General features: G+C 65.4%; 55 protein-coding genes (1 of these 55 cut by a window edge). 26 read left to right on the top strand and 29 right to left on the bottom strand.

Annotation, left to right across the window (positions count from 1 at the left end):
* The 4 genes from C167_RS0112000 to C167_RS0111985 form a co-directional block, all read left to right on the top strand.
* Positions 1-67, top strand: the 3' end of a protein-coding gene (locus C167_RS0112000) for a purine-cytosine permease family protein (protein WP_017518525.1). 1,448 nt of this gene lie to the left of the window's left edge; 67 of the gene's 1,515 nt are visible here — the last part of the coding sequence; its start codon lies off the left edge, out of view; its stop codon occupies positions 65-67.
* Positions 68-201: 134 nt separating this feature from the next.
* Entirely contained in the window at positions 202-1,581 is a 1,380-nt protein-coding gene (locus C167_RS0111995) for a sodium:solute symporter (RefSeq protein WP_017518524.1), read from the top strand.
* Positions 1,582-1,677: 96 nt separating this feature from the next.
* Positions 1,678-3,279 (top strand): 5-guanidino-2-oxopentanoate decarboxylase, encoded by a 1,602-nt coding sequence (locus C167_RS0111990; RefSeq protein ID WP_017518523.1) that lies wholly within the window; start codon positions 1,678-1,680, stop codon positions 3,277-3,279.
* Positions 3,280-3,616: 337 nt separating this feature from the next.
* On the top strand, positions 3,617-4,342 hold the full coding sequence (locus C167_RS0111985; protein WP_017518522.1) for an MBL fold metallo-hydrolase: 726 nt from the start codon (positions 3,617-3,619) through the stop codon (positions 4,340-4,342).
* A 58-nt stretch (positions 4,343-4,400) separates the two neighbouring features.
* Here the strand turns inward: C167_RS0111985 and C167_RS35295 are convergent, their stop codons facing one another.
* From C167_RS35295 to C167_RS0111965, 4 genes are all read right to left on the bottom strand, one after another.
* Complete coding sequence (locus C167_RS35295) at positions 4,401-4,535, bottom strand: PA1414 family protein (RefSeq protein WP_017518521.1); 135 nt, start codon at positions 4,533-4,535, stop codon at positions 4,401-4,403.
* 174 nt (positions 4,536-4,709) lie between these two features.
* Complete coding sequence (locus C167_RS0111975) at positions 4,710-5,648, bottom strand: DMT family transporter (RefSeq protein WP_017518520.1); 939 nt, start codon at positions 5,646-5,648, stop codon at positions 4,710-4,712.
* 143 nt (positions 5,649-5,791) lie between these two features.
* Positions 5,792-6,889, bottom strand: coding sequence for an extracellular solute-binding protein (locus C167_RS0111970; RefSeq protein WP_026078975.1), 1,098 nt, complete (start codon positions 6,887-6,889; stop codon positions 5,792-5,794).
* 87 nt (positions 6,890-6,976) lie between these two features.
* Positions 6,977-8,017: a histone deacetylase family protein gene (locus C167_RS0111965; RefSeq protein WP_017518518.1), complete on the bottom strand. Its 1,041-nt coding sequence runs from the start codon at positions 8,015-8,017 to the stop codon at positions 6,977-6,979.
* Positions 8,018-8,267: 250 nt separating this feature from the next.
* On the opposite strand from C167_RS0111965, the gene C167_RS0111960 reads away from it, so the two are divergent.
* From C167_RS0111960 to C167_RS32475, 3 genes are all read left to right on the top strand, one after another.
* Positions 8,268-10,727 carry a DUF3772 domain-containing protein gene (locus C167_RS0111960; protein WP_017518517.1) on the top strand — a complete coding sequence of 820 codons (2,460 nt, stop codon included), beginning with the start codon at positions 8,268-8,270 and terminating at the stop codon, positions 10,725-10,727.
* Positions 10,728-10,929: 202 nt separating this feature from the next.
* Positions 10,930-11,976 carry a class I SAM-dependent methyltransferase gene (locus C167_RS0111955; protein ID WP_017518516.1) on the top strand — a complete coding sequence of 349 codons (1,047 nt, stop codon included), beginning with the start codon at positions 10,930-10,932 and terminating at the stop codon, positions 11,974-11,976.
* A 132-nt stretch (positions 11,977-12,108) separates the two neighbouring features.
* The gene (locus C167_RS32475) at positions 12,109-12,678 is read left to right on the top strand and encodes a hypothetical protein (protein WP_017518515.1); all 570 of its coding nucleotides are present in this window, start codon (positions 12,109-12,111) and stop codon (positions 12,676-12,678) included.
* Positions 12,679-12,754: 76 nt separating this feature from the next.
* On the opposite strand, the gene C167_RS0111945 is transcribed toward C167_RS32475, so the two are convergent.
* The 4 genes from C167_RS0111945 to C167_RS0111930 form a co-directional block, all read right to left on the bottom strand.
* Positions 12,755-12,970 (bottom strand): DUF3079 domain-containing protein, encoded by a 216-nt coding sequence (locus C167_RS0111945; RefSeq protein ID WP_017518514.1) that lies wholly within the window; start codon positions 12,968-12,970, stop codon positions 12,755-12,757.
* Between the two features lie 107 nt (positions 12,971-13,077).
* The gene (locus C167_RS0111940) at positions 13,078-14,097 is read right to left on the bottom strand and encodes an AraC family transcriptional regulator (protein ID WP_017518513.1); all 1,020 of its coding nucleotides are present in this window, start codon (positions 14,095-14,097) and stop codon (positions 13,078-13,080) included.
* Positions 14,098-14,320: 223 nt separating this feature from the next.
* Entirely contained in the window at positions 14,321-15,502 is a 1,182-nt protein-coding gene (locus C167_RS0111935; protein ID WP_017518512.1) for a vWA domain-containing protein, read from the bottom strand.
* 131 nt (positions 15,503-15,633) lie between these two features.
* Complete coding sequence (locus C167_RS0111930; protein ID WP_015476360.1) at positions 15,634-16,479, bottom strand: AAA family ATPase; 846 nt, start codon at positions 16,477-16,479, stop codon at positions 15,634-15,636.
* 295 nt (positions 16,480-16,774) lie between these two features.
* Between C167_RS0111930 and cysK the strand changes: the two genes are divergently transcribed.
* From cysK to C167_RS0111915, 3 genes are all read left to right on the top strand, one after another.
* On the top strand, positions 16,775-17,749 hold the full coding sequence (cysK, locus tag C167_RS0111925; RefSeq protein ID WP_017518511.1) for a cysteine synthase A: 975 nt from the start codon (positions 16,775-16,777) through the stop codon (positions 17,747-17,749).
* Positions 17,750-17,961: 212 nt separating this feature from the next.
* A complete protein-coding gene (locus tag C167_RS0111920; protein ID WP_017518510.1) occupies positions 17,962-19,056 on the top strand; it encodes a polyamine ABC transporter substrate-binding protein in 1,095 nt (364 codons plus the stop codon).
* Positions 19,057-19,496: 440 nt separating this feature from the next.
* Entirely contained in the window at positions 19,497-20,402 is a 906-nt protein-coding gene (locus C167_RS0111915) for a DMT family transporter (protein ID WP_017518509.1), read from the top strand.
* 325 nt (positions 20,403-20,727) lie between these two features.
* Here the strand turns inward: C167_RS0111915 and C167_RS0111910 are convergent, their stop codons facing one another.
* Both C167_RS0111910 and C167_RS0111905 read right to left on the bottom strand, forming a co-directional pair.
* Positions 20,728-21,633, bottom strand: coding sequence for a DMT family transporter (locus C167_RS0111910; RefSeq protein WP_017518508.1), 906 nt, complete (start codon positions 21,631-21,633; stop codon positions 20,728-20,730).
* Positions 21,634-21,718: 85 nt separating this feature from the next.
* Positions 21,719-22,216, bottom strand: a complete 498-nt coding sequence (locus C167_RS0111905; RefSeq protein ID WP_017518507.1) for a GNAT family N-acetyltransferase — start codon at positions 22,214-22,216, stop codon at positions 21,719-21,721.
* Positions 22,217-22,379: 163 nt separating this feature from the next.
* Here C167_RS0111905 and aceK point away from each other — a divergent pair, with 163 nt between their 5' ends.
* Positions 22,380-24,128, top strand: coding sequence for a bifunctional isocitrate dehydrogenase kinase/phosphatase (gene aceK / locus C167_RS0111900; RefSeq protein ID WP_017518506.1), 1,749 nt, complete (start codon positions 22,380-22,382; stop codon positions 24,126-24,128).
* Positions 24,129-24,229: 101 nt separating this feature from the next.
* Here the strand turns inward: aceK and C167_RS0111895 are convergent, their stop codons facing one another.
* From C167_RS0111895 to C167_RS0111880, 4 genes are all read right to left on the bottom strand, one after another.
* The gene (locus C167_RS0111895) at positions 24,230-24,754 is read right to left on the bottom strand and encodes a DUF2937 family protein (RefSeq protein WP_017518505.1); all 525 of its coding nucleotides are present in this window, start codon (positions 24,752-24,754) and stop codon (positions 24,230-24,232) included.
* Between the two features lie 90 nt (positions 24,755-24,844).
* A complete protein-coding gene (locus tag C167_RS0111890; RefSeq protein WP_017518504.1) occupies positions 24,845-25,618 on the bottom strand; it encodes a class II glutamine amidotransferase in 774 nt (257 codons plus the stop codon).
* A 3-nt stretch (positions 25,619-25,621) separates the two neighbouring features.
* Entirely contained in the window at positions 25,622-26,068 is a 447-nt protein-coding gene (locus C167_RS0111885) for an HIT family protein (RefSeq protein ID WP_017518503.1), read from the bottom strand.
* Positions 26,069-26,132: 64 nt separating this feature from the next.
* Complete coding sequence (locus C167_RS0111880; protein WP_017518502.1) at positions 26,133-26,603, bottom strand: hypothetical protein; 471 nt, start codon at positions 26,601-26,603, stop codon at positions 26,133-26,135.
* Positions 26,604-26,706: 103 nt separating this feature from the next.
* Here C167_RS0111880 and C167_RS0111875 point away from each other — a divergent pair, with 103 nt between their 5' ends.
* Both C167_RS0111875 and C167_RS0111870 read left to right on the top strand, forming a co-directional pair.
* Positions 26,707-28,767, top strand: coding sequence for a S9 family peptidase (locus C167_RS0111875; protein ID WP_017518501.1), 2,061 nt, complete (start codon positions 26,707-26,709; stop codon positions 28,765-28,767).
* On the top strand, positions 28,767-29,108 hold the full coding sequence (locus tag C167_RS0111870; protein WP_017518500.1) for a CPCC family cysteine-rich protein: 342 nt from the start codon (positions 28,767-28,769) through the stop codon (positions 29,106-29,108). Before C167_RS0111875 ends, C167_RS0111870 begins: the two co-directional genes overlap by 1 nt.
* A 7-nt stretch (positions 29,109-29,115) precedes the next feature.
* Here the strand turns inward: C167_RS0111870 and C167_RS0111865 are convergent, their stop codons facing one another.
* Positions 29,116-29,565: a YcgN family cysteine cluster protein gene (locus tag C167_RS0111865; protein ID WP_017518499.1), complete on the bottom strand. Its 450-nt coding sequence runs from the start codon at positions 29,563-29,565 to the stop codon at positions 29,116-29,118.
* A 245-nt stretch (positions 29,566-29,810) separates the two neighbouring features.
* Here C167_RS0111865 and C167_RS0111860 point away from each other — a divergent pair, with 245 nt between their 5' ends.
* A complete protein-coding gene (locus C167_RS0111860; RefSeq protein ID WP_017518498.1) occupies positions 29,811-30,404 on the top strand; it encodes a nitroreductase family protein in 594 nt (197 codons plus the stop codon).
* Between the two features lie 96 nt (positions 30,405-30,500).
* Here the strand turns inward: C167_RS0111860 and C167_RS0111855 are convergent, their stop codons facing one another.
* The 3 genes from C167_RS0111855 to rnd all read right to left on the bottom strand — a co-directional run bounded on the left by C167_RS0111855 (position 30,501) and on the right by rnd (position 33,146).
* The gene (locus tag C167_RS0111855) at positions 30,501-31,433 is read right to left on the bottom strand and encodes a D-2-hydroxyacid dehydrogenase (protein ID WP_017518497.1); all 933 of its coding nucleotides are present in this window, start codon (positions 31,431-31,433) and stop codon (positions 30,501-30,503) included.
* Positions 31,434-31,682: 249 nt separating this feature from the next.
* Positions 31,683-31,976, bottom strand: a complete 294-nt coding sequence (locus C167_RS0111850; protein WP_017518496.1) for a YcgL domain-containing protein — start codon at positions 31,974-31,976, stop codon at positions 31,683-31,685.
* 33 nt (positions 31,977-32,009) lie between these two features.
* Entirely contained in the window at positions 32,010-33,146 is a 1,137-nt protein-coding gene (gene rnd / locus C167_RS0111845; protein WP_017518495.1) for a ribonuclease D, read from the bottom strand.
* A gap of 134 nt (positions 33,147-33,280) precedes the next feature.
* Here rnd and C167_RS0111840 point away from each other — a divergent pair, with 134 nt between their 5' ends.
* Positions 33,281-34,342: an SMP-30/gluconolactonase/LRE family protein gene (locus tag C167_RS0111840; RefSeq protein ID WP_017518494.1), complete on the top strand. Its 1,062-nt coding sequence runs from the start codon at positions 33,281-33,283 to the stop codon at positions 34,340-34,342.
* A 22-nt stretch (positions 34,343-34,364) separates the two neighbouring features.
* Here the strand turns inward: C167_RS0111840 and C167_RS0111835 are convergent, their stop codons facing one another.
* Entirely contained in the window at positions 34,365-35,159 is a 795-nt protein-coding gene (locus tag C167_RS0111835; protein ID WP_017518493.1) for a lysophospholipid acyltransferase family protein, read from the bottom strand.
* Between the two features lie 79 nt (positions 35,160-35,238).
* On the opposite strand from C167_RS0111835, the gene C167_RS0111830 reads away from it, so the two are divergent.
* The 4 genes from C167_RS0111830 (at position 35,239) to C167_RS0111815 (ending at position 38,999) form a co-directional block, all read left to right on the top strand.
* Entirely contained in the window at positions 35,239-36,093 is an 855-nt protein-coding gene (locus tag C167_RS0111830) for a sulfurtransferase (protein WP_017518492.1), read from the top strand.
* 115 nt (positions 36,094-36,208) lie between these two features.
* Complete coding sequence (locus C167_RS0111825; RefSeq protein ID WP_017518491.1) at positions 36,209-36,862, top strand: tetratricopeptide repeat protein; 654 nt, start codon at positions 36,209-36,211, stop codon at positions 36,860-36,862.
* Positions 36,863-37,044: 182 nt separating this feature from the next.
* Positions 37,045-37,524 carry a hypothetical protein gene (locus C167_RS0111820; protein ID WP_017518490.1) on the top strand — a complete coding sequence of 160 codons (480 nt, stop codon included), beginning with the start codon at positions 37,045-37,047 and terminating at the stop codon, positions 37,522-37,524.
* A gap of 185 nt (positions 37,525-37,709) precedes the next feature.
* Positions 37,710-38,999 carry an outer membrane protein transport protein gene (locus C167_RS0111815; RefSeq protein WP_017518489.1) on the top strand — a complete coding sequence of 430 codons (1,290 nt, stop codon included), beginning with the start codon at positions 37,710-37,712 and terminating at the stop codon, positions 38,997-38,999.
* Positions 39,000-39,157: 158 nt separating this feature from the next.
* Here the strand turns inward: C167_RS0111815 and C167_RS0111810 are convergent, their stop codons facing one another.
* A complete protein-coding gene (locus C167_RS0111810) occupies positions 39,158-39,727 on the bottom strand; it encodes a MarR family winged helix-turn-helix transcriptional regulator (protein ID WP_017518488.1) in 570 nt (189 codons plus the stop codon).
* A gap of 109 nt (positions 39,728-39,836) precedes the next feature.
* Between C167_RS0111810 and C167_RS0111805 the strand changes: the two genes are divergently transcribed.
* Together C167_RS0111805 and C167_RS0111800 are read left to right on the top strand one after the other, a co-directional pair.
* Positions 39,837-40,061 (top strand): thioredoxin, encoded by a 225-nt coding sequence (locus tag C167_RS0111805; RefSeq protein WP_017518487.1) that lies wholly within the window; start codon positions 39,837-39,839, stop codon positions 40,059-40,061.
* Positions 40,062-40,071: 10 nt separating this feature from the next.
* Positions 40,072-40,359 carry a Rho-binding antiterminator gene (locus C167_RS0111800; RefSeq protein WP_017518486.1) on the top strand — a complete coding sequence of 96 codons (288 nt, stop codon included), beginning with the start codon at positions 40,072-40,074 and terminating at the stop codon, positions 40,357-40,359.
* A 6-nt stretch (positions 40,360-40,365) separates the two neighbouring features.
* On the opposite strand, the gene C167_RS0111795 is transcribed toward C167_RS0111800, so the two are convergent.
* Positions 40,366-40,905: a DUF2058 domain-containing protein gene (locus C167_RS0111795; protein ID WP_026078973.1), complete on the bottom strand. Its 540-nt coding sequence runs from the start codon at positions 40,903-40,905 to the stop codon at positions 40,366-40,368.
* A 162-nt stretch (positions 40,906-41,067) separates the two neighbouring features.
* Here C167_RS0111795 and C167_RS0111790 point away from each other — a divergent pair, with 162 nt between their 5' ends.
* A complete protein-coding gene (locus C167_RS0111790) occupies positions 41,068-42,000 on the top strand; it encodes an aspartyl/asparaginyl beta-hydroxylase domain-containing protein (RefSeq protein ID WP_017518484.1) in 933 nt (310 codons plus the stop codon).
* 154 nt (positions 42,001-42,154) lie between these two features.
* Here the strand turns inward: C167_RS0111790 and mazG are convergent, their stop codons facing one another.
* The 6 genes from mazG to C167_RS0111760 all read right to left on the bottom strand — a co-directional run bounded on the left by mazG (position 42,155) and on the right by C167_RS0111760 (position 49,774).
* The gene (mazG, locus tag C167_RS0111785) at positions 42,155-42,988 is read right to left on the bottom strand and encodes a nucleoside triphosphate pyrophosphohydrolase (protein WP_017518483.1); all 834 of its coding nucleotides are present in this window, start codon (positions 42,986-42,988) and stop codon (positions 42,155-42,157) included.
* Positions 42,981-45,242: a GTP diphosphokinase gene (gene relA / locus C167_RS0111780; protein ID WP_017518482.1), complete on the bottom strand. Its 2,262-nt coding sequence runs from the start codon at positions 45,240-45,242 to the stop codon at positions 42,981-42,983. Before relA ends, mazG begins: the two co-directional genes overlap by 8 nt.
* An 89-nt stretch (positions 45,243-45,331) precedes the next feature.
* Entirely contained in the window at positions 45,332-46,702 is a 1,371-nt protein-coding gene (gene rlmD, locus C167_RS0111775) for a 23S rRNA (uracil(1939)-C(5))-methyltransferase RlmD (protein ID WP_017518481.1), read from the bottom strand.
* 1 nt (position 46,703) lies between these two features.
* Positions 46,704-47,603 (bottom strand): cysteine synthase CysM, encoded by a 900-nt coding sequence (gene cysM, locus C167_RS0111770; RefSeq protein ID WP_017518480.1) that lies wholly within the window; start codon positions 47,601-47,603, stop codon positions 46,704-46,706.
* A 112-nt stretch (positions 47,604-47,715) separates the two neighbouring features.
* Positions 47,716-49,062: a sensor histidine kinase gene (locus tag C167_RS0111765; protein ID WP_017518479.1), complete on the bottom strand. Its 1,347-nt coding sequence runs from the start codon at positions 49,060-49,062 to the stop codon at positions 47,716-47,718.
* A gap of 1 nt (position 49,063) precedes the next feature.
* Entirely contained in the window at positions 49,064-49,774 is a 711-nt protein-coding gene (locus C167_RS0111760; RefSeq protein ID WP_017518478.1) for a response regulator transcription factor, read from the bottom strand.
* A 127-nt stretch (positions 49,775-49,901) separates the two neighbouring features.
* On the opposite strand from C167_RS0111760, the gene C167_RS0111755 reads away from it, so the two are divergent.
* The 4 genes from C167_RS0111755 to C167_RS0111740 all read left to right on the top strand — a co-directional run bounded on the left by C167_RS0111755 (position 49,902) and on the right by C167_RS0111740 (position 54,577).
* Positions 49,902-52,673, top strand: a complete 2,772-nt coding sequence (locus tag C167_RS0111755) for a response regulator (protein WP_017518477.1) — start codon at positions 49,902-49,904, stop codon at positions 52,671-52,673.
* 16 nt (positions 52,674-52,689) lie between these two features.
* A complete protein-coding gene (locus C167_RS0111750; RefSeq protein ID WP_017518476.1) occupies positions 52,690-53,679 on the top strand; it encodes a 2-hydroxyacid dehydrogenase in 990 nt (329 codons plus the stop codon).
* A 62-nt stretch (positions 53,680-53,741) separates the two neighbouring features.
* A complete protein-coding gene (locus C167_RS0111745) occupies positions 53,742-54,182 on the top strand; it encodes a hypothetical protein (protein ID WP_017518475.1) in 441 nt (146 codons plus the stop codon).
* A complete protein-coding gene (locus tag C167_RS0111740) occupies positions 54,179-54,577 on the top strand; it encodes an META domain-containing protein (protein WP_017518474.1) in 399 nt (132 codons plus the stop codon). Before C167_RS0111745 ends, C167_RS0111740 begins: the two co-directional genes overlap by 4 nt.
* A gap of 14 nt (positions 54,578-54,591) precedes the next feature.
* Here C167_RS0111740 and dinB read toward each other — a convergent pair whose 3' ends face one another.
* Positions 54,592-55,650 (bottom strand): DNA polymerase IV, encoded by a 1,059-nt coding sequence (gene dinB, locus C167_RS0111735; RefSeq protein ID WP_026078972.1) that lies wholly within the window; start codon positions 55,648-55,650, stop codon positions 54,592-54,594.
* Between the two features lie 16 nt (positions 55,651-55,666).
* Positions 55,667-55,894 (bottom strand): hypothetical protein (locus tag C167_RS35080; protein WP_235154316.1); only part of this gene is annotated, 228 nt, incomplete at its 5' end.

Here is a 55,894-nt window from a genome sequence, read left to right as displayed (position 1 = left end):
CAAGGGCCCGCGCTGGGTGGCCAGCCATGACCGCCCGGTGCGCAGCATCAGCGAACCGACTGCCTGATCCAGGCTTCGCTGCCTGGCGAAGCGCATCAACCCAAAGCCCCCATCGGACCGGTTGCCGCCGGTCCGGTGCCCTACCGCACGCCACAAGCGCGCGGCAACAATGACAATGCAAGAAGTGTGAGGAACCGACCCATGGCGTTAGATCTGATCGTCGTACTGATATATGCCGCCGGCATGTTGTGGCTGGGCTGGTACGGCATGCGCCGCGCCAAGACCCATGAAGACTACCTCGTCGCCGGCCGCAATCTCGGCCCGTCGTTCTACATGGGCACCATGGCCGCCACCGTGCTGGGCGGCGCTTCCACCGTGGGCACCGTGCGCCTGGGCTACGTCCATGGCATCTCCGGCTTCTGGCTGTGCGCCGCGCTGGGCGCCGGCATCATCGCGCTGAACCTGTTCCTGGCCAAGCCGCTGCTCAAGCTGCGCATCTTCACCGTCACCCAGGTCCTGGAGCGCCGCTACAACCCCATGGCCCGCCAGGCTTCCGCGGTGATCATGTTCGCCTATGCGCTGATGATCGGCGTGGTCTCCACCCTGGCCATCGGCACCGTGATGCAGGTCCTGTTCGACCTGCCGTTCTGGGTGTCCGTGCTGCTGGGCGGTGGCGTCGTGGTGGTCTACTCCACCATCGGTGGCATGTGGTCGCTGACCCTGACCGACATCGTGCAGTTCATCATCAAGACCGTCGGCCTGATGTTCATCCTGCTGCCGATCTGCCTGTACCGCGTGGGTGGCTGGGATGAACTGGTGGCCAAGCTGCCGGCGACCGCCTTCAGCTTCCACACCATCGGTTACGACACCATCATCACCTACTTCCTGATCTACTTCTTCGGCATCCTGATCGGCCAGGACATCTGGCAGCGCGTGTTCACCGCCCGCGACGAGAAGGTCACCAAGTACGCCGGCACCGCCGCGGGCGTCTATTGTGTGATCTACGGTCTGGTCGGCGCGCTGATCGGCATGTGCGCCAAGGTGCTGCTGCCTGACCTGGACAACGTCAACAACGCCTTCGCCGCCATCGTCAGCGCCGCCCTGCCGGATGGCATCCGTGGCCTGGTGATCGCTGCTGCCCTGGCCGCCATGATGTCCACCGCCAGCGCCGGCCTGCTCGCCGCCTCCACCACCATCACCGAGGACCTGCTGCCGATCGTCACCGGCCAGCGCTCCACCCGCCTGAGCCTGAACCGCATCTGCACCCTGATCACCGGTGTCGTGGTCCTGGCCATCGCCCTGGTGGTGAACGACGTGCTCAGCGCCCTGACCCTGGCCTACAACCTGCTGGTGGGCGGCATGCTGGTCCCGCTGATCGGCGCCATCTACTGGAAGCGCGCCACCACCGCCGGCGCGATCACCAGCATGGCCCTGGGCTTCATCACCGCACTGGCATTCATGCTCAAGGATGGCTTCGATGCCAATACCCCGATCTATTACAGCCTGGCCATCGGCCTGGTCAGCTTCATCGTCGTCAGCCTGCTGTCGCCCCGCCCGGCGCCGGTAGCCGAAGCGGCCTGATAAGAACCCACGCTGGGCAAAAGGGCGCGGCGAGCTGATCTCCGCGCCCTTTTGCATGATGATCACGACTTACCTGTGGATTTTTAAGGAACTGCCATGACCACCTGCGGCGAATTCCTCGTCAAGCAACTCGAAGCCTGGGGCGTCGATACCGTATTCGGCATCCCCGGCGTACACACCGTCGAGCTGTACCGCGGCCTGCCCCACAGCGGCATCCGCCACATCACCCCGCGCCACGAACAGGGCGCCGGCTTCATGGCCGACGGCTACGCACGCGTCACCGGCAAGCCGGGCACCTGCTTCATCATCACCGGCCCGGGCATGACCAATATCCTCACCGCCATGGGCCAGGCCTACGCCGACTCCATTCCCATGCTGGTGATCTCCAGCGTCAACGAGCGCTCGCGCCTGGCCCACGGCAACGGCTACCTGCACGAGCTGCCCAACCAGCGCGCCATGGTCGCCGGGGTCAGCGCCTTCAGCCACACATTGATGAGCGTCGACGAGCTGCCGGCCGTGCTGGCCCGCGCCTTCGCCGTGTTCGACAGCGAGCGCCCGCGTCCGGTGCACATCGAGCTGCCGCTGGACATCATCACCGCCCCGGCCGACCACCTGCAGGTGCTGCCGCGCGTACAGCTGGCCCGCCCTGCCCCGGCCCGCTCGCCGCTGCACGAAGCCGCCGCGAAGCTGGCCAAGGCGCAGAAGCCATTATTGCTGCTCGGTGGCGGCTGCGTTGCCGCCCAGGCCGAAGCCCGCGCGCTGGCCATTGCCCTGGACGCGCCGACCGCGCAGACCATCAACGCCAAGGGCCTGCTGCAGCCTGACCACCCGCTGCTGGTCGGCAGCAACCAGTCGCTGATCCCGGTGCGTGAACTGGCGCTGGAAGCCGACGTGGTGCTGGCCATCGGCACGGAGCTGGGCGAGACCGACTACGATGTGGTGTTCGACGGCAACTTCAAGATCGGCGGCGAGCTGATCCGCATCGACATCGACCCGCAGCAGCTGATGCGCAACTTCGCGCCACAGATCGCCATCCAGGCCGACGCGCGCACCGCCATGCGCGCGCTGCTGGAACTGCTGCCGGCCCGCGAAGCCGACGCCGCCAGCCCCGGCGCCCAGCGCGCGGCCAAGGTGCGCGCGCAACTGGCCGAGGACTTCAGCGGCTGGGCGCACTACCGCACCCTGTTCGACACCATCCTCGACGTGCTGCCCGACGCCCGCTTCGTCGGCGACTCGACCCAGACCGTCTACAGCGGCAACCACCTGGTAGAGCTGGACGGCGGCCGCCGCTGGTTCAACGCCTCCACCGGCTACGGCACCCTGGGCTACGGCCTGCCGGCGGCCATTGGCGCCAAGCTCGGCGAGCCGGGCCGCCCGGTGATCAGCCTGATGGGCGATGGCGGCCTGCAGTTCACCATGACCGAACTGGCCAGCGCCGTGGAAGCCAAGGTGGGCATCATCGTCCTGCTGTGGAACAACTACGGCTACGGCGAGATCAAGCGCTACATGGAACGCCGCGACATCACCCCGCTGGGTGTGGATATCTACACCCCGGACTTCCTCGCCATCGCCCGCGGCTTCGGCTGCGCCGCCGAGCGCGCCCGCGACCACGATCACCTGCAGGAGCTGCTGCGCACCGCGCCGAGCGACCGTCCGCTGATCGTGGAAGTGATGGAAGCGGCGCCGTTCGCGCCCTGAGGTAACGGAGCCGGCCCGGGCGCCTCTCCCCCGCCCTGGCTGCGCGCCCCGCTCTCGCCGGCTGGCTCCTGGTTATCCGAACGCTCCGAACGGTCCCCTCTCCCTTCAGGGAGAGGGAGCAAAGCCAACCCCCGCAGCACAGCCATAAACCCGTCAGCCTGTAGGAGCGAGCTTGCTCGCGAACCGCCCAGCTCGGGATTGTTCGCGAGCAAGCTCGCTCCTACGAAGAGCTCCGGTACTCCGGGCTTGGCCCTGGCGCCAATGAATGGCAGGTTGTACCGGGGTACAACCGTTACCCGTTGCACACCCTACGCTCAGCACGACAAGGCGCGAATAAATGAAGATCGTCACCCGCGACCGCTGGTTCGAGGTCCGCCACTGCTACGACGGCGTCAGCCTGATCCACGAGCCCTACGTCCGCCCCTTCTACCGCTGCAACCTGTGGCACATCCAGGGCCGCGACCGCGACGTGCTGGTGGACAGCGGCTCCGGGCTGGTCAGCCTGCGCGAACAACTGCCCTGGCTCACCGAGCGCCCGCTGCTGGCCGTGGCCAGCCACACTCACTTCGACCACATCGCCGGCCACCATGAGTTCGACGAGCGCCTGGTGCATCCGGCCGAAGCCGACATCCTCGCCAACCCTGACGGCGAACGCACCCTCGCCACCGCCTTCGTCGACGACGAAATGTTCGACGCGCATCCTGACTGCCCGCTTTGCTACGCCGAATACCGCGTCAAGGCCGCGCCAGCAACCCGCACCATCGACGAAGGTGACGTGCTCGACCTCGGCGACCGCACCCTGCAGGTATTGCACACCCCCGGCCATTCGCCCGGCGGCATCAGCCTGTGGGAAGAGAAGACACGGACGCTCTTCTCCGGCGACATCATCTACGACGGCCCGCTCATCGAGGACGCCTACCACTCCAACCTCGATGACTACGCCGCGAGCCTTGCGCGCTTGCGTGAGCTGCCGGTGCGCACCGTGCACGGCGGGCACTTCGATAGCTTCTCCGGGGAACGGCTGAAAGCGATGATCGACGACTGGTTCAAGGTCCACGAATAACAGGCATGAAAAAACCCGCCAGCTGGCGGGTTTTCCTTTTGTCGTGACGCGGGCGTTATCAGTAGCGCCGGCGCTGCTCCATCAGGCGACCTTGCTCGTCGCTGCGGATGGGGATGGGTTGCAGACGTGGAGGCTCGATCAGGCCGAGCGCGACACCGAGTTTCCACGCAATGCTTTGCAGCCAGACTTTCATGGATACCTCCTCGTTCGAATTCAGGTCGGGCGGCCCGTTACCACCATGGGCCACCCTAGGAAGAATAGCCCGGCGTCCCACTCTCCGCCCGTGCCACTCACTCCTTGAAACAAAGACTATCGCCTAACCTCGCCGCGACGCCTGACCTGAATCAAGAGCGCGACATTTCCCATATCAGCGGCGAAGCATCCGGCGAATCCATTGCTCGCTGCTCACCAGGGTGATGCCGGCCAGCACCAGCACGGCGCCCGCAACGAAATTCAGGGTCAGCGGCTCGTCGAGGATCAGCACGCCGAAGGCGATGCCGAACATCGGCGTCATGAAGGAAAACACCGCGAGGTTCGATGCCAGGTAGCGGCGCAGCAGCCAGAACCAGGTGAAGTAGCTGAAGAACGACACCACCAGCCCCTGGAACAGCACGCTGCCCACGCCGATGGCGGTGAAGCTCACGTCCTGGGTCTTGCCCAGCGCCAGGGCGGCGAAGGGCAACAACAGCGCGGCGATCAGCAATTGATAGAACAGGGTCAGGATCGGTTTCGCCTCGGACAGCCGAGTGGTGCGCACCGCCACCGTGGTCATCCCCCAGGAGAACCCCGCCAGCACGCCGAACGCGTCGCCCAGCAGCGTGTGGCTGTCCATGTTGGCGATGTCGAAGCCGCCGCCGAAGCACATCGCGATTCCCGCAAAGCACACGCCGATCCCCAGCCATTGCAACGGCCGCAAGCGCTCACTGGGCAGCAGGAAGTGCAGCGCCAGCGCCGAGAAGATCGGCGCCGTATAGATGAACACCGCCATGTGCGAGGCCGACGTATAGACCAGCCCCTGGGCGATGAAGAAGAACTCGGCGGCGAACAACACGCCCGCCAGCAGCCCGCCCTTGAGCGTGCCCTGGCGCAGGAAACCTTCCCAGCCGCCGCGCCAGCACATCAGCAGCCCCACCACCACGGCGGCCACCAGGTTGCGACCGAAGGCCTGCATGATCGGCGCGATGTCCGGCGCGGCCAGCTTCACCACCACTTGCTGGACACCCCAGATGACACACAGACCGGTCATGACCTGGATGGCGAAAGCGTCGGCGCCCTTGCGCTCGACGATGTTGCTGTGGGAGTTCATGGCAAGGCTCGGCAGCAATTGGCAGGAATCGGAAAGCCGCAAGGACAATCGGCGGACTTCCTCGAAGAAAGTCCGCCGATCATGCCAGTTCGCGCCCGCCGGCCGCCAACGGAAATCCGCTATTCAGCCAGCCGCCAGCGACATTATTTCCCGGACTTCACCTGGGTCCAGGTGCGAGTACGGATGCGCTCCAGTTTCGGCGGTAGCATTTCCACCGAGAACAGCTTGGCCTGCACCTCGGCCGGCGGGTAGACGTTGGGGTTGTCGTGCAGCTCCCTGGAGATCAGCCCGTCCGCCGCCTGGTTGGGGTTGGCGTAGGCGACGTAGTCGGAGATCGGCGCGACCACTTCCGGGCGCAGCAGGTAGTTGAGGAAGGCGTGGGCCTGCTCGACGTTCTTCGCGTCCTTCGGAATCGCCAGCACGTCGAACCAGGCGGCGGCACCTTCCTTGGGAATGCGGTATTGGATGTGGATGCCGTTGCCCGCTTCCTTGGCGCGATTGGCCGCCTGCATCGCGCCGCCGGACCAGGCCAGGGCCACGCAGACATCGCCATTGGCGAGGTCGGTGACGAACTTCGAGGAGCTGAAGTAGGTGATGTTCGGGCGCAGCTTGGCCAGCAGTTGCTCGGCCTTCTTGTAGTCGTCCGGGTTGTGGCTGTTGGGCGACAGGCCCAGGTAATGCAGAACCTGCGGGATCACCTCGGTGGGCGAGTCGAGGAAGGCCACGCCACAGGATTTGAGCTTGGCGAGGTTCTCCGGCTTGAACACCAGGTCCCAGGAGTCCAGCGGCGCGTTGTCGCCCAGTACGGCCTTGACCTTGTCGACGTTGTAGGCGATGCCGTTGGTGCCCCACATGTAAGGCATCACGTACTGGTTGCCGGGGTCCTTGCTCTCCAGCACCTTGAGCAGCGCCGGGTTGAGGTTCTTCCAGTTCGGCAGCTTGCTCTTGTCCAGCGGCTGGAATACCCCGGCCTTGAGGTAGTTGGGGAGGAAGCTGTCGCTGGGCACGACCACGTCATAGCCCGAGTGCCCGGAAAGCAGTTTGGCTTCCAGCACTTCGTTGCTGTCGTAGACGTCATATTGCGGCTTGATGCCGGTCTCGCCCTGGAAGCCCTTGAGGGTGTCCGGGCCGATGTAGTCGAACCAGTTGTAGATGCGCACTTGCGGCTCGGCGCTGGCAACGCTGGCCGTGACGAGGGTGGCGGCGGCGAGCAGGCCGCGCAGCGCGGTTTTCTTGTTCATGTCCTTCCCCAGTTGGATGCGCTCGCGCAAAAGGTTGCGAGCAATGAACAGCAAACGGGCGGATTCCCATCCGCCCGATCCGTCCTATCAGCGTGCAGCGCCTTCGTAGCCCTGCAGCACGTTCACCGCGTTGACGCCGATGGCCTCCACCGCGTAACCGCCCTCCATGATGAACAGGGTCGGAATGCCCATGGCGGCGATGCGCGCGCCCATCTTCAGGTAGTCCGGGCTGTCCAGCTTGAACTGCGAAATCGGGTCGTCCTTATACGTATCCACGCCCAGGGAGACAACCACCGCGTCCGGCGCGTAGGCGGAAATCTTCCGGCAGGCGTCTTCCAGCGCGGCGGACCAGCCATCCCAGCCGGTGCCGTGGGCCAGCGGGTAGTTGTGGTTGTAGCCTTCGCCGGCGCCTTCGCCGTGCTCGTCGGCGTGGCCGAGGAAGTACGGATATTCCACCAGCGGGTCACCGTGGATCGAGGCGAACAGCACGTCGTTGCGGCGGTAGAAGATGTCCTGGGTACCATTGCCGTGGTGGTAGTCCACGTCGAGGATGGCCACGCGCCTGGCGCCCTGGTCAAGGAACGCCTGGCTGACGATGGCGGCGTTGTTCAGGAAGCAGTAGCCGCCCATGAAGTCGCTGCCGGCGTGGTGGCCCGGCGGACGGCACAGGCCGAAGGCCATGTTGGCGCCCTGGCGCATGTGATCCTGGGCGGTCAGCGCGACCTGCGCCGAGCTGTACACGGCCTGCCAGGTGCCGGCGGTGATCGGCGCCTCGGTATCGAAGCTGTAGTGGCCCAGCTCGCCCATCAGCGCGGTCGGGATCGGACCGTCACGGCGCAGGCGGCGGCCCGGGAAGGTCGTGGAGACCAGGTCGCCGGTATGGCCTTCGGCCGCCCAGCGGGCCCAGGCCCCCTTGAGGAATTCGACATAGCGACTGTTGTGCGCGCGCAGGATCGGGTCGAGGCCGAAGTCCTGGGGGGCGATGATCTCGCCCAGGTTCTGCGACTTCACGCGGGCCAGCACGGTGTCCGCGCGGCTGGGCATCTCGAAGCAGGGCTGGAGTTTGCCGTCGACCAGTTCGGACTGGCCGAAATGCAGGCGGTGATCATCGCTGTACACGGTAAGCATGGGAGTACCCTCTGAAGGATTCTTGTTGTCCGGTGACGGATTCTGCCCAGCGACCGCGCCGCACAGAACAGCGGAAGCGGCCAAAAGGGGATCGATATGGCCAGAATTTATGACCTTTAACCATCTGCATTCCTGAACACCGCTGATTCCAACGGCAAAGAACAACCGCAGCGGCGCTATGCTCAGGGAATTGTCCGGACCCAGGGCCGGTCGAACATCATCAAGCGTTTTGACCACAGGATGGGGGAACATGCGGGAAACCTTCGTACGCGCCTGCAGCCGTGCACTGCTGATGCTCACCTTATCGCTGGCCGGCAGCGCCGCCGTGCTGGCGGACGAGCCGACCGACGTCCAGGCCGGCGATTCCATCCAGTTGCCGGACCTGCCGGAGGACGCAGGCGTCGAGCAACTGAGCGCGCGCCTCGAACTGATCCGCCAGCGCGTCTCCGCCGACAGCGACGACGGGCTGCTGTCGAACCTGCGGCAGTCCGCGCTGGCCGTGCAGGCCCGTGCGGAACAGAATGCCAGCGACATCGGCACGGCGCTGTCGCGCACCGAGGACCAGCTCAAGGTGCTCGGCCCGGTCACGCCCAACGAGGCCGAGACTCTTACCCGGCAGCGCAACGACCTGACCGATGCCCAGAAGGATCTGCAGAAGCAGTTGGAGCGCGCCAACCAGCTGGACAAGAACGCCCAGGACCTCGCCGCGCAGATCGTCAACCTGCGCCGTAGCCAATTCAACTCGCAGATCGCCACACGCTATCCGCCGCCGCTGAGTCCGCGCTTCTGGTCGACGCTCATCCGCCCCACCGACGATGACCTGACGCGCCTGCAATCCATGCGTACGCAGCTCGGCGAAGCCTTCGCCACCACCTGGCAGCCCCAGCACCGTTCGCCCTTCATCGCCAGCCTGGTCGTCGCCGCGCTGCTGTGGATTCCCGGCCGGCGTCTGCTCGAACAATTGCTGACCAAGGCGATGATCCGCTGGATTCCAGTCGGCCGACTGCGCCGCAGCGCCCTGGCGGTGGCGGTCGGCCTGGCCACCATCCTTACGCTGGGTGGTGGCGCCACGCTGATCCATGAGGGCATGAACTGGCATGACCAGCTCAGCGGCAACATGGCCAACCTGGGCGGCCAACTGCTCTCGCTGGTGATCTTCTGCACCTTCACCGCCGGCCTCGGCCGCGCATTGCTGGCTGTGCAGCGGCCATCCTGGCGTCTGCCCGACCTGCCCGATCCGGTGGCGAGCGCCCTCTCCCCCTTCCCCTGGCTGATGGCCTGGCTGCTGCTGGTGCTGGGCACCCTGGATCGCGTCAACAGCGCCAGCGGCGCCAGCCTCGCCTTGACCGTGGCAGTCAACGGCCTCACCGCCCTGGCCACCGCCCTGTTGTACGGCATCGCCCTGTACCGCTACCGCCGCGCGCGTCGCGAAGCCGAGGGACACGAAACCTCTGCGCTGGCCGGCATTTTGGTGCTGGCAATGCTGATTACCGTGCTGCTGATCGTCCTGGCACTGGTCACCGGCTACCTGTCACTGGCCTACTTCCTCGCCGGCAAGCTGCTCTGGGCCAGCGTGGTCTGCGCCACCGGCTACCTGCTGACGACCCTGTTCGTCGACCTCTGCGAGGTACTGTTGTCGCCCCGCCAACCCATCGGTGAACGCCTGGCGGAAAACCTCGGCGTCGACCCGCGCCACCAGGCGCAGTTCGCCACCCTGCTGACCGGCGCCGGGCGCACGCTGCTGGTGCTGTCCACGCTGCTGATCGCCTTCTCCACTTCCGGCACCAGCCCCGGCGAACTGCTCCAGGGTCTGGTGCAACTGGTGGAAAGCGGCCAGTCGCTGGGGCGTCTGAACATCGTCCCGCAGGACATCCTGCTGGCCCTCGGCACGCTGGCCGCCGGGCTCTTTGGCCTGCGCCTGCTCAAGCGCTGGCTGGCCGACGAGCTGTTGCCGGAAACCCGCATGGACACTGGCATGCGCGCCTCGCTGGTCACCCTGGTGGGCTACATCGGCATGGTCATCCTGGTGCTGCTGGTGCTCTCGGCGCTGCGCATCAACCTCACCAGCCTGACCTGGGTGGTCAGCGCCCTGTCGGTGGGCATCGGTTTCGGCCTGCAGGCCATCGTGCAGAACTTCATCTCCGGCCTGATCCTGCTCACCGAGCGCCCGGTGAAGGTGGGCGACTGGGTCAGCCTGACCGGCGGGGTGGAGGGCGATATCCGGCGAATAAATGTGCGCGCCACGGAAATCCAGATGTCCGACCAGTCCACGGTGATAGTGCCCAACTCCCAGTTCATTTCGCAGAACGTGCGCAACGTGACCATGGGCAGTGCGCTGGGCGTGGTCGGCATCAACCTCACCCTGCCGCTGGACACTGACGTGCAGAAGGTCCGCGAGCTGATGCTCAAGGCCTATGGCGAGCACGAGAATATCGTCGAGACCCCGGCGCCTTCGGTGACCTTCAAGGACCTGAGCGCCACCGGGCTGACGCTCGCCGCCTCGGGCAACGTCAGCAGCCCGCGCGCGGTGTACTCGACCAAGAGCGACTTGCTGTTCACCATCTTCAGCGGCCTGCGCGAGGCGGGCATCAGCTTGAGCACGCCACAGAATCTGATCTTGCAGCGACCGCAGGTCTTGCGCGCCCAGCGCGACGACGAGGCGGCTGCACCGCAGGTCGGCGACGCCGCCGGGCCGACCTCGCAGCCGTAAGATGGAAGGGTGACGCCGGCAGGGCCGCCTTGCCGGCCTTCGCGCAACAGCCCCGTATGGGAGCCGCCGTTGCGCCCTCAGCGCCCGTGCCCGCCGTTGGCCGGCGCTCCGTCGCGGCCTGGGCCGCTCTCGTCCTCGCCGCCCCCCAAACCCACGGCGTGCCGCCGGGCTGCTGCCTGGGGCTCGCAGGGGAGAACACGCGATGGACGAAGCCAGACTCAACGAGTTCATGGGCAAACTGGTCACCGACATGGGTGGCGCGGCGATGCTCGCCAACATCATCCTGGGCGAGGAACTCGGCCTCTACAAGGCCATGGCCGACGGCCACTGGCTCAGCCCGGCGCAACTGGCCGAGCGCAGCGGCTGCAATGCCCGGCTGCTGCGTGAATGGCTCAGCGCCCATGCCGCTTCCGGCTATATGGAGCACCAGGACGGCAACTTCCGCCTGCCCGAGGAACAGGCCATGGCCCTGGCCATCGAGGACTCGCCGGTCTACGTCGCCGGCGGCGCTTCCGTGGTCGCCGCGCTCTACCACGACAAGGACAAGCTGGTCGCCGCCATGCGCGGAGACGGCGGCCTGGCCTGGGGCGACCACCACCCCTGTATGTTCTCCGGCACCGAGAAGTTCTTCCGCCCCGGCTACCGCGCGCACCTGGTCGCCGAGTGGCTGCCGGCACTGGAGGACGTGGTCGGCAAGCTCGAACGTGGCGCACGGGTCGCCGACGTGGGTTGCGGCCATGGCGCCTCCACCATCGTCATGGCGCAGTCTTTCCCGAGTTCGAGCTTCGTCGGCTTCGACTACCACCAGCCGTCCATCGACGTCGCCAACCAGCGCGCCGGCCAGGCCGAAGTCTCCGAGCGCGCCAGCTTCCAGCGCGCCAGCGCCAAGGACTACCCCGGCAACGACTACGACCTGATCTGCTTCTTCGATTGCCTGCACGACATGGGCGACCCGGTGGGCGCTGCGCAGCACGCACGCCAGGCACTCAAGCCGGACGGCACGGTACTGCTGGTTGAGCCCTTCGCCAATGACCAGCTGGACGACAACCAGAACCCGGTGGGCCGGCTGTTCTACGCCGCGTCCACCTTCATCTGCACGCCAAACTCGCTGTCCCAGGAAGTCGGGCTGGGGCTGGGCGCCCAGGCCGGTGAAGCGCGCCTGCGCACGGTGTTCGAGGAAGCGGGCTTCAGCCGCTTCCGCCGTGCAGCGGAAACGCCATTCAACCTGATCCTCGAGGCCCGCCCGTAACGCTTCCGCGACCGGCTACAGCGCCCGGCATTCGGGCGCTGTAGCACGGAAACAATTCGTCATCTTGCCGTCATCAATCGGTTATGTGGCCCGTTGAAACTCGCAGGCTTTCAACCCAGGGAAGCCCCCGAGATGTTCAATAAGAAGACTGCCCACAAAACTGCATCCCTCGCCCTGCTCGTCGCCGCCCTCGCCGGCTGCGCCGGCCAACAGCAGGTCGCCAGCAAGGAAGCCACACCCAACAACGACGACTGGTACCTGGTGCGCACCGAGTCGACCCTTTATGTATTCGACGACGCCACCGTCTATCGCGACTATCTGGTGACCGGCAAGACCGAGCACACCAAGGCCGTCGGCGAGAAGGACAAGTTCGGCCAGGACATCGTGCTGGTGGTTCGCGCCGAGGATCAGGGCAAGGACGTGAAGAAGATCGCCGGCTACCAGTTCCTCAAGCAGAGCCTGCCGCCGGCCGCCGGCTTCTACGGCGAAATTCGCCAGGAAGGCGTGATCTACGTCGCCCAGCGCTATGGCGACATGGTCGACATGAACGGCCTGGGCGAACCGATCTTCCGCCACACCGAAATCGCCAGCGGCCCCAACGGCGAGCGCGTGGTGTACCTGATGCAGAAGGAAGAGAAGAAGCCGGTCGGCCTGATCGCCCGCTTCCAGAAGATCTACGGCATCACCCCCGCCAAGGGCTGATGACGAAAATGCGCGCATTCCGGGGAGGGAGTGCGCGCATTTTGTTCTAGCCGGCGCCGCAACGGCGCGGGTTGCGCTAGCTGGAAGGCTCCAGTTGTACGGCAGCAATCGTTTTCGGCGCCTCGATACCCCAGTCACCGAACTGATACCAGTCATCGCCGAGCATCTCGGCCGGGTGCATGGTGCGGTCCGCACCGTTGCCACAGGCCAGGTTGGTGGCCGGGCAATAACGGTCGCAGCCCCAGCAGATGCGCTCGGGGTGCGGCGGGTTGAGCGGGAATTTCTTGGCCATGGTCAGGCCCTCGGAGGTTTCCTTGTGGGATTCCTCAAGGCTATGCCCAGGACATCCAAGGGCTCCTTGATCCACGACAAGCCCGAGGAAAATTTCACGCGCGGCGTTTATGCACGGAAGTGACTGGGCGGCTGGCCGCTCCAGCGCTGGAAGGCATGGCGCAGGCTGGCGGTTTCACTGAAGCCCAGTTCCTCGGCGATGCGGTAGATCGGCATGTCGCCGTCCTGCAGCAGTTCCTTGGCGCGGGCGAAGCGCAGCTCGTCGAGCAGCTGCTGGTAGCTGGTCTGCTGTTGCTGCAGGTGGCGGCGCAGGCTGCGCGAGGAACAGTTGAGGCGACGCGCCAGTTCTTCCAGGCCCGGCGGCTCCTGCAGGCGCTCGCCGAGGATCGCGCGGACCTTGTCCAGCCAGGCGCGGCGCGCAGCGAGGTCGATGTTCTGCCGGCGGCATTGTTCGAGCATCTCGCGATGGGTCACGGCATCGGCCAGCGGCAGGCGCATATTCAGCCAGCTCGCGGGGAAGCCGATGGCGCTGCGCGCGCGGTCGAAATCCAGCTGGCAGCCGAACAGCGTGGCGTAGGCGGCTCGGCGGTCGGCCGGGCCGGCGTAGTCGAATTCGGCGCGCACCAGAGGCAGCGGCTGGCCGAGCAGGTCGGCGCAGGCCACCTTCAGCGAACCCAGGCACAGCTCGGTATTGAACGGGCGCATCGCCTCATCCTCGCCATAGCCGGTGGCGACCAGCCAGGCCATATCGCCGTCCACTTCCAGTGCCAGGTGGAAGTAGGTGCCCAGCAGCACCGGATAGCTCAGCCCGATGCGCAGCGCCTCGCCCAGGGTCGGCGCGGAGATCAGCGCGTAGCCCAGCAAGCCGTAGGCGGTGATGCGCGTGCGTACCCCCAGGCGCAGGCCCAGGGCGGGTTCGCCGGCAAGGTTCTGCACGTTGGCGAAGACTTGCTGCTCCTGCCAGGGGCTGACCAGCCGGCGCAGGTCGAGCAGGTCATCGCCGGTAATGCCGCTGCCCTCGAGGATGGACTCGCGGCTGTACCCCTCGGACTCCATCAGGGCGACGGTCAGCGAGGTCATGTGCAGGGAGTTGAGCCAGGTGGAGCGGGAGAAGGTCAGAGGATTCATTCGATGCCCATCGTAGACGCCACGGTGCGCCGCCGGGTGTTACCGCGACAGGCGCAGGTCAGGAGCAGGCAAGTTGCGTGCCGGCCACCCAGCGTGGCCGGATCGATCCCCATGTTACGGGGCTCGGGACGTCGGGCGGAAGCGATTCCACCCGACAGCGGGGTTACCTTTGCGGACACAGGACGGTGCGCGCGCACCGTCCTGATGCTCAATGGCGGTGGAGTTAACCGCGAGAGAGGAAGCGCATGCCCTCTTCCAGGCCGCTCAAGGTCAGCGGGTACATCTGCTCCTTCACCAGCTCGCGCACGAGGCCCGTGGAGGCGGTGTAGTTCCAGGTGTCCTTCGGGTACGGGTTGATCCAGATGAGCTTCTTGTACTTCTCCATGAAGCGCTGCATCCAGACGTAGCCGGCTTCCTCGTTCCAGTGCTCGACGCTGCCGCCGGCCTGGGTGATCTCGTAGGGCGCCATCGCGGCGTCGCCGACGAACACCACCTTGTAGTCCGGCCCGTACTTGTGCAGCAGGTCGAAGGTGGCGGTGCGCTCACTGGAGCGGCGCAGGTTGTTCTTCCACACCGACTCGTAGATGAAGTTGTGGAAGTAGAAGTACTCCAGGTGCTTGAACTCGGTCTTGCAGGCCGAGAACAGTTCCTCGCAGACCTTCACGTGGGCGTCCATGGAGCCGCCGATATCCAGCAGCAGCAGGAGCTTCACGGTGTTGCGACGTTCGGGGCGCATCTGGATGTTGAGCAGGCCGGCATCCTTGGCGGTGTGGTCGATGGTGCCGTCGATGTCCAGTTCTTCCGCCGCGCCTTCACGGGCGAACTTGCGCAGGCGGCGCAGGGCGATCTTGATGTTGCGCGTGCCCAGCTCGACCTGGTCGTCGAGGTTCTTGTACTCGCGCTGGTCCCACACCTTGGCGGCCTTGCCCTGGCGCTTGCCGGCATCGCCGACGCGTATGCCCTCGGGGTTGAAGCCGCCGGAGCCGAACGGGCTGGTGCCGCCGGTGCCGATCCACTTGTTGCCGCCGGCGTGGCGTTCCTTCTGCTCTTCCAGGCGTTTCTTGAACTCCTCGATGAGCTTGTCCAGGCCGCCCAGGGACTGGATCTGCGCACGCTCCTCGTCGGTCAGCAGTCGCTCGAACTCCTTGCGCAGCCACTCTTCGGGGATCAGCGCCTTGAGGTGGTCGTCGAGCTTTTCCAGGCCCTTGAAGTAGGCGCCGAAGGCCCGGTCGAACTTATCGAAATGGCGCTCGTCCTTCACCATGATGGTGCGGGCGAGGTAGTAGAACTCGTCCATGTCGGCGAACACGACGCGGTGCTTGAGCGCATCGATCAGGTCGAGCAGCTCGCGCACCGACACCGGCACCTTGGCCGCGCGCATTTCGTTGAACAGGTTGAGCAGCATGGATATGCCCTCGGAAATCGCAGGTAACGGTTCCCTCTCTCTTCAGGGAGAGGGTTAGGGAGAGGGCAAGCACGGCACGGGGCCATTCCCTCTCCCCGGCCCTCTCCCTGAAGGGAGAGGGAGTAAGAACATCAGCGGCTCGCGCGGCGGCTCATGAAGGCGAGGCGTTCAAGCAGCTGCACGTCCTGCTCGTTCTTCACCAGTGCGCCGGCCAGCGGCGGGATGGCCTTGGTGGGGTCGCGCTCGCGCAGCACGGCTTCGCCGATGTTGTCGGCCATCAGCAGCTTCAGCCAGTCCACCAGCTCGGAAGTGGAGGGCTTCTTCTTCAGGCCCGGCACCTTGCGCACGTCGAAGAAGATGTCCAGCGCCTCGCTGACCAGCGTGCCGCTGATCTTCGGGTAGTGCACGTCGACGATCTTCTGCAGGGTCTCGCGGTCGGGGAAGGCGATGTAGTGGAAGAAGCAGCGGCGCAGGAAGGCGTCCGGCAGCTCTTTTTCGTTGTTGGAGGTGATGATGATGATCGGGCGCTGTTTGGCCTTGATGGTCTCGTTGGTCTCGTAAACGAAGAACTCCATCTTGTCGAGTTCCTGCAACAGGTCGTTGGGGAACTCGATGTCGGCCTTGTCGATCTCGTCGATCAGCAGGATCACGCGCTCCTCGGCCTCGAAGGCCTCCCAGAGCTTGCCTTTCTTGATGTAGTTGCGCACGTCGTGGACCTTGTCCACACCCAGCTGCGAGTCGCGCAGGCGGCTGACCGCGTCGTACTCGTACAGGCCCTGGTGGGCCTTGGTGGTGGACTTGATGTGCCAGGTGATCAGCTTGGCGCCGAAGGACTCCGCCAGCTGCTCGGCGAGCATGGTCTTGCCGGTGCCCGGCTCGCCTTTCACCAGCAGCGGGCGCTGCAGGGTGATGGCGGCGTTGACCGCCAGCTTGAGGTCGTCGGTGGCGACGTAGGACTGGGTGCCTTCGAACTTCATCGGTGAATCCTCGAACGGTAGCGGCCGGGGAAGGCCCGGGCGGAAAAGTGCGTTGGGTAGGCTGCGACTATAACGCGCATGGCGCTCGACTGTGAACGCAGGACGGGCATTCAGTCACTGAATGCCCGGTCACGCCCGGCCCAGCCACGCGTGATATCCGGCGGCGCTTTGCAGTTTCCAGTGAAGCCCGGCGCCTGCAGGGCCGCGCCCATCTTTGCGCCGGTTCTGCGTCTGGACTGGAAGGCGGGCTGGGAATAGGCTTTCTGATCACCTTCGAGCGACAAGGACTCTCATCATGAGCCGCATCTACGCAGACAACGCGCAGTCCATCGGCAATACGCCGCTGGTCCAGATCAACCGCATCGCCCCGCGCGGCGTCACCATCCTGGCCAAGATCGAAGGGCGCAACCCGGGCTACTCGGTGAAGTGCCGGATCGGCGCCAACATGATCTGGGATGCCGAGTCCAGCGGCCGCCTGAAGTCGGGCATGACCCTGGTCGAGCCGACATCCGGCAATACCGGCATCGGCCTCGCCTTCGTCGCCGCCGCCCGTGGCTACAAGCTGATTCTCACCATGCCTTCCTCCATGAGCCTGGAACGCCGCAAGGTGCTCAAGGCCCTCGGCGCCGAACTGGTGTTGACCGAGCCGGCCAAGGGCATGAAGGGCGCCATCGCCAAGGCCGAGGAAATCCTCGCCAGCGACCCGGCGAAATACTTCATGCCGGCGCAGTTCGACAACCCGGCCAACCCGGCGATCCATGAGAAGACCACTGGCCCGGAAATCTGGAACGACACCGACGGCGCGGTGGACGTGCTGGTCGCCGGCGTCGGCACCGGCGGCACCCTCACCGGCGTGTCACGCTTCATCAAGAACACCAAGGGCAAGCCGATTCTCTCGGTGGCTGTCGAGCCGGTCGCCTCGCCGGTGATCAGCCAGGCGCTGGCCGGTGAAGAAATCAAACCCAGCCCGCACAAGATCCAGGGGATCGGTGCCGGCTTCGTGCCGAAGAACCTCGACCTGTCCCTGGTCGACCGCGTCGCCACCATCGCCGACGAAGACGCGAAGAACATGGCCCTGCGCCTGATGCAGGAAGAAGGCATCCTCTGCGGCATCTCCAGCGGCGCCGCCATGGCCGCTGCGGCCAAGCTCGCCGAAGAGCCGAACATGCAGGGCAAGACCATAGTGGTGGTGCTGCCGGATTCAGGTGAGCGCTACCTCTCCACCATGCTCTTCGACGGCCTGTTCGAGGACCAGGAACTGGTCCAGTAAGCTCTATTCCGCCCCTTCGCGGGGCGGATTCCTACCTGCCGTTCCGAATCGGTGCGGCCCGAGTCACGTGCGCTGTCTGCGGACCCGCAGGCAGCCATGGCCCCTCGCCATGTTCCGGCAAAATGGTTAATTCTTGCGCAGCCCCGCGACGAAGCGTCGCCCATCTTTCGCGGATGGCCCGGGCTTTCCGCACCGTTGTCAGGAACACAAGAATGAAAATTTCCGCCCCGTTGCTCTCCACCCTCGCACTCTCGCTCTCCGTTGCCGCTGGCGCCGCCCAGGCCGAGAGCGTCAAGATCTACAACTGGTCCGACTACATCGCCCCGGACACCGTGCCGACCTTCACCAAGGAAACCGGCATCCAGGCGACCTACGACGTCTACGACAGCAACGAGACCCTCGATGGCAAACTGATGACCGGCAAATCCGGTTACGACATCGTGGTGCCGTCGAATCACTTCATGGCCAAGCAGATCCAGGCCGGCGCGCTGAAGAAACTGGACAAGAGCCAGCTGCCGAACTGGAAGAACCTCAACCCGGTGCTGATGAAGGCGCTGGAAGTGAACGACCCGGGCAACGAGCACGGCTTCCCCTATCTGTGGGGCACCACCGGCATCGGCTACAACCCGGCGAAGGTCAAGGAAGTGCTGGGTGACAACGCGCCGATCGACTCGTGGGACATCTTCTTCAAGCCCGAATATATGGAGAAGCTGGCCAAGTGCGGGGTAGCGGTGCTGGACAACGGCCCGGAACTGCTGCCGATCACCCTGAACTACCTGGGCCTGCCGCATCACAGCCAGAAACTGGATGACTACAAGAAGGCCGAGGAAGCGCTGCTCAAGGTGCGTCCGTACGTCCGCTACTTCCACTCCTCCAAGTACGTCAGCGACCTGGCCAACGGCGAGATCTGCGTAGCCATCGGTTTCTCCGGCGACATCCTGCAGGCCGCCACCCGCGCCAAGGAAGCCAAGAACGGCGTGGAAATCCAGTACTCCACCCCGAAGGAAGGCTCGCCGCTGTGGTTCGACATGGTCGCCATGCCCAACGATGCGCCGGATGAGAAAGCCGCTTACGCCTTCATGAACTACCTGCTGCGCCCCGACGTGATGGCCGGCGTAAGCAACTACGTGCACTACGCCAACGGCAACCTCGCCGCCGACCCGCTGGTGGACAAGGCGATCAAGGCGGACCCGGCGATCTACCCGCCGCAGGACAAGATGGCCAAGCTGTTCGCTCTCGAATCCATGCCGATGAAGATCGACCGCGTGCGCACCCGCACCTGGAACACCGTCAAGACCGGCAAGTAAGCGTCACCTTGACCGACAACGCGCGGCCCCGGCCGCGCGTTGTGGTTTTCGTCGCGCAAGTCGCGCTTTGCCGTGCGACTCGCACAGGGCTCGCCAGCAGCAATCCGTGCCGCTATAGTCAGCCTACGCAGCCCGGTTGCTGCTCCACTGAACAGGTTCGCCTCCCATGTCCCGAAACCCATTGCCCGATCCGGCAATCAACGTCGCAGCCTCCCCGGCACGCGGCGCGGGTGCGGGTGCGGCCTGTCCTCCCCCGCCTCCTGTCGTCGCTGTCGCGTCGCCTCCGCCTCCCGGTGCGGCCTACCCGCCACCCGGCGTGAGTTTCTGACGCCCCACGCGTTTCCCATCGCCTGGTTTGCCGCGCTCGACTGACGCGGCTCCCGGTATGTGTCCGGCCCATCGAAGGCCGGTCGTGATCTGCCTGACGACAGGTGTATTGCATGATTTCGCTCAACCGTTCCTCCCTGGCCGGCCTGGCCGGCACCTCCCTGTTCGTGCTGCTGTGGAGCAGCGCCGCCATCATCAGCAAGTGGGGCCTGGCGCATGCTTCGCCGATGGTGTTCCTCATCGCCCGCTTCGGTACCGCACTGGTGGCGCTACTGGTCCTCTCGCCACTGATCGGCCTGCGCTGGCCGCGCGAGCGCAAACAGCTGCGCCACGCCGTGCTCACCGGCCTGGTGATGTTGGGCATCTACCCGATCTTCTACCTGATGGCGCTGGACCTGCACGTTACTCCGGGCGTCATCGCTACGGTGCTGGGCGTGCAACCGATGCTGACCAGCTTCCTGCTCGAGCGCCGCCATTCGGCTCCGCGCCTGGGCGGCCTTGCACTGGGGCTGATCGGGCTGGTGATGGTGGTCTACCAGAGCATCGGGCTGTCCGGGCTCACCTTCGCCGGGCTGGCCTGCTGCCTGCTGGCGTTGCTGTCGATCACCGGTGGTTCGATCCTGCAGAAGAACATCCGCGACAACCCGCTGGGCACCCTGCCCCTGCAATACATTGCCGGGCTCGTGCTGTGCCTCGCCGTTGCGCCCTTCCAGCCGCTGCACGTGGAGTGGAACGCCGCGTTCATCCTCAGTGCGCTGTGGATGGGCCTGATGGTCTCCGTGCTGGCCACCGTGCTGCTCTATCGGATGATCGCGGCGGGCAACCTGGTCAACGTCACCAGCCTGTTCTACCTGGTGCCGGCGGTCACGGCGCTGATGGATTACGCGGTGTTCGGCAATCGCCTTTCAGCCCTGGGCCTGCTTGGCATGGGGCTGATCGTGGTGGGGCTGATGCTGGTGTTCCGCCAGGCAACTCCGGCGCGAGGCGCTGGAAGTGCACAAGCGGTAGATAACGGGTAGTCCACCGTGGGGCCTGCTCCCTCTCCCTGACCCTCTCCCTGAAGGGAGAGGGGACTTTCTACGCCGCCTGGAAGGTCGGAGCGGTCCTGCCAACACCGGAAGAACTCAGACGTTACAGCTCGCCGAGGACCGCCCCCGCTCCCCTCAGCGAGAGGGGGCTATTCTGCGCCGCCTGGAAGGTCCGAACGGTCCAGCCAACACAGGAAGAACTCTGGAGTTGTAGCTCGCAGAGGACTGCTCCCTCTCCCTTCGGAGCGGGGCGCGCAGCCAGGGCGGGGGAGAGGGAAACTCGTAGGCACAAGCTATCAGGAAACGTCCATAGCCCTCACCCCGCCGCCTCCACCTTGGGCTGCGGCGCCGGCCGCAGCACCAGCCAAAGCGCCAGGGCGATCAGCACGCCGCCCTGCAGGTGCGCCCAGGACAGCGACTCGTCCAGCAGCAGCACGCCCCAGAACACACCGAACGGCGGAATCAGGAAGGTCACTGTCATGGTCTTCAGCGGGCCGATGCTGGCCAGCAGGCGGAAGTACAGGACGTAGGCGAAGGACGTGCAGAGAAAGCCAAGGCCAGCCAGCGCCAGCAGTATCTTCGGTTCGAGAAGCGGCGCCAGCGGCATGTCCAGGCTGGTACCCAGGAAGAACGGCAACAGGCACAGGGTCGCGCCGGTCTGGCTGCCCAGGGCCGAGACACCGAAGTCCAGGCCGCCCTGGTCGTTGATCCAGCGCTTGGTGACGAAGCCGGCGAAACCGTAGCAGGTCGTCGCCACCAGGCAGGCGGCGGCGCCCCATAGCAGTCCCGCATCAAAAGGCACCGGGCCGGCGCGAGTCAGCACCGCCACACCGGCCAGCCCCAGCAGCACGCCCCCCGCCTTTGCGCCGGTCAGTGACTCGCCGAAGAACAGCGAGCCGATCAGCACGCCCATCAGCGGCGTGGTGGCGTTGAAGATCGCCGAGTAGCCCGCCGGCAGGAATTGCGCCGCCAGGCTGTACATCAACACCGGGATGCCCGAGCTGATCACACCGATGGTCAGGATGCGCGAAAGCTTGCCGCGAAAGTCCCAGCGTGTGCGCATCGCCAGCAGGATCACGACCAGCCCGATGGCCGAGAGGAAAACCCGGAAGAACGCCGTCGGCATGACGCCAATAGCGGGCACCAGTTGGCGCATGAAGAGAAAGCTGGCGCCCCAGATGGCAGCCAGAGCGAGCAGGTTCAACAAGGCAGCGACGTTCATCGCAAAGAGCTCCAGGGCAAGCGAACCACCAGCCTACGCCAGTGGAAAACAGCATCCATCCATAGCTGACTTTCAAAGTCCACCGTCAACGGCGACGCAGCCGGGCCATGCTCAGTGCGTCGGCGAATTCGCCATCGCGGTAGGCGTAATCGCGTAGCGTGCCTTCCTCGACGAAGCCGAACTTGCGGTACAGCGAAATGGCGGGCTCATTGTCGCTGTAGACCGTAAGTTCGACGCGACGCAGGTTCATCCAGTTATCGGCAATCTCCAGCAACTCCGCCAACAGCCGACTGCCAATGCCTCGTCCTTGCCAAGCCACGGCGACGCCCATGCCGATGCTGCCGGCATGACTGCGGCGCAGGCGAATGCACTTGTCCAATGTGGCAGTCCCTACCAATTCGCCCTGATGCATGGCCGCCAGCGTCACCAGCCCCTCCTCATCCAGGCACATGCGCTTGCGCCACAGAGCGGGTGCCTGATACGGCATCTGCAGCACCTGGCGGGCCACGGCAGGCTCATTGTAGAGGGCGGTCAACGCCTCAATATGCTGCTCGGTGCAACGCTCAATGTGGATCTCATTCATCGGATATCAGCTCCTTGCCGAAACGATTGCCCCCGGGAACGGGGCGACCAGCATACGCGCGAAATCGGCGGGAAAGTGGCGGCAAATGCTGACGAATCCGCCCTTTCCCTTGCCGTCCCCCCTGGCTAAGCTCGCTGCACAAGAACTCTGCAGAGGCACTCCCATGGCTCAGCACTGGCCAGCAACCGAGATCGCGACCCTGATCCTCGAAGGCTTCGACGACTACCGCGCAAAGTTCCACCAGATCACCGCCGGAGCGCCCGCGCGTTTCGAGCAGGCGCAGTGGCAGGAGGCCCAGCGGGCTTCCGCCGAGCGCATCGAGCTGTACGAGGAAATGGTCGCCGAGACCGTTGGCCGCCTGACCCGCGCCATGGCCGGCATCGATCTGGTGGACGTGGAGCGCTGGCCGATCGCGAAGAGCGCCTACATCACCCTGATCGATCCGCGGCTGGACGACGAACTGGCGGAAACCTGGTTCAACTCGATCTTCTGCGGCCTGTTCAGCCACGACAACATCAGCGACGGCACGATGTTCGTGCACACCACTCGGCCCTCGCTGCGCGCCCATTCGCGCGATCCGCACACGCGCATCTACCGGCCCGGCGGCAAGCTGCGCCAGGCGCTGGAGAACATCTTCGATGACTACCGTTTCGCCGTGGACTACGACGACCGTGAACGCGACCTGGAGCGCATGGACAACCTGCTGCATGCCAACCTGCCGGACTGGGTGTGCAAGGACCCGACCCTGACCATCGAACTGATCGGCTCGGTGTTCTACCGCAACAAGGGCGCCTACCTGGTGGGCCGCCTGTTCACTCCCGAGGAGCAGTGGCCGCTGGTGTTCCCGCTGGTGCACCACGAGGGCCGCGGCATCCAGTTCGACACGGTGATCACTGACGAGGCGGAAGTCTCGATCATCTTTTCCTTCACCCGCTCCTACTTCATGGTCGACGCGCCGGTGCCGGCGGAAATGGTCGCCTTCCTCAAGCGTCTGCTGCCGGGCAAGCACATCGCCGAGCTGTACACCTCCATCGGCTTCTACAAGCAGGGCAAGAGCGAGTTCTACCGCGCGCTGATCAACCACCTGGCCACCACCGACGACCGCTTCGTCATGGCCCCGGGGGTGCGCGGCATGGTGATGAGCGTCTTCACCCTGCCGGGCTTCAACACCGTGTTCAAGATCATCAAGGACAACTTCAACCCGGCCAAGACCGTTGACCACGCCACGGTGATCCAGAAGTACCAGTTGGTGAAGAACCATGACCGCGTCGGGCGCCTGGCCGATACCCAGCAGTTCGCCGACTTCCGCTTCCCGGTGGGCAAGTTCGATCCCGACTGCCTTGCCGAACTGCTCGACGTCGCGCCCTCCACCGTGATGCTGGAAGGCGACGTGGTGCTGATCCGCCACTGCTGGACCGAACGCCGCATGACTCCGCTGAACATCTACCTGGAACACGCCACCCCGGCGCAGGTGGAAGAAGCGCTGAAGGACTACGGCCTGGCAATCAAGCAACTGGCGGCGGCGAACATCTTCCCCGGCGACATGCTGCTGAAGAATTTCGGCGTCACCCGCCACGGCCGCGTGGTGTTCTACGACTATGACGAGATCAGCTACCTGACCGAAGTGAACTTCCGCCACATCCCGCCGGCGCGCTACGAAGAGGACGAGATGTCCTCCGAGCCCTGGTACTCGGTGGGGCCGATGGATGTGTTCCCGGAAGAGTTCCCGCGTTTCCTGTTCGTCGACCTGAAGCTGCGGCGGCAATTCGCCAAGCTGCACGGCAACCTGTTCGACGCGGATTACTGGAAGGGGCTGCAGGAGCAGATTCGCGCGGGAAAAGTGATCGACGTGTTCCCCTACCGCCGGCATGAATCGCCGGAGGTAGCCTTGGGGCGTCAGGCCAACCTGTAGGAGCGAGCTTGCTCGCGAACAACGGCATCCCACCTGACATCGACACGTCGGGCTGATACCGGCTCGCGAGCAAGCTCGCTCCTACGAAGAGCCGTCGAGGTTCAGTTCCAATGCCGCCGCGAAGCGTGGCGGTTGTCCCCCAGGCCCACCAGCGCCGCCACCGAGGCCATCAGCACCTCGGCGATCCACGCCAGCAGCAGGCCGCCGGCCAGCGCCCAGCCGATGGCCTCGGGCTCCAGCACCACCTGGTAACGATAATTCGCGTAGGTTTCCTGCAGCAGCTCGTGGTTCGGCGCAGTCAGCATGTGCAGCGCGCGCTGGTACCAGTTGCCCTGCAGCGCCTGCCATTCGTTCTCGAACAACTGGGCGCGGCGCATCAGGCGCTCGATGTTATCGGCGTCACGCTGGAATACCGGATCGGCGCTGCCACGGTAGTGCGCCACCAGGGCACTCAGGTCACCCTTGAAGAACTGCCCCGATGTGTCCTTGAAGCCCTGCAGTGCCTGGGCTGCCTCGATGCGATGGGCGTCGACGCGTTGCGCGTAGTCCTTGATGAAGCCCGGCACCTGGACCGCGACCATCAGCCCCAGCGCAAACAGCACCATGCGTACGTAGCTGCGTAGCATTCTTTTCCCCTTCGTTCTTATGGATGTGCAAGGCGACGCCGGATTCTCCCGTTTGCCGCACCGGCATTCCGGGAATGCTTCACGTCCCGATCAGATGCGGCCCTGGGTGACGATCTCGCCACGCCACCAGAGCATCCATTCGCCGCCCTGCATCAGGGTCCAGTTTTCGTTGTCGGTCAGCGGTTCGGTGGCAATCACCGTCACCACGTCGTTGGGGGTGGTTTCCGACTGGAAGTCCACCGTGACGTCGGCATCACGCAGGCGGGCCGGGCCGAACGGCGCGCGGCGGGTAATCCAGGCCAGCTTGGTGCTGCAGAAGGTGAACAACCAGTCGCCGTCACTGAGCAGGCAGTTGAACACGCCCTTCTCCCGGTAGGAGGCGCAGGCAGTGACCAGGGTGGGCAGCAGCACCTCTACCGGCACGGGCTCGGGGAAGGCTCGGCGCACGCGGTTGAGCAGGTCGCAGAAAGCCGCTTCGCTGTCGGTGTCGCCCACTGCGCGGCAAAGGCCGGGCTCGGGATGGAAGTCGGCAAGCTGGCCGTTGTGGGCGAACGTCCAGTAGCGGCCGCCCATTTCGCGCACGAACGGGTGGGTGTTGGACAGGCAGACCTTGCCGACGTTGGCCTGGCGGATATGGCCGATCACCGCTTCGCTCTTGATCGGATAGCGCTGCACCAGCCGCGCAACTTCCGAGTCGACGCTGGCTGACGGGTCCTGGAACAGCCGCACACCGCGCCCTTCATAGAAGGCAATGCCCCAGCCGTCACGGTGCGGGCCGGTGCCGCCGCCGCGCTGCATCAGCCCGGTGAAGCTGAAGACGATGTCCGTCGGGACGTTGGCGCTCATGCCGAGCAACTCGCACATGAATCAGTTCTCCTCCATCAGTGCCTCGCGCAGCTGATGCAGCTCGCGTTCCAGGCGATTCTGCATCCTTTTCCGCCCCAACGGCAGGAACCGCGTGAGCGCGCGCAGCAGCAGGGCCGGCAGGTCGCTCAACTCTCGCGGGATAAGGTGCAGATGAAAATGTGGTACGTGCTGGTTGGCCGCGGGGCCATCGTTGACCAACAGGTTGATACCGACCCGCCCATAGCCGGCGCGGCGCAGCACGCGCTCCATGCGCTCGGCCAGCGGGATCAGGTCCTGTTGCGCCGCCTCGGAGAGCTGGTGCAGGAAGGTCGCGTGCTCGCGGGCCACCAGCAGCAGGTGTGCGGGGCGCAGGGGGTAGATGTCCAGCAGCACGATGAAATGATCGTCTTCGTAGAGGATACGGGCCGGCACGCGACCGGCCGCGATGGCGCAGAACACGCAGTCCATGGGAACTCCTCGAAAGGCTGTTCAGTTCATGCTGGACGCGTGCGGGGCAGGACGCAAGGCCGGACTAGAGGCGCGGTTCGATCCGCGCGCGGTTGTCGCGCCGTTCGCTCGGGTGGGCGTCGACGCCCTCGACCAGTTCAGGCTGCATCAGCTGGCGCAGCGTCGGCTCGTCTTCGGCTTCCTTGTCCTGGCGGCGCTTCTTCAGCGAACGCTCCAGTGGCCAGCGGATCAATACGAACAGCAGGTACAGGCCGAACGCGGCAAGCAGCACCAGGGCAAGATCGGAGACGGCGCGCCAGGCGTTGTTGCCGACCTTGAACACCACGTCCAGTGCGGTGATGGCGATCGCCGGGGCGTACAGGTTGTTCGCCGGGTCCACCGGGGTCGGAGTGAACAGCAGCACGATGACGATCACCCGCAGGGGTTCGCGCAGCCAGCGCCACATCCAGCCGGTCATCAGGAACCAGACCAGGGTCAGGCCAAGGCCGGCGGCGATATAGGCGCCCCAGGCAAGCGTGTAATCGTGTTCGTTCATGCGCGTGCGTACGTGCGGTGTCGACAGAGGGGTGCGTATGATAGCTGCTTTTCCCCATGGGTGCGCAGCCGGGCGTCATCCATGCCGCCGCCGAGGATTCGCCATGACCGACCGCCAGCCCCCCATCGCCCGCCGCGAGGCCGCCGCCGATCCCTATGCCTGGCTGGAGAATCGCGACGCCGAAGATGTCCTCGACTACCTGAAAGCAGAAAATGCCTACCTGGAAGATCGACTTCTTCCTCAGACGAAACTGCGCGAAATCCTGTTCCAGGAGATCAAGGGCCGCATCCGCGAGACCGACCTGTCGCTGCCCACGCCCTGGGGCCCCTGGCTCTACTACCAGCGCACCACAGCCGGCGACGAGTACCCACGCCATTACCGCAGCCCGCGCCCAGCCGATGGTTCGCTGACCGTCGAGGCGAGCGCCGAGCAGTTGTTGCTGGACCCGAACGAACTGGCTGGCGACGGCTTCCTGTCGGTCGGCGCCTTCAGCATCAGCCCCGATCATTCGAAGCTGGCTTACAGCCTGGATACCAGTGGCGACGAGATCTACACCCTCTACGTGAAGGAACTGGCCGACGGCAGCGTCACCACCCTGCCTTTCGACGACTGCGACGGCAGCCTGACCTGGGCCAACGACAACCGTACCCTGTTCTTCGGCGAGCTGGACGACACCCATCGCCCGCACAAGCTCTATCGCCACCGCCTGGGCGACAGCGGTGCGCAGCTGATGTTCGAGGAGCCCGACGGGCGTTTCTTCCTCAACTGCTACCGCGCCAGCTCCGAGCGTCAGCTGGTCCTGCTGCTCAACAGCAAGACCACCAGCGAAGCCTGGGTGCTGGACGCCGACAAGCCCGAGGGCGAGTTCGTCTGCCTGGCGCCGCGCGAAGAAGGCCACGAGTACTACCCGGACCATGGCCGTCTCGGGGACGACTGGGCCTGGCTGATCCGCAGCAACCAGGCCGGCATCAACTTCGCCCTTTACCACGCCAGCGAAGCGCAGCCGACCCGCGAACACTGGCGCGAGCTGGTGGCGCACCGCGACGACGTGATGCTCGAAGGCCTGACCCTGAGCGCCAGCGCACTGACCCTGAGCCTGCGCGAAGGCGGCCTGCCGATCGTCGAAGTTCACCCGCACGGCCAGCCGGCGCACCGCGTCGACCTGCCGGACGCCGCCTACAACCTCTACGTGCAGGACAGCCTGGAGTTCGACAGCGCGGTGATCCGCCTGCGCTACGAGGCCCTCAATCGCCCGGCACAGATCCGCCAGCTGGACCTCGCCAGCGGCGAACAGAAAGTCCTCAAGCAAACCCCGGTGGAAGGCCCGTTCGACGCCGACGCCTATGAAAGCCGCCGCCTCTGGGCCGACGCCACCGACGGCGTGCAGGTGCCGATCAGCCTGGTCGGCCGCCGCGAGGTGCTGGAAGACATTGCTCGCGGCAAGCCCGCGCCGCTCTACCTCTATGGTTATGGCGCCTACGGCGAGAGCCTCGACCCCTGGTTCTCCCACGCCCGCCTGAGCCTGCTGGAGCGCGGCTTCGTCTTCGCCATCGCCCATGTGCGCGGAGGCGGCGAGCTGGGTGAAGCCTGGTACCGCGCTGGCAAGCTTGCGCACAAGCAGAACACCTTCAGCGACTTCATCGCCTGCGCCGAACACCTGCTCGACCACGGCTACAGCACCCCGACGCAACTGGCAATCAGCGGCGGCAGCGCTGGCGGCCTGCTGATCGGCGCGGTGCTCAACCAGCGCCCGCAGCTGTTCACCGCGGCCATCGCCGAAGTGCCCTTCGTCGATGTGCTCAACAGCATGCTCAACCCCGACCTGCCGCTGACCGTCACCGAGTACGACGAATGGGGCAACCCGCAGGAGCCGGAGGTCTACGAGCGCATTCGCGCCTATGCACCCTATGAGAATGTCAGCGCGCAGGACTATCCCGCCCTGCTGGTGGTGGCCGGCTACAACGACAGCCGCGTGCAGTACTGGGAAGCCGCCAAGTGGGTGGCCAAGCTGCGCGTCAGCAAGACCGACAACAACCTGCTGCTGCTCAAGACCGACCTGGGCGCCGGCCACGGCGGCATGAGCGGTCGCTACCAGGGCCTGAAGGACGTCGCGCTGGAATACGCCTTCCTGTTCAAGGTGCTGGGCATCGAAGGCAACGCCTGATGCTCTATACCTGCCCCTGCTGCGGCTACTTCAGTTTCGGCGACCCTCCGGGGTCGTACGAAATCTGCGAGATCTGCTACTGGGAAGACGATCACCTGCAGCTCTGCTTTCCCGACGCACGCGGCGGCGCCAACGCCGTGAGCCTGATCGAAGCGCAGGTCAACTTCGTGCAGTGGGGCGCGTGCGAACGGCGCTTGCGTGGCAAGGTGCGCCCGTCGACCATCGATGACGTGAAGGACGAGCGCTGGTTCCCGTTGTGGCAAAAACGCGTGGAGCTGCCCGACGACAAGGCGCCGCTGACCGGCGAGGAAGCCTGCTACTGGCTGCGCACGCCGGTCTGAGCGCGGCTCAGCCGGCGCGGAAGATCAGGTGCTCTTCCCAATCGTCTTCGGGCACCGAGCCCTCGGCGAGCATGCGGCCGGACTGGGAGATGCGCTCGTGGTGCACGGCATCGGGGTCGCCGCAGACCAGGTGGTGCCACAGCGGCAGGTCCTTGCCCTCGGACACCAGGCGGTAGCCGCAGGTGGGCGGCAGCCACTGGAACTCGTCGGCCTGGGCCGGGGTGAGCTGGATGCAGTCCGGAACGCTGGCGCGGCGGTTGGCGTAGTCGGTGCAGCGGCAGGTCTTCAGGTCCAGCAGCTTGCAGGCGATGCGCGTGTAATAGACAGTGCCGTCGTCCTCGTCTTCCAGCTTCTGCAGGCAGCACAGGCCGCAGCCGTCGCACAGCGACTCCCACTCTTCCTGGTCGAGCTGGGCGAGGGTCTTGCGTTTCCAGAAGGGTTCGACTTTGGCGGCCATTTTTTGATCAGGGGCTATTTCACGGGGCGCAAAGTCTAAGCCCGCGGCGCGCGCAGGCCAAGCGCAGGCGACCATTGACCGCGCAGCGCTTGCCAGAGCGAGCCGCGCTGGTTAGTTTGATCGGCCCACGGGCGCGGTCCGCCTGCCTTCCACCCGTGACGCGGAACCGCCAACCGCCCGATCCCACCGCGATGCCCGGCCGACCACGGCACCATCGGCAGATCCACGCCCTTCAAGGAGCCACCATGAGCGCCAACCCTCGCGTATCCGAGCACCCGATCGACCCGCAGTTCATCAATCGCTGGTCGCCCCGCGCCTTCAACGGCGAAGCCATTCCCGAAGCCACTCTGCTGAGCTTCATCGAGGCCGCACGCTGGGCGCCTTCCTCCTTCAACTCGCAGCCCTGGCGCTTCCTCTTCGCGCTGCGCGACACGCCGAACTGGCAGCGCTACCTGAACCTGCTGGGCGAATTCAACCGCGGCTGGGCGCAGAACGCCTCGGCGCTGGTGGTGGTGCTGTCCAAGACCACCTTCGCCCCGCCCGGCTCCAGCGAGGAAAAGCCTGCCCTGTGGCACAGCTTCGACACGGGTTCTGCCTGGGGCTTCCTCGCCCTGCAGGCGAGCCTGGCGGGCTGGCACACCCACGGCATGGCCGGCTTCGACCGCGAACTGGCGCGTTCCGAGCTGAAGGTCCCGGCGGACCATGAAATCCACGCGGTCATCGCCATCGGCAAGCTGGGCGACAAGTCGATCCTCTCCGAAAGCCTGCAGGCCCGCGAAGTGCCGAATACCCGGCGCCCGCTGGCGGAAATCGTGGCAGAGGGTGACTTCTCGCTCTGACAGCTTCCATCTTCTGTAAGAACGAGCTTGCTCGATCCTACAGAAGAGCAAAAGAAAAGGCCCCGATTGGGGCCTTTTTCATGGGTGCGACAGCGGTCAGTAACCACGACTGAAATCCACCTCGCCGCGCATGGCCTGACCGGCCCAGAAACGCGTGAGGTTGTCGCGGAACAGGTCGATCAACAGGCTGGGCAGCGTCGGCGCGGCGGTGTGGCCGGTCAGCAGCAGCCGCGGCGTATGCCAGAACGGGTGCGACGCCGGCAGCGGCTCCTGGCGGCAGACGTCGATCACTGCGCCGGCCAGCTGGTTGGCCTCCAGCGCCGCGACCAGGTCCTCGTCCACCACCGAAGTACCACGCCCGGCATTGAGGAACAGCGCGGTGGGCTTCATCCGCTGGAACAGCGCGAGATTGTAGATATCCGCGGTTTCCGGCGTATCGGGCAGCAGGTTGATCACGTAGTCGGCGGTCTCGGCCAGTCGTGGCAGGTCATCCAGGCCGCCCATGCGACCAAAGGGCACCAGCGCGCGCGGGTTCTTCGCCACGCCGACCAGCTCCACGCCGAAGGGAGCGAGCATGTGCGCCACGGCCTGGCCGATTTCGCCGGTGCCGACGATGAGGATCTGCCGGCCACTCAGGCTGCCCGGCGGACGGTCGTCCCACTGCACGCCGACCTGGCTGGCCAGGCGTCCGAGGAACTGGCGTTCGTGGGCAAGCATGTAGGTGAGCAGGTACTCGGTCATGACCTGCCCGAAGATGCCGACGGCGCGGGTCAGGGCGTAATCCTTGGGGAGGTCGTCGGCCAGCAGCGGGGTGATGCCCGCCCAGCTGGACTGGATCCATACCGGGTGCACGCCCTGGCGCAGGAGTTGCGCGGCCAGTGTCGGCTCGCCGAGCCACACGGGGCACTCTGCCGCGGCGTCCACCAGCTTGTCGGGATTATTGCCGGAGACCACCGTCAAACGGGGTTCGGCCGCCATCAACAGGGCGGCATAGAGGGCGTGTTCGCGATCGAGTACGAGCAGGCGCATGGTCAGGCCTTTCGCTTCGAACGGTGGAGTATTTCCGGCTGGCGCATCTGGACTCGCTTCAAGGGAGCTTCCCTGGGGCAATCGTCATCAGTTCTAGGGAAGTCAGGCGGCTATAGACACAGCCAGAGACCAAGCGTTCCGCTCCGTTGAACCCTTTTTACCCCTGCATAATGCGCTCAAGCCGCGCACTTGCACAGTGCCACCACCGGGCGGATGCGCGACCTGAGCGGCACGACGACACAGCCGCGATCAGACCGGGTCGTTCCGCCGCAGCAATTCCTCGGGGAGGTGCTGGATGTACTCCTCCTCCGCTGGCGGCATCTGCAGGTGGAAACCTTGTTTCTCGATATTCTCCAGCACCAGGTGGATGTCCTCGCGGGCCAGCTGGCGTTCGGGGCTCAGGACAAGGTCGAAGGCGTGCTGCGGCGCGCCGAACGCGGCAAGCAGCGCCTCGGGCACACGGCTGAGGGCTTCGCGCTTGTCGACGTACAGGTACATCTCGTTCTTGCGCGGACTCTTGTAGATGGAGCAGATGCGTTTCATGTCGGTTCTTTCCGCTTTATCGAGTAGGCCGCGTCATTCGTCGGGCTGGGCGAGGCTGTCGAGCAGGGCCTGGCCCATCAGCTCGCGCCGCCAGCCTTGCAGCGAATCGGGCAATTGATAGGGGCCGTTGGGCCAGCCGGTCTTGAGCAGGGCTTCGAGGATTTTCTTGCGCAGCATCAGTTCGGGCGCCATCTCCAGGCGCTCGGCTTCCTTCTGGCCGACTTCGCGCAGTTTCTTCAGCACCGGGGTGATCTCGCGCGGCAGCGGCTCGGGCAGGGTTTCAGGCCAGGCCGCTTCAGGCAGTTTCGCCGCGTGGGCTATCAGTGCGATCAGGGTGTCGCCGTCCTGGCGCACGGTGCGGGGGTGCATGTCATCGATGCGCGCCAGGGCGACCTTGTCGACCGGCTGGAAGCGCGCCAGAGGCCACAGCGTGTGCTCGCGCAGAATGTGGTTGCGTGGCTTGTTGCGCAGCCGCGCCTGTTCCTCGCGCCAGACGCACAGTTCGCGCAGCACGGCCAACTGCTGGCGATTGAGCTTCCACGCCAGCTTGACGTCGAGGTAGGCCTGCTGCGGATCGCTGACACGGCTCTGGTTGTTGGTCAGGTCGGTGCCATCGGCCAGCAGCCACTGCAGCTTTTCGTCACTCAGGCGTGGTGCGAGCTTCACGTAGACTTCGGCCAGGTGCTGCACATCCTCAGCGGCGTAGCGTACCTGCATGTCGGTCAGCGGACGCTGCAGCCAGTCGGAGCGGGTTTCGTCCTTGGGCAGGTCGAGGCCGAGGATTTCCAGCACCAGCTTGGAGTAACCCATGGAATGCGGCATGCCCAGGTAGGCGGCGGCCAATTGGGTGTCGAACAGCGGCTGCGGCAGGCTGCCGGTCAGGCGCTGGAACACCTCCAGGTCCTCGCCGCAGGCGTGGAACACCTTGACTACCAGCGGCGACTCCAGCACGGCGGCGAACGGCGACCAGTCGCGGATCAGCAGCGGGTCGATCAGCCACACGCCGTTGCCGTCGCCCACCTGCACCAGCCCGGCGGCCGGGTAGAAGGTATCGACACGCATGAACTCGGTATCGAGCGCGAGGTAGGGCAGTTCTTTCCAGTCCTGGCACTTGCGCTCCAGGGTGGCATCGTCGCGAATCCACTGTATATCGAGGATGGTCACGAACATCTCCTTCGTTTCGGTGCGCGCAGTATATAGAGATGCAGGATGTGCGAGCATTCCACTCGGCCATCGGTCCGTGACGACTGCATGGCAACTTCTACGCTTTGCCCCGTCCACAACTACAAGAAGGCAACTCGCGCATGAAAAAGCTTCTCGGACTGGTCGTCGTGCTGGTCCTGGCCCTGGCGGTCTACCTGGCGCTCACGCCCAGCCCCATCGACCCGCTGGCCTGGACGCCGCCCAAGGCGCCAGCGATGACCGGCGTAATGGAACCCAATGACACCCTGATGAAGGCCGAACTGCTCGCTCAGGGCCAGATCGTCGGCCCGGAGGACACGGCAGTGGACAGCCAGGGCCGGGTGTTCGCCGGGCTGGATGACGGGCGCATCGTGCGCATCGGCGCCGACGGCAAGGCCGAAACCTTCGTCGAGACCCGCGGTCGCCCGCTGGGCCTGGCGTTCGACAAGAGCGGCAACCTGATAGTCGCCGACGCCTGGAAAGGCCTGCTGCAGGTCGACCCGCAAGGCAGGATGCGCGTGCTGAGCGATTCGGCCGATGGCGTTCCCTTCGCCTTCACCGACGACCTGGACATCGCCAGCGATGGCCGCATCTACTTCAGCGACGCGTCCAGCCGTTTTCACCAGCCCGACTACATCCTCGATCTGCTCGAAGCCCGCCCCCACGGCCGCCTCCTGCGCTACGACCCGGCCACCGGCAGGACCGAGACGCTGCTCAAGGACCTGTACTTCGCCAATGGCGTGGCGCTGTCGCAGAACGAGGACTTCGTGTTGGTCAACGAGACCTACCGATACCGCATCACCCGCTACTGGCTCAAGGGCGAGAGGGCCGGGCAGCACGAGGTGTTCATCGACAATCTGCCGGGCCTGCCGGATAACCTCGCCAGCGACCGCAGCGGCACCTTCTGGGTCGCCCTGCCCTCGCCGCGCAAGGCCGACGCAGATGTGATCCAGCAGATGCCCTGGCTGAAACGCCAGCTCACCAAGCTGCCGCGCGCCGTCCTGCCCAAGCCGGTGGCCTATGGCCTGGTTATCCAGGTGAACGAGAAAGGCGAGATCGTGCGCAGTCTGCATGACACCAGCGGCCAGCACCTGCGCATGGTGACCTCGGCCAAGCCGGTGAACGGCGTGCTTTACCTGGGCAGCCTGGAAAACGACCGTATCGGCCGGCTGCCCATCCACTGAAGAATCCAGCCCCGCTGGCACCTCAGGCCGGCGTCTGTTCCTTCAGGGCAGGCGCCGGAGCAGGTGCGGCACTGGGGTCCAGCAGTTCCAGCATGCGCTCGCGTACCTCGCTCATCAGCGCCTCGATGCCGCGCTCGGTGAACTGGGTGGAGTCGATTGGCGCACCGACATGCACTTCCACCGGCATGCCGAGGTTCAGTTTCAGGCCACCGGCCGGCAGCAGTTGCTGGATGCCACGGATAGCCACCGGGACTATGATCGCGTCGGTCTGCTGGGCCAGGCGGAAGCAGCCTTTCTTGAACGGCTGCAGCTTGCCATCCTTGGAACGGGTACCCTCGGGCGCGGCCCAGAGCACGATGCCGCTTTCCATCATTTCCCGCGCCTTCGCCAGGTCGGCCATGGCCTGGTGGCGGTTGTGCCGGTCGATGGACGGGAATTCCGCCGCACGCATGGCCGCGCCCCACACCGGCACGGCAAACAGTTCGCGCTTGGCGAGCATGCGGATCGAGCCCGGCAGGGTCACGAAGATCGCCGGGATATCGTAGAAACTCGAATGGGTGCAGAGGATCATGTAGCGACGGCCATCGCCGAAGTCGGGCACCTCGCCATGGCGGCTCAGGCGCGCGCCCGTCAGGCGCAGCAGGCTGCCGGACCAGTCGCGGGTGAAGCCGTCGACCTTGGCGCGGCGCAGCCGGCCGATGGCGCCCAGCGCCAGGACCCGGACGCTGTAGCCCAGGGTGATCAGAACGGTCGCCAGTCCCACCAGGGCGACGCGCAGCGGGCCCGCCTTGCGCGGTGCCGGATGCTGGTTGTACATGTTCGCCAACTCCCACCAACTTTTCATCGTACAAGCCTTATGATGCGCCAAAGCCCCGTCACGACACAGGAACGCGCCCATGACCCAAGCCCGCCTGCTCACGCCCGAGCAACTGGCCGCCCGCCTCGATGACCCGAATCTCGTCCTGCTCGACTGCCGCTTCGCCCTCGAAGACCCGGCCTATGGCGCGCGCAGCTACCAGGAAAACCATATCCCCGGCGCGCATTTCGCCGACCTCAACCGCGACCTTTCCGCGCCGGTGATTCCGGGCGTCACGGGGCGCCATCCGCTGCCCGATCCCCAGCACCTGCTGGAACACCTGCGCGCCTGGGGCCTGAATGCCGATAGCGAAGTGGTGCTGTATGACGACGGCCCTGGCGCCTTTGCCGCTCGCGCCTGGTGGCTGCTGCTATGGCTGGGCAAGAGCGAGGGCGTCTATCTGCTCGACGGTGGGTTGACCGCCTGGCGCAATGCCGGCCTGCGTCTGACCACCGCCGAAACGCCGTTGCGCCCCGGCGACTTCAAGGGCGAGCCGGACAACCGCCTGCTGATCAGCGCCAACGAACTGGCCATGAAGCTGGGCGATGCCGAACTGCCGCTGATCGACGCCCGCGGCCTGCCGCGCTTTCGTGGCGAGATCGAGCCCATCGACCCCGTCGCCGGACACATCCCCGGAGCCCAGTGCGCAGCCTTCACCGACAATCTGGGCAATGATGGCTGCTTCCTGCGCCCGGAACACCTGCACCAGCGTTTCGCCGCCCTGCTGCGTGGGCGGCCGGCAGAGGAACTGGTGGCCTACTGCGGTTCCGGCGTCACCGCCTGCCACAATCTGTTCGCCCTGAGCCTGGCGGGCTACCCGCTGGGTCGCCTGTATGCCGGGTCCTGGAGCGAGTGGATTACCGATGCCCGCCGCCCGGTGGCCAAAGGCGATTGATCTGCCCGCTCTGGCGGGAAAAACGGAAGGCGCTTCACACCACCGCCTTCCGTTCCTATGGATAGGTGTCAGGGCATCGGTCAGACTCGTGCCCATTCTTCAAAGGAGTGATCCCATGCCTTCGCGCATCCGCCAAACCCTGTTCGCCAGTCTGTTGCTGGGCCTGTGCAGTGCCATCCCCGTCCAGGCCGCAGAACTGGAAGCAACCCCCTGCGCCATCCAGGACGAATGGTCCGATCTCTATGGCGAGGACCTGGTGAAGGCCGCCAAGGCCGGCCATGCCAGCGCCCAGTACACCCTCGGCCTGGAATACGACGCCGGCAGCGACGAGTACGACCAGGATTATGAAAAAGCCGCGTACTGGTACGAGAAGGCCGCCAGGCAGGGCCATGCCTGCGCCCAATACAACCTGGGCAACGCCTATGACAACGGCGACGGCGTGGAACAGGACCCGGCCAAGGCGGTGTTCTGGTACCAGAAAGCCGTCGACCAAGGCGACAAGGACGCGCAATTCAACCTCGCGATCATGTACGAGAACGGCACCGGTGTGACCCGCAGCTACAAGAAGGCCTTCGCCCTCTACCTGCTCTCGGCGGAGCAAGGCGATGTGGATGCCCAGTTCCAGGTCGCGGAAAGCTACGCCAAGGGCCGCGGCGTGGCGAAGAACCCGGCGCAGGCGCGCGTCTGGTACCAGAAAGCAGCGGACCAGGGCCACGAAGAGGCCGAGGAGAAGCTCGCTGCAATGCCGGAGTTACCGCCGAGCATCTAATTGCCAGAAGGAATATGAAGGGTTTCTGCGCCGACGAAACAATTTAAAAACAGACCTTTACATCATCTTCATCGCACTACACTTCAATTCGAGCGGCTAAGTCCGCTTCCGGCGGGGCCGAGGATAATCATCAGAAGCTGCCAAGACGCCCAGCCCCGCCGGCCATTGATGACGAGGATGTCATGGGAATCGCCGCGAATGATCTCTGCCAGTATGTGATCCGCCCTACCCTGCAGTACCTGGGGCGTCACAGTGTCGCGGCCGAATCGCTGCTGCTGGGGGCAGCGGCCTGTCAGTCGGCGCTGGGGAGCGCCCTCGATGACAGCCATGGCCACGGGCTGTATCGCATCGGTGAACAACGGCACCAGACGCTCTGGGATGGATTCCTGGCGCTGGACCCCGAGCTGGCCAGCCGCGTGAGAGGGCTGGCCAGCCAGCACGCCTTCCTCGACGCACCGCATCTCGAACTCACGGTCAACCTGCGCTACAGCACCGCCATCGCCTGGATGCTGGTGGAGGCGGAGCGACTGGCCCTGCCGCTGACGGACGACCCCATGGAACTGGCCCGGGTATGGCGCCAGGTTTTCCACCCTCATGGGCGCCTCCACGACTTCGTCGATGCCTGGCACAGCTACGTCGGAAATCTCAGTCGAGTCGCCTGAATACTTCACGCCCGAATGGTGACCAATCGGTCAGAAATAATTTACATACAGCGACGAACGGACATCAATCAGATGGAACGCTCGTTTGAGCCCCGAAGCCCAAGGTAGAGCGCCTGCCGACCACTACCCAAGACCCGGGAATCTTGGTAGCTTGCGCGCCGATAAACACAGGAGTTGCTCTTACAATGAAAACAACATGGCTCAAGACCACCCTCGCACTGACCATTAGCGCTGCCTCCGCCCAGGTGTTTGCCAACGGCATCGCCATCAACGAGCAGAGCGCCAGCGGCGCCGGTACCGCTTACGCGGGCCGCGCTTCCTCGGCATTGGACGCCAGCACCATCTACGGCAACCCTGCCGGCATTTCCAAGCTCAAGCGAACTGAAGTCAGCGGCGGTCTGGCCGTGGTGTCCGCCAAGGACGACATCAGCGACGCCCACAGCAGCGCCTCGGGCTCCAACAAGGGCGACTCCGTCCCGGTTGCCGCTGTTCCCTTCGGCTACTTCTCCACCCCGCTGGACGACAAGGTCAGCGTCGGCCTGGGCATCTACGTGCCCTACGGCATCATCAACGACTACGAAAGTGGCTTCCAGGGCCGTTCCCACGGTTCCTACAGCAAGGTCCAGGTGATCACCGTCCAGCCGACCATCAGCTACAAGTTCAACGACGTGGTGGCTGTCGGCTTCGGCCCGACCATCAACCGCATCGACGGCAAGCTGGAGAACTACCTGAACACCGGCGCGCTGAACGGCGCCCTCGGCGGCAACGGCGACGACACCAAGATCAGCATCAAGGGCGACGATACCGCCGCCGGCTTCAACGTCGGCGTACTGGTCACCCCGACCGAGAGCACCTCGCTCGGCGCGACCTACCACTCCAAGGTCAAGTACAAGCTCGACGGCCACACCACCGTATCCAACTCCCCGGGTGGCCTGTTCGATTCGCGTATGGACGCCAGCCTGGACATCACCCTGCCCGAGTCCCTGGACCTGTCCATCACCCAGAAGCTGGATGACCGCTGGACCGTCTACGGCGGCACCACCTGGACGCGCTGGAGCCGTCTGAAGTCCATCGAAGTGCAGAATACCGGTGCTCCGTTGGCCGCCTTCGATACCATTGGCGAGGACCTGAGCTGGCACGACACCTGGTCCGCCGCGATCGGTACTTCCTACCAGTTCAACGACCAGTGGGTGCTGCGTACCGGCTTCGCCTACGATCCATCGCCGACCACTAACGAGCACCGCAACGTCCGCATCCCGGTGGGTGATCGCAAGATCTTCACCCTGGGCGCCGGTTACTCGCCCAACGCCGACATGACCATCGACGTGGCCTACGCCTATCTGTGGGAATCCACCGCCGGCGTGAACCAGCAGGACGGTCAGGAACTGGCCGGCACGCAACTGCAGCCCGCCTACAGCGCCAAGTACGACAACAGCGCCCACGGCCTGACCGCGCAGATGACCTATCGCTTCTGATAGCCACGCTGTGCCACGAAAAAGCCGGGCTCTATGCCCGGCTTTTTCATGCCCGCGATTCATGGCAAACCTTGTAGGAGCGAGCTTGCTCGCGAACAAAACTTTACGGCAACTTCGGAGCCAGGCGGTTCGCGAGCAAGCTCGCTCCTACGAAAAGCTCAGGCGGCCTGGTCGGGTTGCGCATGCTCGCGGCAGATCAGTTCGCCAGCGCCCGCCTCCAGCGGCTCCCCAGTCAACCCACAGTGCGCACCGTCCTCCCGCTTCTGGTGAAAACGACAGGTCCGGCACAGACCAAAGCCCGGCACGTTTTCCTGACGCTGCACGGCTCCCAGCAGTTCCCGCAGCAGTTCGACCAGCAACTCGCCGCGCGCCCCCATGGCCTCCTCCGCATTACGCAGGAAAGCCGGCGGTACCAGGGCATCGATCAGTCCCCTGCCCTGCGTCGTCAGTTCCAGATGCACGCTGCGACGATCCTGCGCATCCGGGCGCTTCTCGATCAGGCCCTTGGCCTCCAAGGCCTTGAGCGACTGGGATACCGTGCCCTTGGTCAGCCCGAGGAAATCCGTCACCCCCAGCGGGGTATTCGAATAGCGATTGCAGCGCGCCAGGTAGTTCAGCGCGCTCAGTTGGATCGGCTGCAGATCCGCCATCAGCGGCTGCTCGCGCGCCCAGGCGCGCATCAGGCTGGCGATGCGTTCGAGGTAGTCGTACAGGGGCGTATCGGTCATGGCTGATCCCTCCGATAGATAGTATCGATCAAAAACCAGTTTGACAGAAGCTTCTTTTCGATCGCAGACTAATTTGGTATCGCATCGATATCACATCAGGAGAACGATCATGAGCGAAGCCGTTTATTACCATGCTGGTTGCCCCGTCTGCCTCGAAGCCGAGCGCGCGCTGCTGCCGCTGCTGAACCGCGAAGTCGAAGTCGTACATCTGGGCGGGCAATCGCCACGCGTTGCCGAAGCCGAAGCGGCTGGGGTGAAATCCGTACCGGCGCTGGTGGTCGATGGGCAGGTGCTACATCTGAACTTCGGCGCCGCCCTTGCCGATCTGAAATAGGGCGGGAGGCATGAGCGACTACCAGCCGCTGCACTGCGATCTCCACGATTACCTGGAAATCGCCTGCCTGTACCGCTACTGGCTGCGTATCGAGTTGCGTGACGGCCTGGCGTTCGACGCCCAGGCCTTCACCACGCACACCCGGCGAAGCTCGGATGGCGTGCAGGAGGAAACGCTGGAGGTGCGGGTCGACGATGCCAGCCGGGAACTCCGGCTGGACCGTCTGCGCGCCATCACGCCGCTGTCGGCGCAGGCGCTGTTCGGCAGGGTGGAGGTGGAACTGAATCCCGCTGGCTGAACGACCTCACCACATGAGGTCGTCGGGCACAACGTAATCCTTGTAGGGATCGTCTTCGTCGGGCTCACCGCTGGGCACGCTGAGAACGATGATGCGGCGCTCGTCGCGCTCCTGGATGCGCAGCGCGGCGTCACGCGGCACGATCTCATAGCGGCCGTCGTAGCTGACGATGGCCAGGCTGCCGCGGCTGAGCTTGTCGCGGATCAGGTCGTTGACCGCGATGCGCTTGACCTTCTTGTTGTCGACGAAGTTGTAGTAATCGTCGGACTCGAGCTTGGGCAGGCGCGTACCCTCGATCAATTGCTTGATCTGAGCGGTCTTGGCTTTCTTCTCGGCCTTTTCCTGCTGCTGGCGGTTCAGCTCGGCGTCGCGGGCCTGTTTCTCGGCCTGGGCTTGCAGGGCCGCCTGACGCTGGCTGTCGTCCTTCTGCACCTGGTTCTTGTGTTCCAGGCGCTGCTGCTTCTGCTTCTGCTTGCCGGCCTGCTTGGCCTGCTTCTCGTTGACCAGCCCGGCTTTCAGCAACTGATCACGCAATGACATGCTCATGAATCGAGGCTCTCCAACAGCCCATAATGTTGCAGGACACATCCCAGACCAACGCATAGGTGCGGCCGGATCATCCTCAGGGGGTATAATCCTCGGGCCTGTGCCAGCGCAGCGCAAGTGCCTGGCTCGAAATCACTCATCTGGAGCGGACTCGTAACCTCCATGCTGAAGCTCATCGTTCTCGCGATACTGGCCCTTTTCCTCGTCGCCATCCTCTATGTGCACCTGCGCGGCAAGGTGCGGCTGCCCTTCCTGCGCCAGGTGGTGAACCACTCCGCCTGGTTCGCCCCGTACAACTCGCTGATGTACCTGAACTCCAGCGTGCCGTCCAAGCCCTACCTGGACCGCGAGCGCTTCCCCGAGCTCGACAAGCTGCGCGACAACTGGCAGATGATCCGCGAGGAAGCCGAGAAGCTGTTCGACGAGGGCTACATCCGCGACGCCCTGAACAACAACGAAGCCGGGTTCGGCTCGTTCTTCAAGAAGGGCTGGACGCGCTTCTACCTGACCTGGTACGACGGCCCGCTGCCCTCGGCGCAGCAACTCTGCCCGAAGACCGTGGAGCTGGTGAGCAGCATCCCCAACGTCAAGGGGGCGATGTTCACCCGCCTGCCGCCGCGCAGCCACCTGAACAAGCACCGCGACCCCTACGGCGGCTCGCTGCGCTACCACCTGGGCCTGGCCACGCCGAACTCCGAGGACTGCCGCATCTTCGTCGACGGCCAGCCCTACGCCTGGCGCGACGGCCAGGACGTGATGTTCGACGAGACCTTCGTCCATTGGGTGAAGAACGAAACGGACGAATCGCGCCTGATCCTTTTCTGCGATATCGAGCGCCCGCTCAAGTCGCCGCTGCTGACCCGCATCAACCGTCGCGTCAGTGCCTTCCTCGGACGCGCCACGGCGCCGCAGAACGTCGAGGGCGAGCGCGTTGGCGGAATCAACCAGGCCTACTCGGTGCTGATCCGTTTCGGCAACGCCGTGGGCAGCAAGGTGAAGGTGTTCAAACGCGCCTATCCCAAGGCCTACCGCATCGGCCGGCCGCTGCTCGCGGTAGCGGTGCTGGTGCTCATCCTGCGCTGGCTGTTCGGCTGATCGATATTTCTGTAGGAGCGAGCTTGCTCGCGAACAGATTTCCCGGCAGCTCCGGCATCAAGGGGTTCGCGAGCAAGCTCGCGCCTACGTAGAGCAATAAAAAGCCCCGCATTGCGAGGCTTTTTCATGGGCGACGTCTCAGCATGACAAGAACTTATCCACAGCTGAGCGGATTCTTCTCATCGCGCTTGGCAACGCCCCACAGCTCGTCCATCTCTTCCAGGTTACTGTCTTCCAGGGTACGGCCTTGGTCGCGCAGCGCCGTCTCGATGTAGCGGAAGCGCCGTTCGAACTTGGCGTTGGCGGCACGCAGGGCGGTTTCCGGATCGACCTTGAGCTTGCGCGCCAGGTTGACCACCACGAACAGCAGGTCGCCCACCTCTTCCGCCTGGGCATCGGTGTCACCGCCGGCCATGGCTTCAAGCACTTCATCCAGCTCCTCGCGCACCTTGTCCACCACCGGCAGGGCGTCGGCCCAGTCGAAGCCGACCTGAGAGGCGCGCTTCTGCAGTTTGGCGGCGCGACTCAGCGCTGGCAGCGCATGGGGCACGTCGTCCAGCAGGGACAGCTGCACCGGCTCGGCGGCCTTGGCGGCGCGCTCCTCGGCCTTGAGCGCTTCCCAGCGCTGCTTGACTGCCGCCTCCGCCAGCTTCGCCGGGTCCGACTCGCCATACAGGTCACCGTCGGGGAAGACATGGGGGTGACGACGTATCAGCTTGGTGGTGATGCCATCGACCACCGCGTCGAACTCGAATCGCCCTTCTTCGCGCGCCAACTGGGCGTAGTAGACAACCTGGAACAGCAGGTCGCCCAGTTCCTCGCGCAGATGGTCGAAGTCGCCACGCTCGATGGCGTCGGCAACCTCGTAGGCCTCCTCGAGGGTGTACGGGACTATGGTCGCGTAGCTCTGCTTCAGATCCCACGGGCAGCCATGCTGCGGGTCGCGCAGCCGGGCCATCAGGTAAAGCAGGTCTTCGAGCTTATGCATCCTTGGCTCCCGCGCCACGGTCGCGCCGCGCCTCGATGATGTTGGGCAGCTGCGAGATACGCGCCAGCAGGCGACCCAGCGAGTCAAGACCGGGGATCTCGATGGTCAGGCGCATGATTGCGGTGTTGTCTTCCTTGTCCGAACGGGTGTTCACCGCCAGCACGTTGATGCGCTCGTTGAGCAGCATCTGCGAGACGTCGCGCAGCAGGCCGGAACGATCGTACGCGCGGATGACGATATCCACCGGATAGGTGCTGACCGGCACCGGCCCCCAGCTGACCTGGATGATCCGCTCCGGCTCGCGACCGGCCAGTTGCAGCGCAGTAGCGCAGTCCTGGCGGTGGATGGTTACGCCACGGCCCAGAGTGATGTAGCCGACGATCGGGTCGCCCGGCAGCGGCTGGCAGCAGCCGGCCATCTGCGTGAGCAGGTTGCCGACGCCCTGGATCTGGATGTCCCCGCGCTTGCCGTGGCCGATCTTGCTCGGCTTGCGCGGGATGAGTTCCAACTGCTCGGTACCGCGCTCGGGCTCCACCAGTTGCTGCGCGTAGTTGACCACATGGGCCAGACGCAGGTCGCCGGCACCCAGCGCGGCGAACAGGTCTTCACCGGTCTTGTAGTTGGCCTTCTCGGCGAGCTTTTCGAAGTCCACCGGCGGCAGCGCCAAGCGGGCCAGCTCGCGTTCGAGCATGGCCTTGCCCGCGGCGACGTTCTGGTCGCGCGCCTGCAGCTTGAACCAGTGGACGATCTTCGCCCGCGCCCGCGACGTGGTCACGTAGCCCAGGTTCTGGTTCAGCCAGTCGCGGCTCGGCCCGCTCTGCTTGCCGGTGATGATCTCCACCTGCTCGCCGGTCTGCAGGCTGTAGTTCAGCGGGACGATGCGACCGTTGATCTTGGCGCCACGGCAGTTGTGGCCGACCTCGGTATGCACGCGGTAGGCGAAGTCCAGCGGCGTAGAGCCCTTGGGCAGGTCGATGGCGTGGCCGTCGGGGGTGAAGACGTAGACCCGATCGGGTTCGATATCCACCCGCAGCTGCTCGGCCAGGCCGCCGATGTCGCCCAGTTCCTCGTGCCACTCGAGCACCTGGCGCAGCCAGGAAATCTTCTCTTCGTAGTGGTTGGAGCTGGCCTTGACGTCGGTGCCCTTGTAGCGCCAGTGCGCGCAGACGCCCAGTTCGGCTTCCTCGTGCATCGCATGGGTGCGGATCTGCACTTCCAGCACCTTGCCCTCGGGGCCGATCACCGCAGTGTGCAGCGAGCGGTAGCCGTTCTCCTTGGGGTTGGCGATGTAGTCGTCGAATTCCTTGGGAATGTGCCGCCACAGGGTGTGCACGATGCCCAGCGCGGTGTAGCAATCGCGCATTTCCGGCACCAGCACGCGCACGGCGCGCACGTCGTAGATCTGGCTGAAGTCCAGGCCCTTGCGCTGCATCTTCCGCCAGATGGAATAGATGTGCTTGGCGCGCCCGGAGAGGTCCGCCTTGATGCCGGTGGCGGCCAGGGCTTCCTTGAGCTGCCCCATGACGGTGGCGATGTATTGCTCGCGATCCAGCCGGCGCTCGTGCAGCAGCTTGGCGATCTGCTTGTACTGATCGGGTTCCAGGTAGCGGAAGGACAGGTCCTCCAGTTCCCATTTGATGTGACCGATACCCAGGCGGTGGGCCAGCGGCGCGTAGATGTCGAACACCTCGCGGGCGACGCGCATGCGCTTTTCTTCGTCGCCGTTCTTCACCGCGCGGATGGCGCAGGTGCGCTCTGCCAGCTTGATCAGCGCGACGCGCACGTCGTCGACCATGGCCACCAGCATCTTGCGCAGGTTCTCGATCTGCGCCTGGGTGCCGAGCACCAGGGACTGCCGCGGGTTGAGGCTGGTACTGATCGCAGCCATGCGCAGCACGCCTTCGATCAGCTTGGCGACGACAGGGCCGAAGCGCTGCGCCACGTCCTCGAGCTTGACCTTGCCTTCGCGCACGCCACGGTAGATCACCGCGGCGACCAGCGACTCCTGGTCGAGCTTGAGGTCCGCCAGGATCTCGGCGATCTCCAGGCCCGTCTGGAAGCTTGAAGTGCCGTCCGCCCAGGAGTTGTCAGCCGTGCTGACAGCCCTGTCTTCCACCTCGCGAGCGAACTCGCAGGCTTCCAGCAGGACCTTGCGATCCAGGCCCGGGACCAGGGTCTGGACATGGTCCAGCCAGGCCTCGAGATTGATGCTGCCGTCGGTGTTGACCGGCTGGTGCGCTCTCACCTGTACCATCGTGTCTACCCTTCCCCACGGTGCGCCACAACACACCGCTCACTGCGCCGGCCTTTCTTGCTTGAGCCGGTCGGATTGCGCAAGCCTTCCTAGCCTGCCTCGAACAAAGCCATGGCCTCGACATGGGCCGTCTGCGGGAACATGTCGAGGATGCCGGCACGCTTGAGACGATAACCCTGTCGGGCCAGTTCGCCAGCGTCACGTGCCAGGGTCGCCGGGTTGCAGGACACATAGAGTACCCGCTCCGCGCCCAGTGAACGCATCTGCCGCGCCGGTTCGAAGGCTCCGTCACGCGGAGGGTCGAGCAGCACGGCGGTGAAATCCTCCGCCGCCCAGGGGGCGGCGGCAAGCGGTTTCGTCAGGTCCGCCTGATGGAACCGGGTATTGGCCAGGCCATTGGCCAATGCATTGGCGGCGGCGCGCGCGACCATGGTCTGCACGCCTTCCACGCCAACCACCTCGCGCACCTGGCGCGCAAGCGGCAGGGCGAAGTTGCCCAGGCCGCAGAACAGGTCCAGCACGCGCTCGTCGCTGTCCGGCTTCAGCCAGTCCAGCGCCTGGGCAACCATGGCCTCGTTCACCGGCTCGTTCACCTGAACGAAGTCGCCAGGGCGATAAGCCAGGGTCAGGTTCCAGGCTTCGAGCCGGAAGCCGAGCTCGCGGTTCCCGGTGTTTTCTACACCGTCGCAGCAGAGCGTCGGTTCGCCGCCACCCTGCAACCACAGTTGCACATCCCGTGCCGAACAGAATTCCAGCAGTCGCGCGCGGTCGCCATCGGACAAAGGTTCGATATGCCGCAGCAGCAGCGCGCTGGAAGTGCCGTGGAACAGCTCGACATGGCCGAGGCACTGCGGCTTGGCGAAGCCTCGTAGCAGTTCCGGCAGTTCGCGGGCGAGGACCTGCAGCTCGGGCACCAGCACCAGGCAGTCGTCGAAGGCGACGATGGCCTGGCTGGCGGCCGCGCGGAAGCCGACGTCCAGGCGCCTGGCCTTCACGTCCCAGCGCACGGCGAGGCGGGCGCGGCGGCGATAGCCGAATTCCGGCCCGACCAGCGGCGCGGCCCATTGATCCGGGACTAGGCCGGAGAAGCGCTCCAGTTGCTCGGCCAGGGTGCGCTGCTTGAGCGCCAGTTGATCGGCGTGGGACAGGTGCTGCAGGCTGCAGCCGCCACAGGTGCCAGACACCGGGCAAGGCTCGGCGCGGCGATTGGCGGCGGCGGTGAGGATACGTTCGCTACGGGCGTCGACGATTTGCGCGCGAGCGGACAGCACGCGGGCCTCCACCGACTCACCCGGCAGGGCGTTGTCGACGAACCAGGTCCGCCCTTCGACGTGGGCAATGCCACGGCCATCGTGGGCCAGGCGCTCGATGTCCAGGCGCTGCTTCTTGCCCACCGGTACCGCAGGGCTGCGCGCTCCGCCGCTGGGCTGGAAGCGCAGGCCGGATCTCTGCTTGGCCATGTCAGTTGGAGTCGAACACGCCCGAGGACAGGTAACGGTCGCCACGGTCGCAGATGATCGCCACCAGGGTCGCGTTTTCCAGTTCGCGCGACAGGCGCAGCATGGCTGCCACCGCGCCACCGGAGGACACGCCACAGAAGATGCCCTCTTCGCGGGCCAGGCGGCGCATCACGTCCTCGGCTTCGCTCTGCTGCATGTCGACGACGCGGTCGACGCGGGTAGCGTCGAAGATCTTCGGCAGGTACTCCTGCGGCCAGCGGCGGATGCCGGGGATGGCCGAGCCTTCCATCGGTTGCAGGCCGACGATCTGCACGTTGGGGTTCTGCTCCTTGAGGTAGCGCGACACGCCCATGATGGTGCCGGTGGTGCCCATGGAGCTGACGAAATGGGTGATCTCGCCGCCGGTCTGCTGCCAGATTTCCGGGCCGGTGGAATGGTAGTGGGCGATCGGGTTGTCGCCGTTGGCGAACTGGTCGAGTACCTTGCCCTGGCCTTCGCGGGCCATCTGATCAGCGAGGTCGCGGGCGCCTTCCATGCCCTGCGACTGGGTCACCAGGATCAGCTCGGCGCCGTAGGCAGTCATGGCGGCTTTGCGCTCGGCGGTGGAGTTATCGGGCATGATCAGGATCATGCGGTAGCCCTTGATCGCCGCCGCCATCGCCAGGGCGATGCCGGTGTTCCCGGAGGTGGCTTCGATCAGCGTGTCGCCGGGCTTGATGTCGCCGCGCAGTTCGGCACGGGTGATCATCGACAGCGCCGGACGATCCTTCACCGAACCCGCGGGGTTGTTGCCCTCGAGTTTCACCAGCAGGGTGTTGGAGGTTTCCCCGGCCAGGCGCTGCAGGCGCACCAGCGGGGTGTTGCCGACACAATCGGCGATAGTCGGGTACTGCACGGTCATGGAGGCACTCGGTTCCGGATCGCGAGAGGGGATGACTCCCTATGATACCGGCAAACGACGCCTCGCCATACGAAACTTCCTAACAAGCCGTGTTCAGCGGCCAGCAGCCACCTCAGGCCACTGCCGCATCCGGCAGGCGCAGGTGCACGCGCAGCCCTGCCCCGGCGCAGTCGGCCCATAGCTCGCCGCCCTGCATGCGCAGCGAGCTTCGGGCGATGCTCAGCCCCAGGCCGAATCCTCCGCCGGAGCGCGCAGCGGAAAGCCGGGTAAAGGGCAGGAAGATGCGCTCCAGGTCACTTTCTGGCACGCCCGGTCCATCGTCCTCCAGCCACAGGTGCCAGCCGCCGGTCTCACGCCGGCCGCTCAGGCGGATGCGGCCGTTATCCGGCGAATGACGGATGGCGTTGCGCAGCAGGTTTTCCAGCGCCTGCGCCAGCCCGTTGAGATGACCGCGTACTCGGCAGTCCGCCGGCACTTGATAAAGGAAGCGCTCGGAACCCCAGCCCGCCTCGAAGCGCGCATCGTCGACCAGCAGGTCCCACAGTGAGCGCAGGTCGATCTCTTCCTGCTCCACGCGCGGGCGTTCGGTGTCCAGCCAGGCCAGCTCCAGGGTATCGGCGACCAGTCGCTGCATCACCTCCACCTCACGTTCCACGCGCTGGCGCAGCGCCGCCTCGTCGATGGCGCTTTCGCCCGCCACCCGCAGACGGCTCAGTGGCGTACGCAGCTCATGGGACAGATCACGCAGCAACTGGCGCTGCAGGTCGACGTGGCCACGCAGGCGCTCGGCCATGTGGTCCAGCGCACGCCCCAGTTCCCCGAGTTCGTCGCGGCGGGCAATCAGTTCCGGGCCGGCGACCGAGCCGAGGTTATCCGCCTGCAAGGCGTTGGCGTGTTCGCGCAACCGCCCGAGCGGACGCACCAGACGGCGATAGATCAGCCCGCAGAGCATCAGGGCAAGGATCGCCGGCACCAGCGCATGGCTGAGGGACTGGCGCAGGAAGGTCAGGCCGCCAGGCAGGAAGCGCTGCGGCAGTTGCACGACCAGCCGGCCAGCCGAAGGATCGTCCGGGAAGGGAATGCCGATGAACGGAAGGTTCACCGAGCGCGAGCTCACCGGCCAGTCCAGCCCGCGCTGGAAGGTCAGGTGCGCCACGTCCTCCAGGGGCAGCGGCTGCGTGCCGAGCGACTGCAAGCGAGCATCCACCGCGACCATCCATACCGGCTCGCGCTGCTGCATCTGCGCCAACCAGGCATCGACACCTGCCGCCCCGCCGGTACGCCAGGCTTGCTGGGCCTCGTCGGCATAGCCGGCGAGCACTTGCCGCGCCGCGTCGGAGAGGTAGTAGCTGTCGCGCTCCATCTGCTTGCCCCAGTTCCACGACAGCCAGATCACCGACAGGCACAGCGCCACGAGGGCAACGGCGAGCTTCCAGAACAGCGAGTGGCGGCCGGGCATGTCAGTCCTCGGACTCGGCGAATACGTAGCCCTTGCCCCAGACGGTGTGCAATTGGTGACGCACATAGCCGATGGCCTGCAGCTTGCGGCGCAGGTGGCTGACGTGCATGTCCAGGCTGCGGTCGTGGGCGGTTAAGGGACGGTGCAGCACGTGCTGATAAAGGAAGGGCTTGCTCAGCGTCTCCCCCTGGCTGCCGAGGAAAGTTTCCAGCAGGCGGTACTCGGTGCCGGTCAGGCCGGCCCACCGGCCATCGAGGGCGACGTCGTCCTTCAGCGGGTCCATCTGCAGCCCGGTCGGGGCCGAGTTCAGGGGCTGGCCGCCGCGCTCCAGCGCTACACGGCGCAGCACCGCGTCCACGCGCACGCTCAGCTCGGCGAGGCTGAAGGGCTTGGGCAGGTAGTCGTCGGCACCCTGGGAGAAACCGGCGATGCGGTCCTGTTCGGCGCCCAGGGCGGACATCAGGATCACCGGCACGGCGCGCTCGCGGCGCAGAGTGCGGAGGATGTCCAGGCCATCCGTTCCGGGCAACATGATGTCCATCAGCACCAGGTCGTAGTCGCCGCCGCGCGCCTGGGCCAAGCCTGCGTTGCCATCCTGGCACCAGGTGACTTCGAAGCCGCGTTCGCTCAAATGGGAAGCCAGATGGGCGCCCAGGGTCGGGTCGTCCTCGATGGTCAGCAGGCGCAAGCCGGAGGAAGCGATGACATTCATATTAAATAAGAGTGATTAGCAATTGCGTGAAGTATTCACGATTCCACGCGCTCCCGGCAAGGCAAAGGGCTTCCGCCGAAGGTCCGAACCGCTACACTGCCGGGGATAAACGCATCGGAGGAAGCGCGTGTTCAAGGATCTCGGCATCAAGGGACGGGTACTGCTGCTCACCCTGCTGCCCACCAGCCTGCTGGCGCTGGTGCTGGGCGGCTATTTCACCTGGGTGCAGCTGTCGGACATGCACGCCCAGTTGATCGAGCGCGGCCAACTGATCGCCGAGCAACTGGCGCCGCTGTCCGCCCCGGCCATGGCCAACCACAACAACGAGCTGCTCGAGCGCATCGCCAACGAGGCGCTGGACCAGCCCGACGTGCGCGCCGTGACGTTCCTCAATCCGGACCGGGAAAGGCTGGTCCATGCCGGCCCCAGCATATTGACGCCAATGCCCAGTGGAGACGGCTCGCACCTGAGCATGGCGAGCAACCTGGACACCACCCACTTCCTCCTGCCGGTGCTGGGCAAGCACCGCAGCCTGTCCGGCGACCCGGACGACGATGCCGAGAAGCTGCTGGGCTGGGTCGAGCTGGAGCTGTCGCACCACGGCACCCTGCTGCGCGGCTACCGCAGCCTGTTCACCAGCCTGCTGCTGATCGGCGCGGGCCTGGCCGTTACCGCCCTCCTCGCCCTGCGCATGAGCCGCGCGATCAACGCGCCGCTGGGGCAAATCGCCCAGGGCGTCGCCCAGCTCAAGGAAGGTCGCCTGGAAACCCGCCTGCCCGCGTTGGGCAGCCATGAACTGGACGAACTGGCCGGCGGCATCAACCGCATGGCCGAAGCATTGCAGAGCGCCCAGGAAGAAATGCAGCACAACATCGACCAGGCCACCGAGGACGTGCGGCAGAACCTGGAGACCATCGAGATCCAGAACATCGAGCTGGACCTGGCGCGCAAGGAGGCCCTGGAGGCGAGCCGGATCAAGTCCGAGTTCCTCGCCAACATGAGCCACGAGATCCGCACCCCGCTCAACGGCATCCTCGGCTTCACCAACCTGCTGCAGAAGAGCGAGATGACCAGCCGCCAGCAGGATTACCTCTCCACCATCCACAAGTCCGCCGAGAGCCTGCTCGGGATCATCAACGAGATCCTCGACTTCTCGAAGATCGAGGCCGGCAAGCTGGTGCTGGAGAACATCCCGTTCAACCTGCGCGAGCTGATCCAGGACACCCTGACCATCCTCGCCCCCGCCGCCCACGAGAAGCACCTGGAGCTGGTCAGCCTGATCTACCGCGACACCCCGCTGCAGCTGGTGGGCGACCCGCAGCGGCTGAAGCAGGTGCTGACCAACCTGGTGAGCAACGCCATCAAGTTCACCCACGATGGCAGCATCGCCGTGCGCGCCATGCTCGAGGACGAAAGCGACGACCGCGCGCAATTGCGCATCAGCGTGCAGGACACCGGCGTCGGCCTGACCGACGCCGACCTGCGTGCGCTGTTCCAGGCCTTCAGCCAGGCCGACAATTCGTTGTCGCGCCAGGCCGGCGGCACCGGCCTGGGGCTGGTGATCTCAAAACGCCTGATCGAACAGATGGGCGGCGAGATCGGCGTGGAAAGCAGCGCCGGCGACGGCTCCGAATTCTGGATCAGCCTCAACCTGCCCAAGGCCCGCGACGACGGCGACGACCTGCCCCACGCCTTGGCCGGCGGTCTGCGCGTGGCGTTGTACGAGCCCCACGAACTCACGCGTACCGCCCTGCACCACCAACTGGAAGACTGCGGCCTGGAAGTCACCGAGTTCCCCGACCTCGCCGCGCTGCAGAAGACCCTGCTGGACGGGCCGGCAGACAAGGCGCCGATCACCCTGGCGCTGCTGGGCGTGACCGCTGCGGACCACCCGCCCGAGGCACTGCGCCAGTCCATCCGCGAACTGGAACAGCACGGCTGCAAGAGCCTGGTGCTCTGCCCGACCATTGAGCAGGCGCATTACAACGATGTGCTGCCCGATGCCCAGGTGCAGAGCAAACCCGCCTGCACCCGCAAGTTGCAGCAGGCCATGAATGAACTCCTGCACCTGCGCCCGAGCCGCCGGGAGAAGAGCGTCAACGGCGTACTGGAACGCACGCCGCGCCTGCTTTGCGTCGACGACAACCCGGCCAACCTGCTGCTGGTGAAGACCCTGCTGACCGACCTGGGGGCCGAGGTCCTCGCCGTCGACAGCGGACTGGCCGCCGTCGAGGCAGTGCAGCGCGAGCGCTTCGACCTGGTCTTCATGGACGTGCAGATGCCGGTCATGGACGGCCGCCAGGCCACCGAGGCGATCCGCCACTGGGAAAGCGAACGCGAGGTCAGCCCCGTGCCGATCATTGCCCTCACCGCCCACGCCCTGGCCAACGAGAAGCGCGCCCTGTTGCAGGGCGGCATGGACGATTACCTGACCAAGCCGATCGACGAGCGCCAACTGGTCCAGGTGATCCTCAAGTGGACCGGCCTGGCATTGGGCGAGCCGCGCGATGAGCGTCCACGCCCGGCCCAATCGTCCCTGGAAGGCCTCAGCGTACTGGACCCGGAGGAAGGCCTGCGCCTTGCCGCCGGCAAGCCGGAACTGGCCGCCGACATGCTCGGCATGCTGCTGGCCTCGCTGTCCGCGGACCGCCAGGTGATCCGCCAGGCGCGTGAGCGCAACGACCGCAATATCCTGCTCGAACGCATCCACCGCCTGCACGGCGCCACCCGTTACTGCGGCGTGCCGATGCTGCGCGCCGCCTGCCAGCGCGCCGAGACGCTGCTCAAGCAGAACGAACCGGACGCCCCAGCCGCGCTGGACGAACTGGACAAGGCCATGGCCGAGCTGGCACAAGCGACCGAGGGCCGGCTCGAAGTTGAAACCGGCCAGACGCACTGAGGACGGAATCCAAGCGATGCGCATCATCCTGTTCAGCAACCAGACCTACGACCGCGACAGCTTCCTCGCCGCCAATCGCGACCACGGCTTCGAGCTGCATTTCCAGCAGGCGCAGCTGCGCGAGGACACCGTCGCCCTGGCCATGGGCTTCGAAGTGGTCTGCCCCTTCGTCAACGACGACCTGTCGCGCCCGGTGCTGGAACATCTGGCGGCCGGCGGTACGAAACTGATCGCCCTGCGCTCGGCCGGCTACAACCACGTCGACCTGGCCGCCGCCCAAGCGTTGGGGCTCGCCGTCGTGCGCGTACCGGCCTATTCGCCCCACGCCGTAGCTGAACATGGCGTAGGGCTGGTCCTGGCACTGTGTCGGCACCTGCACCGCGCCTACAACCGCACCCGCGAAGGCGATTTCTCGCTGCACGGCCTGACCGGCTTCGATCTGCACGGGCGTAGCGTCGGGATCATCGGCAGCGGGCAGATCGGCGAAGTCTTCGCCCGCATCATGAGCGGCTTTGGCTGCCACATCCTGGCCTATGACCCTTACCCCAACCGCGCCATCGAGGCCCTGGGCGGCCGCTTCGTCGAGCTGGACGAGTTGCTCGCGCAGTCCGACATCATCAGCCTGCACTGCCCGCTCAACGAGGCGACCAAACACCTGATCAACGCCCAGAGCCTTGCGCGCATGAAGCACGGCGCCATGCTGATCAACACCGGCCGTGGCGCACTGGTCGATACCCCAGCGCTGATCGAGGCGCTGAAAAGCGGCCAACTCGGCTACCTCGGCCTGGACGTCTACGAAGAGGAAGCCGACATCTTCTTCGCCGACCGCTCCGACCAGCCGCTGCAGGACGATGTACTGGCGCGCCTGCTGACCTTCCCCAATGTGATCATCACGGCGCACCAGGCCTTCCTGACCCGCGAGGCGCTGGCCGGAATCGCCCAGACCACGCTGGCCAACATCGCCGCCTGGAAAGCCGGTACAGCGGTGAATCTGGTGAAAAACTGAGCAGAAGGCGCTCGCATCCGCACGCCACGCGCCCTAGAATGCCGCGCTTTCCCGGAGGACCCATGGCCCAGCACGATTTCCGCTACACCCTGCTCAACCCGCAATTCACCCTCAATGAGTGCCGCGCACTGACTCCGGGCCGCTACCAGGTCACCGGCGTCGGTGGCTCGATCAAGGCCGGCGACACCATGCTGGTCAGCCTCAAGGGCAGCAGGAGCCTGAGCATGACGCTGGAAGTGGAAAAGGTCCGCCACCTGATCAACCCGCCGGGGCAATGGATGGCCGTGGCCAAGGGCCCGGTATTCCGTGAACTGGGAATCCACGAGTGGAAGGTCAATTGCGACGGCTGCGAAGCTACACTGGACTTCGAATTCGCCGTCGATGCCACCCTCGGCAAGGCTGCCCAGCAGCCCGCCGCCGAGCAGCGCATCGCCGAACTCGGATGGGCCAAGGTCGGCAATCGCCACCTCTGCCCGGATTGCCAGAGCAAGGAGACTGCATGAAAGCCCTGATCGCCAGCGCCTTCGCCGCGCTGGCCCTCGCCGGCTGCGCCAGCAAGCCGGTACCCCAAACCGAGCAGACCTACCGCGTGGAATGGGTCGGCGAGCGCCCGCTGATCGACTACACCCACATCAGCCTGACCCTGGACGGCAACGGCCGGGCTTACGGCAGCGCCGGCTGCAACCACTGGTTCGCCAGCTACAAGCTCGAAGGCGAGCAGCTGACCTTCAGCCAGCCCGGCGCCACCCGCAAGCTGTGCGCCGACCTGGTGATGGAGCAGGAACAGCAGTTCCTCAAGATGCTCGGCGAAGTGCAGCGCTGGGATATCACCGAAGAAGGCGAGCTGCGCCTGTGGCCGGTGTCTGGCCGCGCCATGCGCCTGTGGCCCGAAGGCTGACCCGCCGGCAAGCGCTAGAACAGCGTGAGCTGCTCGTGGGCACCGCGCAGATCGACCAGGCGCACGCCCACGCCGATCAACCGCACCGCCTTGTTGCCACGCTGAAAGGCTTGCCCCAGCAGCAGCCGGTAGCTTTCCAGGTCCCGCGCCGCGCCCGCCTGCTCCAGGGTGGTCTGGGTGAAGTCGTGGAACTTCAGCTTGATGAACGGCTTGCCCGGTCGGTAACTGGTGTCCAGGCGCGTCATGCGCCGCTCCAGCTCACCCAGCAATGAGGGCAGCTCCTCCTCGCAGGCCGGCAGGTCCGGCAGGTCCTGGTCAAAGGTGTTCTCCACGCTGATCGACTGGCGGCGACTGTCCACCTGCACCGGACGCTCGTCGATGCCCCGCGACAACCCCCACAGTCGCTCGCCGAAACTGCCGAACTCCTTGGCCAGCTGAATACGCGACCAGTCGCGCAGGTCCGCGCAGGTGCGAATGCCCAGGCGCGCCAGCTTCTCGGCGGTAACCTTGCCCACGCCGTGCAGCTTCTTTACCGGCAGATCGGCGACGAAGCCGTCCACCTCGTCCGGCGTGACCACGAACAGGCCGTTGGGCTTGCGCCAGTCGCTGGCGATCTTGGCGATGAACTTGTTCGGCGCCACCCCGGCGGACACCGTAATGTGCAGGGTCTCCCAGACCCGCTGGCGAATCTCCCGGGCGATGCGCGTGGCGCTGCCGCCGCAGCGCTCGCTGTCGCTGACGTCCAGGTAGGCCTCGTCCAGGGAGAGCGGCTCGATCTGATCGGTGTAGTCGCGGAAGATGGCGTGGATGTCCCGCGAGGTCTCTCGATAGACATCCATGCGCGGGCGCACGATGGTGAGGTCCGGGCACAGCTTCACCGCCGTGCGCATGGCCATGGCGGAGTGCAGCCCATAGGCCCTTGCCTCGTAGTTGCAGGTCGCGACCACGCCGCGTTTGTCCGGCGAGCCACCCACGGCCAACGGCTTGCCCGCGAGGCTGGGGTCGTCGCGCATCTCGATGGCGGCATAGAAACAGTCGCAATCGATGTGGATGATCTTTCTCTGCCGAGTCACGAAGAAGGTGCCTGCATCACCAGCGGAAGCCACCCGAAATGGCGGCGGAAAATCGCTCCATGGTAATGCAAAAAACCGTCGCTTCGGTTATCCACAGCTGGGAAAATCCCGCCTCCGGATCACCACCCCGCCGCCCCTCACCAACGCTAAATATTTGATAAAAAATCACTTTTCCCCGATTTTCATTGACACCCCGGCCCATCGGCGTAGAATGGCTGCCGCGGGATGGAGCAGTCTGGTAGCT

The organism is Pseudomonas nitroreducens TX1, from assembly GCF_000313755.1.
Lineage (GTDB): Bacteria > Pseudomonadota > Gammaproteobacteria > Pseudomonadales > Pseudomonadaceae > Pseudomonas > Pseudomonas nitroreducens_A.
This window is presented reverse-complemented; position numbering and strand designations above follow the sequence as displayed.

Coding starts and splice junctions, on each gene's coding strand:
- C167_RS0111805 (WP_017518487.1), top strand. CDS start 39,837: ATGAGCGAAGCCGTTTATTACCATGCTGGTTGCCCCGTCTGCCTCGAA.
- C167_RS0111895 (WP_017518505.1), bottom strand. CDS start 24,754: ATGCTACGCAGCTACGTACGCATGGTGCTGTTTGCGCTGGGGCTGATG.
- C167_RS0111995 (WP_017518524.1), top strand. CDS start 202: ATGGCGTTAGATCTGATCGTCGTACTGATATATGCCGCCGGCATGTTG.
- C167_RS0111745 (WP_017518475.1), top strand. CDS start 53,742: ATGGCCCAGCACGATTTCCGCTACACCCTGCTCAACCCGCAATTCACC.
- C167_RS32475 (WP_017518515.1), top strand. CDS start 12,109: ATGTTCAATAAGAAGACTGCCCACAAAACTGCATCCCTCGCCCTGCTC.
- aceK (WP_017518506.1), top strand. CDS start 22,380: ATGGCTCAGCACTGGCCAGCAACCGAGATCGCGACCCTGATCCTCGAA.
- C167_RS0111955 (WP_017518516.1), top strand. CDS start 10,930: ATGGACGAAGCCAGACTCAACGAGTTCATGGGCAAACTGGTCACCGAC.
- C167_RS0111865 (WP_017518499.1), bottom strand. CDS start 29,565: ATGGCCGCCAAAGTCGAACCCTTCTGGAAACGCAAGACCCTCGCCCAG.
- relA (WP_017518482.1), bottom strand. CDS start 45,242: ATGGTACAGGTGAGAGCGCACCAGCCGGTCAACACCGACGGCAGCATC.
- C167_RS0111920 (WP_017518510.1), top strand. CDS start 17,962: ATGAAAATTTCCGCCCCGTTGCTCTCCACCCTCGCACTCTCGCTCTCC.
- C167_RS0111890 (WP_017518504.1), bottom strand. CDS start 25,618: ATGTGCGAGTTGCTCGGCATGAGCGCCAACGTCCCGACGGACATCGTC.
- C167_RS0111855 (WP_017518497.1), bottom strand. CDS start 31,433: ATGCGCCTGCTCGTACTCGATCGCGAACACGCCCTCTATGCCGCCCTG.
- C167_RS0111945 (WP_017518514.1), bottom strand. CDS start 12,970: ATGGCCAAGAAATTCCCGCTCAACCCGCCGCACCCCGAGCGCATCTGC.
- C167_RS0111740 (WP_017518474.1), top strand. CDS start 54,179: ATGAAAGCCCTGATCGCCAGCGCCTTCGCCGCGCTGGCCCTCGCCGGC.
- C167_RS0111750 (WP_017518476.1), top strand. CDS start 52,690: ATGCGCATCATCCTGTTCAGCAACCAGACCTACGACCGCGACAGCTTC.
- cysK (WP_017518511.1), top strand. CDS start 16,775: ATGAGCCGCATCTACGCAGACAACGCGCAGTCCATCGGCAATACGCCG.
- C167_RS0111825 (WP_017518491.1), top strand. CDS start 36,209: ATGCCTTCGCGCATCCGCCAAACCCTGTTCGCCAGTCTGTTGCTGGGC.
- C167_RS0111840 (WP_017518494.1), top strand. CDS start 33,281: ATGAAAAAGCTTCTCGGACTGGTCGTCGTGCTGGTCCTGGCCCTGGCG.
- C167_RS0111795 (WP_026078973.1), bottom strand. CDS start 40,905: ATGAGCATGTCATTGCGTGATCAGTTGCTGAAAGCCGGGCTGGTCAAC.
- cysM (WP_017518480.1), bottom strand. CDS start 47,603: ATGACCGTGCAGTACCCGACTATCGCCGATTGTGTCGGCAACACCCCG.
- C167_RS0111875 (WP_017518501.1), top strand. CDS start 26,707: ATGACCGACCGCCAGCCCCCCATCGCCCGCCGCGAGGCCGCCGCCGAT.
- C167_RS0111820 (WP_017518490.1), top strand. CDS start 37,045: ATGGGAATCGCCGCGAATGATCTCTGCCAGTATGTGATCCGCCCTACC.
- C167_RS0111965 (WP_017518518.1), bottom strand. CDS start 8,017: ATGCTTACCGTGTACAGCGATGATCACCGCCTGCATTTCGGCCAGTCC.
- C167_RS0111765 (WP_017518479.1), bottom strand. CDS start 49,062: ATGCCCGGCCGCCACTCGCTGTTCTGGAAGCTCGCCGTTGCCCTCGTG.
- C167_RS0111970 (WP_026078975.1), bottom strand. CDS start 6,889: ATGAACAAGAAAACCGCGCTGCGCGGCCTGCTCGCCGCCGCCACCCTC.
- C167_RS0111885 (WP_017518503.1), bottom strand. CDS start 26,068: ATGGACTGCGTGTTCTGCGCCATCGCGGCCGGTCGCGTGCCGGCCCGT.
- C167_RS0111800 (WP_017518486.1), top strand. CDS start 40,072: ATGAGCGACTACCAGCCGCTGCACTGCGATCTCCACGATTACCTGGAA.
- C167_RS0111870 (WP_017518500.1), top strand. CDS start 28,767: ATGCTCTATACCTGCCCCTGCTGCGGCTACTTCAGTTTCGGCGACCCT.
- C167_RS0111915 (WP_017518509.1), top strand. CDS start 19,497: ATGATTTCGCTCAACCGTTCCTCCCTGGCCGGCCTGGCCGGCACCTCC.
- C167_RS0111835 (WP_017518493.1), bottom strand. CDS start 35,159: ATGTACAACCAGCATCCGGCACCGCGCAAGGCGGGCCCGCTGCGCGTC.
- rlmD (WP_017518481.1), bottom strand. CDS start 46,702: ATGGCCAAGCAGAGATCCGGCCTGCGCTTCCAGCCCAGCGGCGGAGCG.
- mazG (WP_017518483.1), bottom strand. CDS start 42,988: ATGCATAAGCTCGAAGACCTGCTTTACCTGATGGCCCGGCTGCGCGAC.
- C167_RS0111850 (WP_017518496.1), bottom strand. CDS start 31,976: ATGAAACGCATCTGCTCCATCTACAAGAGTCCGCGCAAGAACGAGATG.
- C167_RS0111940 (WP_017518513.1), bottom strand. CDS start 14,097: ATGAATCCTCTGACCTTCTCCCGCTCCACCTGGCTCAACTCCCTGCAC.
- C167_RS0111815 (WP_017518489.1), top strand. CDS start 37,710: ATGAAAACAACATGGCTCAAGACCACCCTCGCACTGACCATTAGCGCT.
- C167_RS0111790 (WP_017518484.1), top strand. CDS start 41,068: ATGCTGAAGCTCATCGTTCTCGCGATACTGGCCCTTTTCCTCGTCGCC.
- C167_RS35295 (WP_017518521.1), bottom strand. CDS start 4,535: ATGAAAGTCTGGCTGCAAAGCATTGCGTGGAAACTCGGTGTCGCGCTC.
- rnd (WP_017518495.1), bottom strand. CDS start 33,146: ATGTTCGTGACCATCCTCGATATACAGTGGATTCGCGACGATGCCACC.
- C167_RS0111930 (WP_015476360.1), bottom strand. CDS start 16,479: ATGAAGTTCGAAGGCACCCAGTCCTACGTCGCCACCGACGACCTCAAG.
- C167_RS0111985 (WP_017518522.1), top strand. CDS start 3,617: ATGAAGATCGTCACCCGCGACCGCTGGTTCGAGGTCCGCCACTGCTAC.
- C167_RS0111830 (WP_017518492.1), top strand. CDS start 35,239: ATGACCCAAGCCCGCCTGCTCACGCCCGAGCAACTGGCCGCCCGCCTC.
- C167_RS0111760 (WP_017518478.1), bottom strand. CDS start 49,774: ATGAATGTCATCGCTTCCTCCGGCTTGCGCCTGCTGACCATCGAGGAC.
- C167_RS0111860 (WP_017518498.1), top strand. CDS start 29,811: ATGAGCGCCAACCCTCGCGTATCCGAGCACCCGATCGACCCGCAGTTC.
- C167_RS0111810 (WP_017518488.1), bottom strand. CDS start 39,727: ATGACCGATACGCCCCTGTACGACTACCTCGAACGCATCGCCAGCCTG.
- C167_RS0111975 (WP_017518520.1), bottom strand. CDS start 5,648: ATGAACTCCCACAGCAACATCGTCGAGCGCAAGGGCGCCGACGCTTTC.
- C167_RS0111910 (WP_017518508.1), bottom strand. CDS start 21,633: ATGAACGTCGCTGCCTTGTTGAACCTGCTCGCTCTGGCTGCCATCTGG.
- C167_RS0111990 (WP_017518523.1), top strand. CDS start 1,678: ATGACCACCTGCGGCGAATTCCTCGTCAAGCAACTCGAAGCCTGGGGC.
- C167_RS0111960 (WP_017518517.1), top strand. CDS start 8,268: ATGCGGGAAACCTTCGTACGCGCCTGCAGCCGTGCACTGCTGATGCTC.
- C167_RS0111935 (WP_017518512.1), bottom strand. CDS start 15,502: ATGCTGCTCAACCTGTTCAACGAAATGCGCGCGGCCAAGGTGCCGGTG.
- C167_RS0111880 (WP_017518502.1), bottom strand. CDS start 26,603: ATGAACGAACACGATTACACGCTTGCCTGGGGCGCCTATATCGCCGCC.
- C167_RS0111905 (WP_017518507.1), bottom strand. CDS start 22,216: ATGAATGAGATCCACATTGAGCGTTGCACCGAGCAGCATATTGAGGCG.